Raw genomic sequence first — 55,530 nt, 5'->3', positions numbered from 1 at the left:
AGCAGATTATGAACCTTAAAACGTAGTATTTCAAAATTAAAAGGCTTGGAAAGGTAGTCGTTCGCCCCCGTCTCCAAACCGGCCAGTTGCTTTTCATCGCCGGTAAAAGCGGTAATTAATATAAATGGTATATGTTCGGTGCGTTTATCGCTTCGGATCTTTTTGCAAAAATTAATGCCGTCAATTTCGGCCATGTTAATATCGCTGATGATCAAATCGGGATGTAAAGCCAATGCCCTTTGCCAACCTTCTTTACCATTTGCAGCTTCGGCAATGGTATATAGATGCCTCAGATCGTCTTTGAGATACGCCCTGAAATCGGGGTTATCCTCTACAATCAAAATGGTAATATTTTTATTGCGCTTCTCCTGGCGCGGCATATCAGGCTTAGGAACTTCAACTTCTTGAGGAACATTTTCAACTCCTGTTAAGCTATTCTTTGCCGATTTTTTTAGTGGCAGCCTAACTATAAAACAGCTTCCCTTTCCAGGTTCACTTTCAACAGAAACAATACCGCCCATCAAATCAACAAACTCTTTTGTAATTGATAAGCCAATACCACTGCCCTGGTTAATTAATGAGGCGGGCATGTCATTCTGAAAAAATCGCTCGAATATTTTATTATGCTTTTCAACCGGGATACCAATACCTGAATCTTTCACCCTGATTTCAAGTAAAGTCATTTCTTTGCTGTCGGTTTCCAGCAGCTTTGCTTCCACCCCAATAATACCGTAGTCGGGTGTAAATTTAACGGCGTTGGAGAGCAGGTTAAAAAGCACTTTTTCAATTTTATCCTGATCGAAAAACACAAATACCGAATCTATATCGCACCTAAATGAAAACCTGATATGTTTTTTATCTGCCACATCGATAAATAAATCGCATGCTTCTTTAATGCTTTTAATAATATCAGCTTCATGCAGGTCAAGCTGAAGTTTTTTTACTGCTATTTTACTAAAATCCAATAACTGATTGATCATACTAAGCAACCTCTTAGAGTTTTCGTGGATCAATTGAAGCTTTCGCCGGCTATAATTATCGTCAGCCTGCGTTAGCAATTTTTCAACCGGCGCCATAATCAAGGAAATAGGCGTCCTGAATTCGTGACTAACGTTGGTGAAAAAATCTATTTTCATTAAATCCAGCTCGTGCTTATCCTTTGCTTCCTTTCGCTCACGCTCAATCTCAAAGCGGGTTTCTATTTTTCTAATGCCCTGTTTGCGGATGTAGTACAATATCCCAAGTACGGAAAATACATAAATAACATAGGCTATTGGCGATTTCCAGAATGGGGGCAATACTTTTATACTTAAGGTCAAACTATCGGTGTTCGGTATCCTTTCAGCGTTTGAGGCCCTTACCCGGAACACATAATTACCAGCGTCCACGTTGGTATAGGTAGCTTTTCTTATCCTCGTGTCGCTGGTTATCCATTCTTTATCAAGGCCATCTAATTTATATTCGAGTTTAGATTTACCCGGACTGAAAAAATTCAGATCTGCAAATTCAATCGAAAAGGCGCTTTCATTGTATTTTAAGGTTATGTTTTGGGTTTCCGTTATCGACTTTGAAAGTACAACATGCCCGTTTAAGGTGTCGCCTGCATTTATACTTTTGTTGTAAAGCTGAAAATCAGTCAAGATTAAATTGGGGGCTCCTTTGTTCAATTTTATCGATGAAGGGTTAAAAACATTAAAGCCATGCGGCCCTCCAAAAATCAGTTCGCCGCTTTTTGTCTTTAACGATGCATTTTCATTAAATACACGCCCTTGTAAACCGTCGGTTTCATTATAGTTTTCAAACCGGAATTTCAATTTTCCATTTTGCTGTTTAACTATAATATTCGACAATCCGTTCGGTGTGCTCACCCACATATTGTGCTTATGGTCTTCTACTATATCCAGGATCGCGTTATCGGGTAGTCCGTCTTCTTTCCTGAGGTTTGTGAATTGCTTTTTTGATTTATCAAAAATACTTAGGCCATTGCGGGTAGCTATCCAGAAAAGATGCCTGGAATCTTCGGTTAAATTGGTAACGTTATCGTTTATAAGGCTATTGCCGTTTTTTGGGCCGGCCAAATAATAAATGAATTTATGCGATTTATTCAGCAGAACATTAATCCCGTAAGAAGTGCTGATCCATATATTGTGGTCTTCATCTTCCGCCAAACCTGATATATAGTTATTTAGAATAGAACCGGGACTATCTTTTTTATAATGTTTAAAGGTTTGCCTGCCAGGTTCTAATAAATTAAGCCCGCCGTTAAGCGTCCCTATCCATAAGCGATGAGAAGAGTCTTCCATGATCTCATAGATGCTATTGTCAGATATACTGGCGGAGATAGCATCGTTGTGCCGGTAATGCGTGAAAGTCTTGCCGTCATAACAATCCAACCCGCCAAAATAGGTACCAATCCATAGCTTATTTTCATGGTCTACACATAAACTAACAATAACGTTATTGGCTAAACTATTAGCATTGGCTGCATTGTGCAAAAAGCTGGTAAAAGTGCCGTCTTTTCTGTTAAAATAAATAAGGCCTTTACCATTGGTGCCTATCCAGATATTGCCTTTTTTGTCTTCAGCGAACTTATTGATGTCATCATAAGCTATACTGGAAGGGTCGGAAGAATAATGCTTATACAGGGAGAACTTGATAATATCCCCGTGATAATAACTGATGCCCTCTTTAACAGTACCTATCCAAACAATTCCTGTATTATCTTTAAAAAGTGATATTGTAGCGTTTTGGGCTAAACTTTTATTGTTGTCTTCCCTTTTTACCAAATATTGAATTGTGAAGCCATTTTTATTCAGAAGATTGATCCCGCCATTATCTGTTGCTATCCAGATCGTATTTTTGTCATCCTGAATAATATTAGTAACAACATCGGAATTTAAGCGGCTGCCTACTGAAGTTGTATTGATGTGCTTAACGATATTACGTTTTAAATTCAGGTAAAATATACCATGCGGATTATTTACATTGAACACCCATAAATCGTTCTGGCGGTCAATAAAAATCCTAAACGTACTTTGTTCATTGCTAAATATTTTGTTAACGGCGTAAATTCTCTGATCGATTTTATTGGTATGATGATTTATCTTTTCAATAATTCCGTTCTGATAGATCAGTAAAATATCACCATTTAAATCCGCTGACAGATCTGTCGGGTTATCAGCATAAAGCGAAGTGGTATCGCCGGCCTTATGTCCAAAATGTATTGTTTTTTTCGTGTTGGGATTATATTTATATACACCAAGCATGGGATGCAGGAACCAAAAATTGCCGTACTTATCTTTTTTTATGTTATTGATTGAATTACCCGGAATGGAGATATTAGATAATGTACGGTTAACATTTCGTTCGAAACGCTCGGTCAGCGGATCATATATATTCAGTCCATTGCGTGTTTGTATCCAAAGCTTATTCAGGGGTCCCTCTACGATATTTATTATAAAATCATCACTTAAAGAGGTCGTATCACGGATGTTATTTTTGAATATTTTGAACTTATAACCATCATATCGGTTTAAGCCAGCCATGGTCCCAAACCACATAAACCCTTTAGTATCCTTATAAATACAATTTACCTGATTGTTTGAAAGCCCATCGGTAATATCCAAATGTGAAAATTGATATTGACTGTTTTGCGCGGCGGCTGTTTTTAAGACGCTTATGATAATAGCCGTTATCAATAAAATTAAACGCATTGTTTGAAACCGATATAAAAGGAAATAATATTATGGGACTGACAGACTAATATAGCGGAATTAAACTGGATGTGAAGTGGTAAAATATGAAGCTTTGTTGGGGTTCAATTAACTATATCAATTACTTGCCGATACAGAACTTACTAAATATATTCTCCAGCAAATCGTCCGTTGTTACTGCACCTGTAATTTCGCCAAGGTAGTGCAGCGCCTGTTTAATATCCATCGACAGGAAATCAGACGTTACGGTGTCGATGCCATCGAGCACACGGATGAGGGCTTCTTCTGTTTTTTGGAGGGCTTCCAGGTGGCGAATATTGGTCACCAGGGTTTCGTGGCCGGTGAGGTTTTCTTTGATGGCCGCGGCGTATATCTGTTGCTTCAACTCGTCTATCTGCTGTTTTTCTTTGGCCGAGATCAGGACCAAACCAGCGGATGGTGACCCTTGAAAACCGGAGAAATTTCGGTGTTTTTCTTTAAAATTCTTAAGCTTTTCACCCTCGTCCAGCAAATCTATTTTATTGGCCACTATCAGCATCGTGATACCCGGCTTTTGCAGGCTTTCTATGTCGGCGTTTAGTTCGTCAGCGGTTATTTGTTCTGCGTCGAAAACATAAATCAGCAGGGCGCTCTGGCTTATTTTTTCCATGGTGCGCTGCACGCCTATTTGCTCTATGGCATCTGTGGCCTCGCGGATGCCGGCGGTATCTATCAGGCGGAAGTTGATGCCTTTGATGTTCAGCACCTCCTCTATGGTATCGCGCGTGGTGCCGGGGATATGGCTCACAATGGCGCGCTCCTCGTTCAGCAGGGCGTTCAACAGTGTCGACTTACCCGCGTTCGGCCTGCCGGCAATAACCGTGTTTACGCCGTTCTTGATAGCATTGCCCAACTCAAAGGACTGTATCAGGCTGCCGATTACTTTGGTAATCTCGTGGATAAGTTTTTTCAGTTGGTCGCGGTTGGCGAATTCTACATCTTCTTCGGCGAAGTCCAGTTCCAGTTCTATCAGGGAGGCGAAGGTTACCAGTTGTTCGCGCAGTTGGGTCAGCTGGTTGCTGAAACCGCCGCGCAGTTGCTGCAGGGCTATTTGCTGCGATGCTTTGGAGTTGGAAGCGATGAGGTCGGCAACGGCTTCGGCCTGCGACAAATCGAGCTGCCCGTTCAGGAATGCCCTTAGGGTAAACTCGCCTGCTTTGGCGGCACGTGCGCCGTTTTTGATGAACAGCTTAATGATGGACTCGATGATATAATTGCTGCCATGGCAGGAAATCTCCACCACGTTCTCGCGGGTGTATGAGCGGGGAGCTACGAATAGCGAGGCCACCACCTCATCCAACTCCATGTCGCCATCCATAATACGGCCGAAGTGCAGGGTGTGCGAAGGCTGTTTAGTGAGGTCCTTCCCCTTCCAAACTTTTTGGGCAATGGTGATAGCATCCGGCCCCGAAAGGCGGATAACCCCTATCGCCCCAATTCCGTTGGGGGTGGCAAGCGCTACGATGGTGTCTTCGGTGTGGGTCATTGGGTCATTGGGTCATTGGGTCATTGCCAATCAACCGGTGCAAAAGTCGCTATTTAGCCTGAACGCGGCAAGCACCCGGATTTTAAAGTGTTCCACTTTTGCGTGTGAAACACTTATTTTTTAATTTGCATTGACTAACAGCAAGTTGTGTTTTTTTCGGAACACTTTGGAACACCCCGGTTCTTTAAATACTATGAACAATAATCTCATTAACAGCTATTTATAAAAAATAACCTTATTAGTAAAATATGCAATGGAACACTTACATATAAGCCATATCTAGTAAGCAGGGCTCAAAAAATAATGACTCAATGACCCAATGACTCAATGACAAATCTCTACCTTCGCCCTAATTATGGTAACTTTTTTCGAAGCTTCGCTGGATACAATTTCGGTACATCATGTGGGCAATCAGTCGCAGGGCGAGATGTACGCCCTTTCTGATACCCCCCTCGAGTTAAAGGATGATATCATCCCCAACCTGCTGATGCAGTATTTTTTGAAGCCTTTTGAGAAGGCCAACGAGGTTTACCACCTGATGCACAGCAGCGGCGACCTGGCCCTGAACGAGTTGCACCACTTTGCTACCATGGCGTTTGAGGATAAGGAGAAATTCCAGGAAGCATCTGAGCAGATTGCCAAACACCTGTACAAGGTGAGCACCCACCCCAACATCAAAGGCGGCGAGCTTTATGTGGTGTATTTTAACCAGGTGCAGATAGAGGGCAACGCGCTGGATTGCATCGGCATCTTCAAATCTGAAAACAAGGAAACTTACCTGAAGGTTTACCCCGATAAAGGCGGCTTCGCGGTTGATTATGAGCAGGATGCCATCAACATCAACAAGCTGGATAAAGGCGTGCTCATCTTCAATATCGAAAAAGAAAACGGCTACAAAGTGGTGGTGGTTGATAAAACTACCGGCGGGCAGGATGCGGCGGTGTACTGGAAGGATGAGTTCCTGCAGCTCCAAATACGCAACGACAGCTTCAACCGTACCAATAATACGATGGGCATTTACAAAAACTTCGTTACCCAAAAACTGGACGATGAATTTGATATGAGCAAGGCCGATAAGATTGACCTGCTGAACCGATCGATGAAGTACTTCAAAGAAAAGGAAACTTTCGACCTCGACGAATTCAGCGAGGAGGTCATCAGCAACCCGGAGGCTATTACCTCTTTCAAGAATTTCAAGAACCAATGCGAGGAAGAATTCGGCAACCCCATTGGCGATAGCTTCGAGATATCGGGCAATGCCGTAAAGAAACAGGCCCGTGTTTACAAAAGCGTGTTAAAGCTGGACAAGAACTTCCATATTTACATCCACGGCGATAATAAACTGATAGAGAAAGGCTTCGACGATGATAAAGCCATGAATTTTTACAAGGTTTATTTTAAAGAGGAGGCATAAGCACTTATATTTACTAAAAAAAGCCGCCTATGAAACTCCTGATATCCTGTTTACTGGTGTTTGTTAGTGTTTCGGCCAGGGCGCAACTGGCAATAGTGAACGACCCCGACGGATTCGTAAATGTGCGTACTGATAAAAGCATCAAATCTAAAATAGCCGGCAAACTGTACGATGGGCAGCTGTTTTTGTTTGCCGACGAGCAACCCGCCAAAAACTGGGTATATGTAGCCTTCGATAGCAAAAACGAAGTAGAGTCGCCCGATGCAGCGGAACCGAAGCTTGCAAAAACCGCAAAATATTTAAGCGGATACGTATATCGTAAAAACGCGACCCCTTTGTCCCTGCTCCCGCATGTCAGGCTCAATAAATCCAATTACCGCATTTCCAAAAACAGGCTCAGCATCAAAAGCGATTCCATTTACCTGTCGGTTACTACTATTCCGTTCAACGCAAAAAAACATAAGATTCTCCACAGCAACGATGGCTGCAGCAACTGCAATAAACTGTTCGTAGATAAAGTGGACGGCAAGAAACCCTGGGGCGTAGACGGCGATTTGCCCGCGGTGGAAATCAGCAATATTATCCTCATCGTTAACAACAACCCTGTCAATATCCCCATGGCTGCTTTCAGCGACATTTACCAGCCCCGGATAAAAAACCTTAACCTGTATTTCGATAAAAAGGGAAATATCTATCTATACATGCCCGGCAACAGCGATGGCGCCGGCGGCTACGATGTAGCCTGGGTTATAAACAACGGCAAATTTGTTGGTCGGTATGTAGATAGCATCGATTAAGTTATGGGGCGGGGGTTTAGGATTACACTAAAATAGTTTGAGCCAACTTAATGTTTTCGCAGGGTCTCCTCAATGCTATTAAGTTAAGATTTTTTATCTCGCAAAGCCGCCAAGACCGCAAAGTAAAAGCTTAAAATCCTTCGCGACTTTGCGTGAAATTAACGCTACGGCTTTTCCTTAGTTTAATCGCATTGAGGGAGACCCTGCGCGGACCTAAAATCCTTAAAGCTAATTTAGAATATGTTAAGATTGATTTTTCTGACTTGATCTAAAGCCCCGATATTGCGGGCAATAGCCAGTGCTTCTTGCTTAGCCTTTCTTGCTTTCTCGCCATTTCCTGAATGTTCATAAATTAACATCATAATTCTCAATGACCTTACTTTATTTGCCGTTTCATTCTCATGTAAAGCCATTCCGCTTTCGGCAAATTGCAGTCCTTTAGTCTTGTCGCCTGAAAAGAAATAGCTAACACCAAGTTTAACTTTATTGTGCGCTATTTCTTCAATGTCATTAGTTTGAGTAGCCACCCAATTAAAGACTTCCTCGAAATCGATTACAGCGCTTTTGAAATCGCGTTCACTTAAATAACAAGCTCCCCTTATACTTAACAAATTGATTTTATCTGCTTCTCTAAAAATATTTTTTAAACCTAACTCAATATTGTGAAGCGTTTTAGCAAGATTCTCACCTTTTAAATATTTGTAAAGTGAAAAGTATTCGCCGGCAAAGAGCGCATACGGTGAGTGAAGCTGTCGTCCGTTTATGTCATGACCTTTCTTTTTCAGCATAGAAAAAACGGCACCATAATCAGCGGTATATTGCAATACCCCTAATTTCAGATGACCATGAATCCCATACCACCTAAGATCTTCACTTAAACCAGAACACACGGTAGCCCAGTCTAATAAAACATCAGTGTCTTGATACCTCCAATATGGAACTTTTAATAACTCCCGGTAAGCTAAATAATATTTTGATATTCGTTTTTGATACTGTTGCTCTTTGCTTGCTTCTTCAATGCAAAATTTTAAAAGGGTGTAATTGGGAAGATCACTTACAAATTTGATTTTCCTAAACTGATAACTTGAAACGTCTTTGTCGAAAATTTGAAGCTTTGGATCGTAGGGACTTCGTCGAATAGATTGTAGACAACTTAAATAACTTATAACTCCGAAATTTTCCTTCAATAGGTTATTTTGGATTATTTCAGCTGCTCTATTTGCCATATTGCTCTGTTTTTCATAATAAATATCACCTGTTATGGACGGTAGTATTTTGAAAATATTTGCCAAGTATTTCCGCTCACTCAATTTTATCCCTTCCTCAACAATGATAAAGGTTGGCAAATTGAGTATTGCAGCATGATAAAGTTCCATTTCCCAAAAACTCACTTCTGAATCAGTTGAAATAATGGTGCCGTGGTCATAAAGTATGGTCGATATTCGTCCAATTAAAACAATTACTGCGTCAGCTCGGGAAATCATTTCCGTGATCAGACCGACTATGTTAAAATGATCATCTACGTCAATTTTTGCTTTCGGATCATCTATTTCATCAGCAAATAAATTGGGTAAATATTCAGATTGATTAAATAATTCATGGATCTGTAGCCTGACATCGGAAAGCTCATGACACAGTGAGGATAAAAAAACAGTTTTATCTTTTGGTTTAGGCATGGCAAACTGGGTTCAAAAATCGTGGAAATAGTCAAAAGTGAATCTTCTCATTTTACAAGGAGTACTACTTCTACAAGATAGACAATATGTCACTAGTTTATTATATTAAGATGGTAATAAGCCAATTATGTTATTATGGCATATTAATATTTACTTGTATTATCCATCAGTTAAATAATTATACTTATCTACACCACCCCTTAAAGTATTCGTTAAAAGAATAATTCTACAACCTTCTGGAGCGAAGCTGGCATGTTAAATGACTGATGGTATATAGCTTAGCAACGAGTGAACACTCATAAATTGTTAGTGCTGACCGACGGGACATCCGATTGCCAATAATTAATAACAAGGCTTTAATAATAAAATGCCCTTTACTATGTAGCTAATCGTCAGACCTCCCTTCTTTAGCAATGACCGCATTTTGCCGGGCAAATTATTCACCGCTACTGAACGGTTCAGCAGCGTATTTAAAGAAAGGAGACCATAATTATGGCGATTATTACAAAACAAGAGTTAAAGACATTTTCAGCAAATCTGTCGTCTTCGACAAGGGCAGGTTATTTTACGAAGTCCTTCAGCCTTAATGAAGCGAAATCGAGATCAATCAAAACAGTTTTTTTATCACATAGTCATAGTGATAAGGATGTGATCGAGCCAGCAATCGCATTGCTTCAAAACGTGGGGGTAAATGTCTACGTTGACTGGAAAGACAGTTCCATGCCAGCCATTACTAACGCCGCCACTGCAGAAAAAATCAAAGATAACATCCGTAAACATGACCGGTTTATTTTGTTGGCTTCACCTGCGGCCATAAAATCGAACTGGGTTAATTGGGAATTGGGATTCGGAGATGCGCACAAATACCTACCAAATATTGCCCTGTTACCAGTTGTGGAAAACACAAATGATTGGAAGGATGCTGAGTACTTGCGCATTTACCCATACATCGAAAGAGTTGGGGCTTACGTAGGTTATCAGTTCATTTACAGCTATTTTGTTGTAAATCCGGACGGTACAAGAACAGAATTGAAAACATGGTTAACCCGATAACAAGAAATGAAAACGAAATATCAACTTATCTTTCTCGGGCAACAAAACCCTTTGAGAGCAGACATCGAAGGTGCTTTTTTCAATCATATAAATGAGTTAGGGCTGGCTGCAGAAGCGATAGAAATCATTGATGAATCCAATTTCGACGAGCAATATATAGCTAATGCACCTACTTATTGCCTTTACTTTGGGATTAAGAATAGCGCCTTTCGTCACATTCCTCAAATAGAAAGATTGCAAACAGATGCCACACTTATTTTGCCGATAGTAGAAGCAATCCCTGATTTTAATGCGTCAATACCTGAGCAATTAAGGCCAATAAATGGCTTTCAACTAGCGAGTAAACACGATATAGAAGCGTTGGTAAATCACTCATTGGAAGGACTAGGATTATTAAGACTTTCCAGACGACTGTTTATCAGTTATAGGCGTGACGAATCCAGTACTGTTGCCATACAACTTTTTGAGCGTTTTGAAAAAGCAGGGTTCGATGTATTTTTGGATACGCATAGCGTTCCGAAAGGTGAAAACTTTCAGGAAGAATTATGGCATAGATTGGCAGATACCGACATTGTAATATTATTAAACACACCCGGCTTTTTGCAAAGTCACTGGACTACCCAAGAGTTGGCGCAAGCAAATTCAATGTCTATTGGCATCCTGCAATTAGTTTGGCCTAATTACAAACCTGAACGTTCAGCGGAATTAAGTATCCCTTTTTACCTCAGCGAGACCAATTTTGGGAACAAGCAATTTGCGGATGCAAAAAGTTACTTGACTGATGACATCATGGAAGAGATCGTTAATCGAGCAGAGTCGTTAAGAGCGCGTAGTTTGGCTGCAAGGCAGGATAATATTATTACCGAATTTATGAAATCTGCCAACAATGCTGGCGCAAAAGTCAATTTGCAATCCGAAAAATTCATTACTATGACCAACAGTAAATCGGAAGAAATAGTAATTATTCCGACCGTTGGCGTACCTCAGGCATTTATTTATAATCAATCGGAGGAGTTAGTGAAAAGGATTAGACAGAATAGTATATCTGCAATCCATCTCTTATATGATCACCGGAACATCAGGACTAAGTGGCTTGATCATTTGGCTTGGTTGGATAACTATTTACCTATAAAAACCATTAAATTAACGGAGCGCGAATCATGGCTAGGCAAAAATTAAATAAAATATTTCTATCGGCAAGTATTCCCTTGCCTGACCGACCCAAACATTTTTACGACACGGCAGACGTTATTGCTATTCGTGATGCGGTAAGGGCTTTAGCAACTGTCGTTATTCCGAAAGCAGAACTTATTTGGGGTGGGCATCCTGCAATTACACCACTAATCAGGTATGTTATCTCACAAATGAATGCTGATGTAAAAAAACACGTCACTTTATATCAATCTCTTTTTTTCGAGGCGATTTTCCCACCAGATAATTTTGATTTTGAAAATATCCAACTTGTCGCCAAACGAGAGAATCAGGCAAGTAGTCTTGACGATATGCGACTTGCTATGATTAAAGATAACGATTTTAAAGTGGGGATTTTCATTGGCGGTATGGAAGGTATCCGGATTGAATATGACTTATTTAACCGCTATCACCCGGATGCACTGGTGCTACCGGTGGCCAGTACGGGTGCCGCCGCAAAAATTTTATATGAAGAAATTGAACCCACTCCACCGGTATCTCTGCTACAGAATTATGCTTATATGAATTTATTTCAGGATTTACTTAAAGACTACTTATAAAAACATGGGACGTAAAATATTTATCACATACAAATACGGCGATATAAATATTAGGGCATTACCTGACATATTCTATACGAAAACAAGGGACTATGTTACGGCCTTACAAGCCAAAATTGACCGAGAAGATCATATCAATAAGGGTGAGTTGGACGGAGAATCACTGGAGCACTTTGAAGACGAGGCCATCGCTTCAAGCCTTCGTAACAAGATTTACGATAGCAGTATTACAATAGTATTGATCTCACCTAACATGAAAACTGCCGAGGCAGAAAAAGATCAGTGGATGCCCTGGGAGATTTCTTATTCTTTAAGAGAGCATTCAAGGAACGGACGAACAAGTTTGTCTAACGCATTGTTAGCCGTAGTTCTTCCTGATATGATGGGCAGTTACAATTATTTCATGACCTCTAATCCTGCTTGTAATAGTATCACCTATCATACCGACAGGCTTTTCTCAATTCTTGCAAGGAACATGTTTAACATCAAAAACCCAGTTATTAGGGAATGCAGTGGTACAACTATTCATGAGGGTTATCATTCCTATGCACATACTGTAAAATGGGATGATTTTATTGTGAACATCAATCACTCTCTGGATATAGCTTCAGGTATAAATGGGAATATTGATAATTATAACATTGCCAAAACAATCTAATAATTATGGCCCGATATACTTTTTTTAGCTTCTCTTATGCCGATGTAAGTAATTTCCGGGTAAACGTTGTTAGAAATAGCTGGCGTTATCATAACGATAACACCAGTTTTTATGATGCTTCAATTTGGGAAGAAGGTTACACCAAAAATCCGGCTAAGCTAAAAAGAATGATTGATGAAGCGCTCTATGGAACTTCAGTCACGGCGGTTTTAATCGGGAGCGATACGGCCAACCGACGTTGGGTAAGATATGAGATCATTAAAAGCTTCGAGCAAGGTAAAGGCATAATCGCCGTGCATATTAACCGTATCCGCTGCAAGAACCGTACAATCTGTAAAAAGGGTGTCAACCCGTTGGATAAACTTGGGATACTCGTATCAGCTAATGGCGACTATATTACCTTTTATGAAGTTATAAACGGAAAGTGGCAGGTTTATAATGACCTTGGTTCAATCCCCAACCGTATGAGCAATAGTGTATTTTTTGAGCAGAACCGCAAAAATAAAGACTTCGGTAAATTCTATCATTTTTCAAAACTGTTTAATACGTATTGCTGGAAAAGTAACGATGGTCATTGGAATTATTCCGATTGGGTTGAGAATGCCGCAATTAATGTTGGCAGGTAAGTTCATTGGCAATGATACAGGTACTCGTACCGCGCCAGTCAAACCTGTTGTTCTTAAACAAATCCCTCTATTTTAAGTTTAAACTGCCCCATACGTCATTCGGATCAACGGTTTTATAATTGCCTCTTTTTTCGGCGTTTTTTACCATAGCCACAAAATCAGGGTCGTAAGGGCTTTGCTGCGTTTCAACACTTATTTTTAATGCTTTAGCGATCGCTTTCAGAGCCAACAACTGCTCTTTGTTTTCCGGGTGCATTATCAATGTTTCCATACACAAATATAATAATTTATGAACAGGTAATTACTTGTTCCATAAGAGCAAAATATCGGTAGCAAATTAAAATAACAATACATCCGTACGGAACAACAGCAACGCAAATCGCCAGCAATATCAGCTATTATCATCCTATGGCACAACAAAATGCTCATGTATTTTCCGCCGTTACAGTAAAACGGTTAATACGTTTAGATATTCGTTGTTCTCGACGTTTCCGCAGGGTCCCTTGTCAGGTTTAAGTTAACCCATAAAAATACTGCCCTCAAAAATACATCGCTACTGCATACTTAATATCATAAAACGTTCCTATGGAACGTAAAATAGACTGTTTGCATGTTTCCTACCCATAAGCCGTCCCGAAGGGACGAAGAAGGTAATGCGTATCCCTTCGGGATACCTTATTGGGTAGAAAAAAGAAAGATATAAAAGCGCGTTCCATGGGAACGCTTTATGGGTTCTGAGATTGATAAGTGGCGCGACGATTTTATGGGTTAACTTAAACTTATCAGGAGACCCTGCCTTTGGGACATAAACTTTTTTTGCGGGGACAGAAACTTTTTTTGGCTACTTACCGATACAGAAAGCACAGTAGTGTTGATTATCATCGAGTTATAGGATTTGAGTTACAAAATAGTAACAAAAAACAATATAAGCATTATTGAACGGATCAAAGAACGGCGCAAGCAGGGTAAAAGCGAAATATAGTCCTCTATAATTTGTCGATATACTGGTGTATCCGTGCCAGTAACACTTCAAAATCCGGTTGCCCATTATAATACAGCGCCGCCGTATCCGCATATCGTTTTTTGAATGAAATCCTTACTGACGGGTCGGTTAAAAGAAAGGCTTCGTTTTGCGCTACCGGTATAGCAAAGTCAGGCTTAGGGAAACGTTCTTCCTTATGGACCATATACTCTGGTGTACCAATGAATGCCAAAACATCTTCCCGGCCGAGCAGGCTGTAAACATCATAATACTGCCGCATAAAATTTACGCCTGTATTGCCGGTTTCTATTTCCCGCCGGAATTTGGTCGCAATGGTTTGCAATTTTTCAACAAATGTATAGCCGGGATGATAGCAGGCGATGTCCTTTGCGCGGTTATCAATGACCTCGACACCCTGGGCTGCCGCCCGGTCATATGCCCAGGAACTGATCATTACTTTTTCATTGGGCGTTACCCGGTCAAAACCGGCTTCCAACAAAATCCCCTCCTTGACACCCGCTACCAGATTGATGAAATTGTTGTAAAACAAGCGTATGCCGCCACTGGAATAAGATTTGGTATTATCAAAGTCTGTATCACGTTCTACCCGCACAATACCATCGATCTTAATAGCTTCAGCCAGCCAGTCATAAAAATTCTTACGTGCCGCTACATTGGCAGGTTTTTCATTTTTAGGGTTCTCATTGACCTTTTGGTCTTCCGGCGGCTTAATATGAATATCGATATCTTCTGAAAAACGCTCAATAATCTTGTACCCTTTAGAAAGCGAGGTTCCCCCTTTTAATTCAAAATCATAGCCCTGCGACTGTAAGCCATACAGCACATGCATAATCCAATAGTCCTTTTCAATCAAAGCGGCCTGGATGCCTGTTTCATCTTCCAATATGCGAAGCAGTTCCCGAAATTCCGGGTGTTGATGAAGATATTCAGCCATTTTTTATACCAGCACAGGGGTCAATAATCTTTTAGCTTTGCCGTTTCCGTATCGGTCAAGGGTCTGTTGAAGTTCAGTTTTATTCATGCCTTTAGCCTTTGATAAAACGTTGGTTAACACTTGCTGCTGGTCTTCAGCCAGTTTATTTAAGTTACCGGCGAGGTCAACAAGCAGAAATTCCGGTGTCAACTTTTCAGGAAAATGATGTTTAAGCTGAAAATCAAAGGTCCGGTTGCCCAATTTGAATTTCCCATGCCGTTTATGATTATAAACGGTACGCTGATTATATAGTTGAGTAGTCCCTATACCTAATGTATTATAAAGATTCGGGGAAGTCAGCAAAAACCGGTCATCTTTCAGGAAAGAGCGCACTAAATTTTCTTCTTCTGGAGGGGTTTTGCCGAAAGTGGAATTTTTAGGATAATAATAAACGCCCTGTGATAATTTTTGCAATACGCCTTCTTCCAATAAGGCATGCAAATGCCTATCCACCGACCTTGACCATTTTACAAGGTCATTTCTGCGATAAACCTGCCCTTCATGCAAATGCGCTTTAAGTTTTTCCAGCGTTGACATTTCTTTTGCTTTTTACAAAGTTCGTGATAAATCAAGTAAGTTGCAAGAATATTCATTTAAAATTCATGCAAATTTGAATGAAAGATTTTAAATAGCAACTGATTTGTGCTATAAACGCTCCCCAAAAACAGGGGAAATTTTCGCCGTTGTTGGTGTTCACCAGCGATGTGCCGGGTGTCTTTATTAAACGAAATGCCCGCGCATTTTTCCACCGTTACAGCAAAACGTTTAATACGTTGCATTTAAACATCGCGGTTTGTTGGAGACAACACCCACAAAGGCTTTATAAAACCACTCGAAATAAATTTGGCTCCGTGTCCTTTGCGTCCTCCCTTTGTGGCCTTTGCGGTAAAAATTGACCGCAAAAATACGTGCCGGCAAATCTTAATTTGTTGGTCAATTGTTAATTGCCTAATTTTAGATACTAAATCTAAACCCCAATTTTATGCCTAAGCAAAAACCCCTGCTGATTGCCTTATTCTTACTGATATGCGTTGCCGCGAAAGCCACCACCTGGGACGAGCCCTGGCATAACAAAGTGGTGAAGCAGTCCCAATACTTCGTTTTGGCAAAAATTACCGGTTACGACGAAACCAAGGGCGTAACCATCAGTATCCTGAAGCAATTGGGCGGCAGTGCCCTATCTGGCGAAATCAAGATAACCAATTTCTATCTCCTGAACCTTTGCAGCACCTCCTCGGGCGAAGGACCCGAGTTCCACTTTGCAAACGTAGATAGCTGTTACTTTTTCCTTACCCTGAACGATAAAAAACAATACTGTATTGCCACGCCCACCACCGGATATGCGTCGGTGCAAAACGGCCAGGTTGTGGCTACCTATCGCCATAGCTACCAACAAGCCATGGTAGACGGCGACACCTACGAAAAAACCATGACCGCCATCTTTAACAATTACCATGGCCTGGGTTATGATACGCAGTACATTAACAGCTTCGTTAATAAATACCTGGCCATGAAACCGGCCGGTTTGAGCCAGGCAGACGGAGCGCTATTCTTCAATCAGCATGTGGCGTTGGAATGCATCTATCACCTTAACTTACCAGGGCACTACAACCAGCTGCTGCCGTTTTTAAGAGACACGGTTAATATACATAACCAAATATCGGCTGCCAGGGCTTTAGGCGCTTATGATACTAATGAAAGCACCAAAACGCTGCTGACCGAAATTGGTAACCCACGCAACGTAGGTTTCATGAAAGTAATGTGCGTTTGGGCGCTTCAGGCTTACAAACCCAGGCCCATAAAAGCGGAACTTGTTAAATTAGAAGCGTCCGCATCTGAGGATGAGGTTGGTTTTGGCGGCAACATCATGGATCCAAGGGTGTGCACCTCGCTGCCCAACGTAAAAGAGGCCCTGACTGAACTGATTAAGCAAAGCAAATAAGTGATAGGCTATCTTTTAATCATATCGATACCGCTAATTGCGCATCTGCTGTTGGCGGGCTACATGGGCAGAAGCATCGCAAAATCGATTCTCCTCACCAAAAAACAAAAATGGATAAATATTATCCTTGCTGTATTGATACCGTTCATATGGTCGGTACTGATGTATTATATCTTGAAGAAAGAACCCAATTACTTTGATAAGCGAAAAGTTATCACAAACGACAAACTGGAAGGAAGCGGATTTTAACATCCGATTTTAACGCGGGTGGTTACCATCATCACCAGGGATGCAATTAAAAAATAATGCGCGATGGATTGTTCGATTCCCCTTTTGAGCGCAATAGCCCATGAATGGACAGGCCGATGATTTAATCAAACGTTCCGATGGAACGTAATAGGTATTGTTGCGCTTTTCTACCAACCAGACATCCCGAAGGGATGAGGAAAGCAATTTCGTTCCATAGGAACGTGTGGTTGGTAGAAATAAAAATGTCGGTTTGCTTACGTTCCATGGGAACGTTTGGTGATTCTGTATAATGAGGGGTTCAACACTGGCGGAAATTTATATGGCTAATAGCAAAGTTTTATATCTTAGCTATCATCTTTTATGCAATCATCCGAAAAACAACCAGCCACTAAATTTATCGACCTAAGCCACATTATCGAACATGGCTTGATAACCTATAAAGGCTTGCCTGCGCCAATTGTGTGCGATTACCTAAGCAGGGAAGACTCTAAAAAGTTTTATGCCGAAGGTACCGAATTCCAGATAGGTAAAATTGAAATGGTTACCAATACCGGCACTTATATGGACTGCCCTTTTCATCGGTTTGCAGATGGGAAGGATTTCTCTGAGATTGGCCTGGAATGCTTTACCGACCTGGATGCCATTGTAGTACGGTTGCCGTTTACGAATGAGTTAGCCATTACCGCAGCACACTTACAGAATTACGAATTAAAAAACAAGGCGGTTCTGCTTTATACCGGATGGGCAGAACACTGGAACACAGAACTGTATTACGATAATCACCCTTTTGTAACTGAGGAGGCCGCCATTTATTTGCGGGACAGTGGCGCAAAACTGGTAGGTATCGATAGCCATAATATAGATGATACCTCGGGCCGTACAAGGCCAACGCATACAACACTTTTAGGAGCGGGTATTTTAATTGTAGAGCATATGTGCAACCTGCACCTGCTTCCATCACATGGTTTTACTTTTAGCGCTATCCCGCCAAAATTTAAGGGTATAGGTACCTTCCCGGTAAGAGCTATGGCAAAAGTGCCTTGTTAAGGCATTGGCAATTGTAATATCTTTAAAAGCAGGTTTATTAGCGCCTTTGTTGTCCCCGCAGGGTCTCTTTGAAAAAGGACCCTGCGGCGGATAATCTCGTTACTTAGATATTCGATTGTTCTCAACGTTTCCGCAGGGTCCCTTATCAGGAGACCCTGCGGGGACGGAAAGCAGGTTTATTAGCGCCATTGTTGGTGGTAACAACACCAACAAAGGCGGAATCATCACTAATTGATTCCACAGATCTTGTGCAGCTTTTTAGCTTTGTTCAATCTCTTTTAAGCTATCCATTTTTTTGTAGGCCAAAAATCCTTTGATATCCTCAAAGTGTTCGCGTACCCGTTTATTGCCAAACTCGAATACTTTTTTGGCCAACCCGTCCAGGAAATCCCGATCGTGCGATACCAATATCAGGGTGCCGTCGAAGTCTTTCAGCGCATCCTTGATAATATCCTTCGTTTTCATGTCCAGGTGGTTGGTGGGCTCATCCAGTATCAGCAAATTCACGGGTTCTAACAGTAATTTGATCATGGCTAAACGGGTTTTCTCTCCCCCGCTAAGCACCTTTACTTTTTTGGTGACGTCGTCGCCGCTGAACATGAACGCGCCTAAAAGGTCTTTGATCTTTAGCGAGCCATCGCTTAACTGGATCTGGTCGATGGTTTCAAATACCGTTAAGTTGCCATCAAGCAATGCGGCCTGGTTTTGGGCAAAGTACCCGATTTTTGCATTATGGCCAACCTTTAAGCTCCCGTCAAAGTCAATCTCGTTCATGATGGCTTTGATCATCGTCGATTTACCTTCACCGTTCTTGCCCACAAAAGCAACCTTTTCGCCACGCTCAATCACCATAGAGGCGTTTTTGAACACCACGTGATCGCCGTAAGCTTTGGTGAGGTCCTCTACGATTACAGGGTATTGGCCCGAACGTGGTGAAGGCGGGAATTTCAACCGCAATGCCGAAGTGTCTACTTCGTCTATCTCAATAACCTCCAGCTTTTCCAACATCTTTACACGCGATTGCACCTGCAGGGTTTTAGAATAGGTGCCCCTGAAGCGGTCTATAAATTCCTGGTTATCGGCAATAAAACGCTGCTGCTCCTCGTAGGCCTTTAATTGGTGTACGCGGCGGTCGGCACGCAATTGCAGGTAATGGCTGTATTTGGCTTTATAATCATATATGCGGCCCATAGTTACCTCGATGGTGCGGTTGGTAATGTTATCTACGAATGCCCTATCGTGCGAGATTACCATCACTGCTTTGGCCGAATTGATGAGGAAGTCTTCCAGCCATTGGATACTTTCGATATCCATGTGGTTAGTCGGCTCATCCAGTAAGATCAGGTCGGGTTTTTTCAACAGGATTTTGGCCAGTTCTATACGCATCCGCCAGCCGCCCGAAAACTCCGAGGTTTGCCGGGTAAAATCCTTGCGTTCGAAGCCCAGGCCTTTGAGTACTTTTTCTGCCTCGGCATCGTAATTGGTGTCTTCTACCGAATAAACTTTTTCGCTCAGTTCCGATACCCTTTCAATCAGCTTCATGTACTCGTCGCTGTCGTAATCGGTACGGATAGTAAGCTGTTCATTCACCTCATCCAGTTCCAACTGTAACCGATTCGCCTCGGCAAAGGCTTTCATGGTCTCTTCAAAAACAGTAACCTTGTCTTCGGTGAGCAAATGCTGCGGCAAATAAGCAATTACCGCCTCTTTAGGGCCGGTAACACTCCCGGTAGTTGGTTTGGCTTCGCCGGCAATAATTTTGAGGATGGTAGATTTGCCTGCCCCGTTTTTACCCATCAGGGCTATCTTATCGTTCTCGTTGATGGGGAAAGTTACTTCGCTGAACAGGGTGGTTCCGCCAAATGATACGGAAATGTTATTTACATTGATCACAGTGTGGGCATATTAATTTGCGGGCAAAGATAAAGAAAGTGATAAGTTTACTGAAACCGGGATTTCACCGATTTGGAATTGATTGTACCGATTCCCGCCCCCTAGTTATCTGATGTTTTCCTTATACGCCAGTTTCATAAACCCAAGCACTTCCTCATTCAAATCCTCCATGTTCAGCATTCTGAAATGATGGTTAAACTGTTGCTGTCCCGGCACCTGCGCTATTTTCTGAAAGCATAGGTTATCCGGGTATTCCTGCTTAAAGGGGAATACCACATGGACGAAATTCTTGCCCAATTGCGTAACCCAGGCAATGCGCTTATGGCTATTGGAGATGCCAATCATGCTTTTGGTAGCCTCCACCTGTATCTCCCCCACCTTGCTGAATTCCGCGATAAAATGGTGGAACAGCGCTAAAGTGTGCTCGGATTTGCCTGCGAGGAAGGCGGATAGATTGAGGTCGGCGGCGGGAGTGCGTGAATAATTTGTCATGGCAGTTTGTATAAACAAATTAAATGCTTTTAAGTATATTTGAATATGATAGTCGAAAGAAATAGTAAAGAAGTTATTATCAGGCTGCCTGCATCCGTAAACACCGATGATTTGCAGGACTTTATCGACTATGCCCGTTATAAAGAACTTACGTCGAAAAGTGAAGCCACGCAGGACGAAATAGACCAACTTGCTTCTGATATCAACAAAAGCTGGTGGCAAGAAAATCGGAAACGATTAATAAAATAATGGCCTGCGCTTTCAAATGAAAATTGTAGTTGATACAAATATCGTTTTCAGCGCGCTATTAAACCCCGTTGGCAAAATTGGTAAAATCCTTATCCACTCCAGGAAACATTTTCAGTTCTATACGTGCGACTTCCTAAAGGTCGAATTGCTGAAACATCGGGTAAAACTCTTAAAATTAACCAGGTTAACATCCGAAGAACTCAACGAGTTGGAGTTTTTAGTAACCCGAAATATTGCTTTCATAAATGAAGAGCTGATTCCTGAAGAAACAATGGTGGCGACAGAAGCTGTATTAGCTAATATAGATTTAAACGATACGCCTTTTGTCAGTCTTACAAAGCATCTTAATGCCAGGCTTTGGACAGGCGACAAAGTACTCATTTCAGGACTTGTCAATAGCAAATTTATAGCGGTATTAACAACACAGGAAATATCATCGTTGTTGGACAGCTTAGAGGCTTAAAAATCCGGCAATATCCCTTCTATCCCCCACCTTTCTTCTATCCCCAACCCAAACAACGCGAAATCATATTTCACAGGGTCGAGCGGATCCAGTTCGCGGAGGTTTTGGGTGAGTTCGAGGGCGGTTTGCCAATCGGTTTGTTTGCGGGTGATGAGTTTGAGTTTGCGGGCAACCCGGTCTACATGCAGGTCGCAGGGGCAAACCAAATCTGCCGGACTGATGCGGTTCCAAATCCCAAAATCAACGCCCTGCTCATCCTTCCGTACCATCCAGCGCAGGAACATACAAAGCCGTTTGCAGGTTGATTTCTGCGACGGCGAGGAAACGTGCTTTTTGGTGCGGTTGGGGAAATCGGGCAGGGACATGAAGTAGCTCCTGAAATAGTCAAGAGCCCCCTCCGCCCCCTGAAGGGGGAACCTTTGATTTGCATTTGTGCCCATCGGTACAAATGCTTCTTCTAATGACTGATAGTAAGTATAATGGTGCCTGAAGAACGAAATAAAATACAGGGTATCGATATCGTTAAACGTTCGATGCTTAAAGTGCAGCAGCCTTTTTAAGTCGGGTTCCTCGTGGTTAATGATGAAATCGTAAGGCGCGCCATCCATCAGGGCGATGAGTTCTTTGCATTTATTGATGATGGTAACCCGCTGCCCCCAGGCAAGCGTTGCCGCCCAAAAGCCCATGATCTCGATATCCTGCTTTTTTGTGAACAGGTGAGGAATGCTCACCGGGTCGTTCGCGATGAACTCGGGGCGATTGTATTGGGATACTTTGGCGTCGAGGAAAGCTTTGAGGTTGTCGTTCATTTTATCTCAAAGCGTCATTGCGAGGCACGAAGCAATCTCCCGATATGCAGAGCGGCTATGCAAGTCGCTCGTCCAGCTTAGAGACTGCTTCGTTCCTCGCAATGACGCGGTGGTTATGTTTTTCCGTCCTTCTTGACTCTTAATTCTTGGCTCTTGATTCTTACTTCTTACCTCTTCTTACGCCAGCGCCTGTTTCAAATCCTCCAATAAATCTTCTATATCCTCTACCCCTACGCTCAGGCGCAGCAGGTTATCTACCACGCCGGCTTTGTCGCGCTCGGCTTTGGGGATGCTGCCGTGGGTCATGCTCACGGGGTGATTGATGAGGGATTCTACGCCGCCTAATGATTCGGCAAGGGAGAACACTTTAAAAGAACCCGCAATGCGGAAGGTTTCCTGCAGGTCTGCATCTTTTAATACGATGGAGATCATACCGCCAAAATCGCGCATTTGCCTTTTGGCAACCTCGTGGTTCGGCGAATCGGGGAAGCCCGGCCAGTATATCTTCTCTACCCTTGGGTGGTCTTTCAGGAACTCGGCTACTGCCCTGCCATTCTCGCAATGGGCCTTCATACGCAGGTGCAAGGTTTTGATACCCCGAAGTACCAGGAAGCTGTCCATAGGCCCGGGCGTGGCTCCGCAGGCGTTGTAAATAAACCATAGTCTTTTGTACAGCTCCTCGTCGTTCAGCATCAGGGCCCCCATCACCACATCGGAGTGACCGCCGATGTATTTGGTTACCGAATGCATTACCACATCGGCACCCAAATCAATCGGGTTTTGCAGGTATGGCGAGGCAAAGGTATTATCTACCACGAACAACAAATTATTGGCCTTGCTTATCTTGCCGATTGCCTCTATATCCACCACCTGCATGGTTGGGTTGGTGGGCGTTTCTATCCAGATGAGCTTGGTTTTATCGTTGATGTATTGGTTCACGATCTCCGGATCCTTCAAATCCAAAAAGTGGAACTTGATGCCGTAGTTGGCGAATATTTTGGTAAAGATTCGGTACGAACCACCGTAGAGGTCGTTACCGGTAATTACCTCATCGCCGGGAGCAAGCAACTTCATTACGGCATCGGTTGCGCCCATGCCGCTGGAGAATGCCAGTCCGTATTTTGCGTTTTCCAGGGCCGCCAGGCAATCTTCCAGCGCCTTGCGGGTTGGGTTGGTGCCGCGCGAATACTCGTACCCCTTATTATCCCCCGGCGATTTTTGCCAGTAGGTAGACGTTTGGTATATCGGCGTCATGATAGCGCCGGTTGTTGGATCGGGCTCCTGCCCTGCGTGTATTGCTTTTGTTGCGAATTTCATGGGACGATGTTGTAATGTTGTAAAGTTGAAATGTTTAAAAGTTGGAAGGTTGTAAAGTTGGAAGGTCAATCGCAATCGACCTTAACATTCCAACCGTTCAACAGGCAGGTTGTTGTAATATTGTAAGATTGAATGCCTTCGGTCTTAACATTTCAACATTGAACTTTACAACCTTCCAACAATTAGTAAGCACGGGCAAACAGTACCCTTTGGCTCGACGGATTTCCCGTCAAAATGCATTTGCCTTCTTCCTGCTTATTGTTCAAAGGTATGCAACGGATTGTTGCCTTAGTTTCATCTTTTATCTTTTGTTCGGTTTCTGATGTGCCATCCCAGTGCGCCGATATAAAGCCCGGCTGCTCATCCAGCATGCGCTTAAACTCTTCGTAGGTATCCACCTCGGTAGTGTTCTCCGCACGGAAGGTTGAGGCCTTGGTGTAGATATTGGTCTGTATCTCTTCCAGCAAGGCGGTGATGTGCGCTGCCAAACCATCCTGTTGTACGGTTTCCTTGGTTTTGGTATCGCGGCGGGCAAGTTCTACGGTGCCATTCTGCATATCGCGACTGCCTATGGCTACGCGCAATGGAACGCCTTTCAGTTCGTACTCGGCAAATTTTGCGCCGGGGCGGTGGGTATCGCGGTTATCGAATTTCACGGTAACGTCTTTAGAGCGCAACTCTTTTGTCAAGCCTTTAACGTATTCGCTGATGGCATCCAGTTCTTCGGGGTGCTTGTAAATAGGCACAATAACCACCTGTATAGGTGCCAGTTTTGGCGGCAATACCAGTCCGGCATCATCCGAGTGGGCCATAATTAAGGCCCCAATCAAACGGGTAGACACCCCCCATGAGGTTGCCCAAACAAAATCCTGTTTGTTATCCCGGGTGGTAAATTTCACGTCGAAAGCTTTCGCGAAATTCTGCCCCAAAAAGTGCGAAGTACCGGCCTGCAGGGCCTTACCATCCTGCATTAAAGCTTCGATGCAGTAGGTATCCAGCGCGCCGGCGAAGCGTTCGTTGGCGGTTTTGCGGCCTTTTACTACCGGCAGCGCCATCCAGTTCTCGGCAAATTCGGCGTAAACATCCAGCATTTGTTCGGTTTCTGCTACGGCTTCTTCGGCGGTAGCGTGGGCGGTATGGCCCTCTTGCCATAAAAATTCGCTGGTGCGCAGGAACAAACGGGTGCGCATTTCCCAGCGCATCACATTGGCCCATTGGTTCACCAAAATAGGCAGATCGCGGTAGCTTTGTATCCAGCCGCGGTAGGTGTTCCAGATGATGGTTTCTGATGTTGGGCGAATAATTAATTCTTCCTCCAATTTCGCGTCCTCATCCACAACAATATTGCCGCTTCCATCGTTCTTTAGCCTGTAGTGGGTTACTACAGCACATTCTTTAGCGAAACCCTCCACGTGGCTGGCTTCTTTAGAGAAGAAAGATTTCGGTATAAGCAACGGGAAATAGGCGTTCTGATGCCCGGTTTCTTTGAACATTTTATCGAGCTGGGCCTGTATCTTTTCCCATATAGAATAGCCGTATGGCTTAATGATCATACACCCTCTAACTGGCGAATATTCGGCCATGTCAGATTTAATTATTAAGTCGTTAAACCATTGCGAATAATCTTCGTCTTTGCTTATGACACCTTTGCTCATATATTGATTTTTGGAATAGAATTTGACTTTATAATTAATAATACTAACCGCCAAATTTATAAATTTATACGTTTATTTGAACTCGAACTTTACACTCTCTGCAAAATGAAAAGGAACCTACTCTTTGGAATCGCAATAATCGGCGCCGTGGCGCTGAGTTCCTGCTCGGTAAATAAAACCGCAACCAACGCAAAAAACAGCGACGACGTCTACTTCTCGCAGGCAACCGCCGGCGAAGCGCCCGAATATATAGCGCCTAAACCTGTGTACCAGCAGGAAGACGTTGTAGCCGATAACGGCGATGGCAGCGACGACGATTATTACTACTACGACGATTACTCATCGCGCATCAACCGCTTTGGCTATTACTCGCCATTTAGCTACTACGATAGCTATTACGGCAATTACAACCCATACAATTACAGCAACTATAGTTTCAGCATAGGCTTAAACTGGAGCCCCTTCACCCTGCCTTATGGCTATTATGGTGGCATAGGCTACGGTTATGGTGCATTTTCGCCCTATGCCGGCTTTGGCTATGGCGGCTACTATGGTTACGGTGGTTATGGCGGCTATGGCTATTCGCCCTACTCGTACTGGGGTACAGGCTATGGTTACGGCGGCTCGTACTGGGGCCCGGTATCGGCCTATGGCAACCCGCGCCCTGTACGCGGAACAGGCAGCCCGCGCGGCTTAGGCGTTGGCGGCCGCAACGGCGTTGGCTACAACGGCGTTGCCAACAACGGCATTGGCTACTATCCAAACAGGCCAACCAGAGGCGCAAATGGCAGCTACACCAGAACGGCTAACGGCAATAATAACGGCGGCTACAGCACTACGCGCCCAACCAGGGCAGCACGCAGCGGCGGTAACGACAGCTATCAGCCACAACAACGCCCGGCAAGCACAGCCCGCACACCCGATAGGCAACCAAGTTACTCTCCTCCCGCTCCTTCATCATCAAGCAGCAGCGGCGGCGGTGGTGGTGGCTCAAGCAGTGGCGGTGGTGGCGGCGGTAGGCCGGCACGACCATAATTTTTATCACAATACACCTATTATTTTATGAAAATTAAATATCTACTCAGTGTAATTGCTATAGTAGCAATTACCCAAAATAGTTTTGCCCAATATGCGCAGGATGCGGTGCGTTTTTCTACCGGGCAAACGGGCTCTACGGCGCGTATAAAAGGCGTTGGCAATGCCGGCACAGCCATCGGCGGCGACCTTAGCTCGGTAAGCGGCAACCCCGCAGGCCTTGGTTTCTTCACCCATTCGGAGCTGAGCATTACGCCCGAATACAACGATTTCAAAGCAAACTCGAGCTATTTAAACAGTTCTAAAGTTGATACCAAAACCACCGGCAACCTTAACCACGCCGCCTTTGTGATATACCAGCAGCTGCAACGGCCAAAAGGTGCCGATAAAACCAAAGGCTGGCTTAGTTTTAACTATGGCGGTGGTTACAGCCGAACTGCTAATTTTTACGAAAATGTAAACTACGCGGGCACCAACGGTAACAACTCTATCAACGATTATTACGCCAACCAGGCCAACCTGTATGGTATAGACGTAGGTACCCTGGCCGGTGCCGCTTACGACCATAACCTGATAGATAATTACGGCACCAACGCCGATCCCAACTATAAAAGCAATGCTTTCCCTGGCATTAACCAGCAGAGCATCGCGACACGCAGCGGCGGCCTATCAGCTTTGGATTTTGCCTTTGGCGCCAACTACAGCAACAAGTTCTACATCGGCGCGGGCATAAGCTTCGTAAACGTGAGGTTCAACTCCCTCAGCAATTTTTATGAGGATGGTTCGCTATCGGTACTCGAAGGCAATCCTAACCCTGTTGGGGTTACCCGCAATTACACCTCTAATTTTACGCAGGATCAGGACACTAAAGGCTCGGGCATTAGCGGCCGTTTAGGCGTTATCTTCAAACCTGCCGATGCATTCCGTATAGGTGCGGTAATCCACACGCCTACTTATTATACCATTGATGATTCGTACAGCGAAAGCCTGGCTACCACCATAAGCAATGGCAGCCACTACGAAGACGGTCCGCAGAACTATGCGCTGACTTACACCATGCGCACACCGTGGAAATTTGCCGGCGGTGCATCTATATTCATTAAGTCGTTTGGTTTTATTACCGGCGATATCGAATATGTAGATTACAGCAGCACGCATATCAGCAGCGATGCTAATTTCGATGGTACTTTCGATAACTCGACTATCCGCAGCCTGTACCAATCGGCAGTAAACTACCATTTAGGTGCCGAAGCCCGCATCACCAGTTTCTTTTTGCTGCGTGGCGGTTATGGCATACAGGGCAAAGCCCGCCGCGATGGTAACGACAGCGACATTAAAACCGTAAGCGGCGGCTTAGGCCTGCGCTTTGGCCAGTACTACCTGGATGCCACCTACACCCACGCCACAGGCAGCCAAACCGTGTTCCCTTACGAAATCGGCTCCGCCAGCCCAGGCGCATTGCTCAACAAAACATTGAATAACGGTTATTTGACTTTGGGGTATCGCTTTTAGATTTGAGACGTGAGATTTGAGACCTGCCTGCCGGCAGGCAGGTGTGAGACAAAATCACATTTATAAAAAAGCGATGAGGATTACTCATCGCTTTTTTAATTTTCTACCTTTAGTAATCCGATTAACCCATTCTGATAATATGCTATTAGGGTATCATCTTTTGATTTACGATAACAAATGCAGCATGTTCAGAAACCTGCTGCTAACGGAATGCGACAGGTACCGGGATATTTATGCCATCGATAAAATAGACCCGGCAATCAAAATCAAAACAAAAAAACCATTCTCCAGCACGTACGATAACTTCACCATCGTTAACGAACAGGTAAAAGCATTTTGCGAAGCTGAAGGATACCAGGGCCTGGAATTCGTACCCCTACCCGCCTCGCCGGGCTTCTATTGGTTCAAAATCCATAACGTGCTTGAGTTCGATGCCGCGGCTCGCGGAACACGCTTCCTCAATTACCACGAAGCCTGCCAGGGTTATGAAGAAGTAATTGGCGCAACGCCGCCGTGCTTGATATCAAAAGAAGAAGTAGGCGACGGCTTTTATCGTACCGACCTCTTTTTCGGCAGTTTCGCACACAAATCGCCGGTAGAAATCATCGGCAAAAAAACAAAGGAAAAACTAAAAGCGGCCGGCATCAAGGGGATTGATTATGGCGCGATACACGACAGGTACGATTGGCAAAACAACGCGCGATAGGCCGTCCCGAATTATAGTTGAATGTTGAATATGGAAATTGAATTATTACAAAATCTTAGAGATAATCCTCACGTCGGCCTTTTTGAAAACAAAGGAATACCGTTAGAAGAAATTGTTGTACTTGAATCGACATATAACAATGGCAATCCTTTTCCAAGCGTCTTGCGCGAAATGTTATTTCTCGCGGGGGAATTTTGTCCTGTGCTTGATTTTGGATTAACTGACACTCAACATGAAATGCAGGAAGAAACAAGATATTGGTTAGCGAAATATAACAGGGAAATAGTAAGACCGTTTTATGTCATTGATGTTTATAATGCCGGCGAGCAATGCCTTTGCATATACTTAGATAAAGATGAGCCCGACCCTATTGTGTACTCCGCGGTATTTTATTCACGACCCTTTGACCCAACGCCATGGCTGCATGCTTTAACTTTTACCATGTCTCAACTAATCGATAGAAGGTTGGATAGGCTTAAAAACGGTGAAAATCCATTTTGACTTATAAACATGTACCAAACAAGCGAGGAGATGAAAATTTTCATCGCCTCGCTTGTTTATGGGGTAATAACAAATCCGAAATCGAACATTCGAATTCCGAAATCACTTAATCTTCATTCACAAAAGACCTCAGCATCCAGGTGTTTTTCTCCTTGAATTGCATAAAGCGGTTCACCATATCGTTGGTACCGTCGTCGCCGGCTTTATCGGTAATTTCCAGTAGTTCGCGCTCCATTTCAATTAAGGTAGCCATGTCTTCAATCAACGCTTTCACCATGTCGGTATCTTTCAGGCCGATAGTATTTATTTCCTTTAAGGTTGAGGTGGTAATGTAATCGTTAAATGTACTGTAAGGCGCTTTTCCCAGGGTGAGGATACGCTCGGCCAGCTCGTCGATAGTGGTAAGCGCGGCGGTATATAATTCCTCGAATTTTACGTGCAGGGTAAAAAAGCTCTGGCCTTTAACATTCCAGTGGCAGCCACGCAGTTTTTGGTAGTGGATGTGGTAATTGGCCAGCAGGTCGTTCAGGTGGTCTACAACGGGTTTTACTTTTTTCTCTTCCAGGCTTATTTCTTTTGCGTCCATAGTTTGTGATGTGTGTATGTGTTTGGTGGATTAGATGCCTTCGGTGGCATCGTTGATAAAGGTACGGTTTTTAATAATATTGCCCATATTTGCAGCATAAATGACAATGCTGCAACCATTATTCGGCCATCAATTCGGCGGCACCATCTGGCGGATGGAGATAGACGAGCTAACCGATACCCTGCTGCTGGAAATACGAAACTCCGACGATAAGCAGGTGAGTTTCACCTCCCTATCCTTAACTACCGGCCAGCTGTACTTTGAAGGCTTTAAACCTGAAGAGCGCTGGTTTACTGGTTTGGAAGCCGCGTACGATGGCGTAGCTTTACTGCACTATTACAAGCACGAGGGCAGTCCCGAGCATAAGGGCATTATCGCTATTGGCGCACAGGATGCTGCGACCTTATGGAGCAACTACAGCCACGCGTTCGACCATCTCAGCATAAACGGCCCTATAGTTTACGATACCACCTTGCAGCCCAAAAAACTGATGCTGGCCGATATCATGACCGGCCGCCCGACGCGCAGCTACCAACCGGCCGATACGCCCCTGCCCAACAGCATAGCCATCCCCCAAATAGCCGCCGCGCAGGATTTTATTGCCGGCGCGCTGCCCGAAACGCCTTACGGAAATATCGTGCAGCGGCTGGATTACAATAGGTATAGAATTGTATCTTTGCACACGTTAAAAAACGGGGTGCTGCAACAGCACCTGTATATAATGGAGGGTCCGGAGATTGTGTACGCCGATTTATTGAACGCCGATATACAAAAATTGCAGCCCGAGGCGTTTGTATTACATAAAAATGTACTTGTTTACATTAAGAATAAAACAGAAATTATCGTATTAGCCCTCTAAAAATACTGTATAATAGCAAATTATGAAGCATAAGTTCTTATTGTTATCCTCCATATCCCTCTTCGCCTCCGCTTCGTTATACGCCCGGCCTTTAGTTGATTCTGTAGGCGTAGAAAACCTTAACGGCAAGAAAATTATCCTCCACAAGCTGGACCCAAAAGACAATTATTACTCCCTCGGTCGCAAATACGGCGTTAGCCCGAAAGCTATCATCGACTTTAATAATAACGCCAGCATGCAGATAGGCAAAATTATCAAAGTGCCTACCGAGCGCCCCTTTGCCGATGCACCGGCGGTAGTAACCACCGCCCCGGCCCAGCAGCCGCAAACCAAGCCTGTAGTGCAGCAACCCGCAACAACTCAGCCTGCAACTACCACCCCGGTGGTAACTACCCAGCCCGCAACAAACACACCACCCACCATAACCGCTGCCGACCAAAAAACTGCACAGCAGGTGGCCAACAGCAATAAAAGCGGCATTACCACGCAGCAATACAAGGTGTCGGCCGGGGAAACGCTTTATGCTATAGCCAAACGCTTTGGCACTACGGTTGATGAAATTACCGAAACCAACAAACTAACCGGCCCCCTTATGCCGGGCCAGGTGCTCACCATACGCTCGGGCATACCTGCGCCCAAGCCTGTTGCAACGCAACCCGTTGTTACGCAGCCTACAGTTACTGCTCCTGTTGTAATGCACCCCGATACCGCCCTGGCCAGGCGCGATAGCACTTATGTCGCATCGCCTGCAGATTCGTTGGCCGATAAACGTAATGGCACCGCTAAATATGGCTTGTTCGAAAAGAACGAGAAAGGTGTAGCCACCTGGATAGAGGATACCAGCCTCGATCCCAATAAAAAACTGATACTGCACCGCACCGCCCCTATTGGCACCGTGATGCGCATTACCAACCCCATGACGGGTAAAAGCACCTTTGCCAAGGTAGTTGGCCGCTTTACCGATAACCAAAACACCCAGGGCGTTATGATTGTAATGACCAAGAATGTTGCCGATGCTATCGGTGCTATTGACAAACGTTTCCATGTAACTATTAGCTACGGTACGCCTAATGAATAAACCTTATGTAGTTGGTGTTGCCGGCGGAAGCGGAAGCGGCAAAACCTTTTTCCTGAAATGTTTTTTGGAGCATTTTACGCCCGAAGAAGTGTGCCTGGTATCGCAGGATGATTACTACATCCCCGTGGCGCATACCATGACCAAGGAAGAAAACAAGCACTATAACTTCGACCTGCCCAGCACCATTGATGCTGATTTGTTTGAGAGCGACATCAGCAAGCTGATGCGCTGGGAAACCGTTTACCAAAAAGAATACACCTTCAATAACCCCGATATCGTACCCAGGATACTGGAGATAAAGCCCGCGCCTATCATTATCGTAGAGGGTTTGTTCATCCTCCACTTCCAAAAGGTAGCCAACGATTTGGACATGACTATCTTTATCGAAGCCGACGAAGACATTGCCCTGGCACGCCGCCTTAAGCGCGACCTGGCCGAACGCGGCTACTCTAACGAAGATGCGTATTACAAATGGGTGAACCACGTTGTACCGGCCTATAAAGAGTACCTGCTGCCCCACCGCGACAGGTGCGCCAAGGTAGTAATCAACAACGGAACGGTGGCGGATGATATCATCAGGGTAACAGACGAAATTTCGCAGGAATTGAGGGAGAGGGTTTTCGGGAATAGGTAAGGCTTGAGGATTTTCGAGCCATGACCGTATGTCCGCATCGCGAGTCGACTCACCCCCCGCCCCCTCTCTGCTGCGCAAAGAAGGGGAGAAATTGGGGCTATATTTTTCTCTTCTTTCTTCACCCTCTTTGCGGAGCGGAGGGTCGACGCCCCGTGCATACGGGGCCGTCGGAGTGAGTCAAATCTGCGAGCGATAAGAACGAATTTGAAAGTTTCGGAAACTAATGTTAAACCCCTTTTAAATCGCGATTTATGAATAACCTGGTTGCGATAGAAAGCCCTTTCAATTTAGGATTGAAAGAACTAATGCCGGGCAAACCGCCGGGTGTGGACAAGCTTCCGCAATGGCTTAAGCAACACGGCTTATATGAAGCCCTCCCGCCCACTCAAATCATCAACATACCCGCACCAACGTACAGCATGCATATCGATGCCGAAACGGGTGTGAGGAACGCGGATGCGATTGTGGACTATTCCAAAAATTTAGCGCTTACAGTACAGGATACTTTAGCAAAAAACAACTTCCCCTTAGTTATCGGCGGCGATTGCAGCATATTGATTGGCTGCATGCTTGGTGCAAAAAAACATGGCAAATACGCTTTGTTTTTTATGGATGGCCATACCGACTACGTACCCACTCAATTTTCCGGCACCAAAGCCGCAGCGGGCATGGACCTTGCTTTAGTAACCGGCAACGGCGCGGACAAAATCACCAATATTGATGGCTTAAAACCCTACGTAAACGAAGCCGACGCCCTTGCTTTCGGTAACCGTTGCGAGGACCGGGAATATGTAGAGTTGATTCTCAAATCGGGCATCGCCTATTTCAGCTTGCGCGAAATCAGGCAAACCGGCATTGAAACTGTTACTGCTGATTTCATCGCCCAGGCCAAATTGAAAAACTTAGACGGCATCTGGATTCATTTGGACGTAGACGTGCTGGATGATGATATAATGCCCTGTGTGGACTCCCCTCAGCAAGGAGGCCTATCTTATAGCGAACTGAACCAAACGTTAACTGCGCTTTTCCAATCGGGTATAGTAAGCGGTATGGATATTACCATCCTCGATCCGGATCTAGACGAAGAGGGAGTGTATGCAGGACGGTTCGTTAAAGAAATAGCAAAAGTGCTTAATGCGCGGGGAAGGGAATAAACTAGCGATACGTGAGGCTGCTAATGGATGAATTGAATGCAGCTACATTGGCCGGCTTTACATTCAGGTAAATGGCGTATATATTCTCACCCTCAATTTTTATAAGGCCGAACCTTCTATTCTTCAGCAAATGCAACTCTTCAAATTCAGTTTCAATATCCTCTTTTTCCAATAATTTTTCAAGGTCGTTTTTGGAAAGATTAAACTTTTTGTTCCCAGTGCCTTTATGCGGTAGCGGTATATATAGAATTATAATTTTTTGATTGCCGGCAAAGTTCAGTTGATGTCTAAAAGACCAACTTATAGTTTTTTGGGTCGATTGCAACCCCTCCGGGATTAGCAACTCATATTCTTTATCCGGTATTACCGTACCGTCTGCTTTCATAGCCACATGGTTTTTAATACTGAACGGCGTTAATTTTAAACTAATGGATGGGGGATGTTTTGTCGCGCATCCAAAACAAATCGGTAACACCAAAATCAATAGGTATTTGTAAAAAGGGTGTGGCGACATACTTCAATTTTATTCGAAGTACAATGTAGTGAAAGTTGTGAAGCCTGTGAAGTTGGAGTGTGTGAAAATACTAATCGCAATTCAGCAACAGATCGTAGTATTTCTTCATCAGGATGGTGTCGTAGTTCACGAGGGAGTTGTAGGCTTCGGTAACCAGCTCGTTCAAAATAGAAGAGCCGAGCTGCCCTGCCCCGTTTGGGATGGAATCGTAATAGGTAATAAGTTCTTTAACCCTTATGATTTCGTACAATAACTGCTGAATGAGGTCGGTGTGCTGCCCGTTGCCCATCCCACGCGAATTATTGAGAAAACCTAAAGGATCATTGGTGGTAGATATCATTTGCAAAACAAGGATCCGGCTAAATGTTTCTCGATATAATTAGACTTAAGTACTTGCAACCACTAAGGTTTATATTTTGTTTTAAATATTCACAAAAAATTTAAATAAAAATAACAAAACCCTCTTTTTGGGAGGGTTTTGTTTTATACGGATTAGGTATGTTATTTGTTCGACTCTGGCCTTGGCAATAAAACCTTACGGGAAAGTTTCAGTTTACCTTGTTTATCCACGTCGAGCAGTTTCACACGCACTTCGTCGCCTATGTTGAAGATACCATCCATGGTCTCTATCCTGCGGTGATCTATTTCAGAGATGTGCAGCAAGCCATCTTTACCCGGCATAATTTCAACGAATGCGCCAAACGGCATAATCGATTTCACTTTGCCTTCGTATATCTCGCCAACTTCCGGTTTAGAAGCAATGTTACGGATACGGGTTAAAGCCGCATCGATAGCTGCCTTGTTATCGGCAAATACCTGTACTATACCCACGTTGTTAACCTCTTCGATAGAGATAGTAGCGCCGGTTTCGCGTTGCATTTCCTGGATGATCTTACCGCCGGGCCCGATAACTGCACCAATAAATTCTTTGTCGATTTTAATGGTAACAATACGTGGAGCGTGTGGTTTGTAATCTTCGCGTGGCGCGGTCATGGTTTTAGCCATTTCGCCAAGGATATGTAAGCGGCCTTCTTTTGCCTGATCTAATGCGTTGGTAAGCACTTCGTAAGAAAGACCGTTTATTTTCAGGTCCATCTGTACAGCAACTATACCGTTTTTGGTACCGGTTACTTTAAAGTCCATATCACCTAAGTGATCTTCATCGCCAAGGATATCAGAAAGGATAGCGTATTTGGTACCCATTTCGTTGGTGATCAAGCCCATTGCGATGCCCGATACCGGGTTGGTGATCTTAACACCTGCATCCATCAAAGCCAATGTACCGGCACAAACCGTAGCCATTGACGATGAACCGTTAGATTCCAAAATATCAGAAACGATACGGATAGTGTATGGGTTCTCATCTTCGTGCGGTAACACACGTTTTAACGAACGCATAGCCAGGTTACCGTGACCAATCTCGCGACGGCCTGCACCCCTGTTAGGGCGAACTTCACCGGTTGAGAAACCAGGGAAATTGTAATGCAACAGGAATTTTTGGTAACCGTTGATGAAAGCACCATCAATCATTTGCTCATCGTCCTTAGCGCCTAAGGTAACTGTGGTTAATGCCTGGGTTTCGCCACGGGTGAACACGGCGCTACCGTGTGCAGATGGCAGGTAACTAACTTCGCTCCATATAGGGCGTATTTGTTTGGTATGGCGACCATCTAAACGTTTGCCTTCATCCAAAACCAGGTTACGGATGGCATCGTATTCCACATCGTGGTAGTATTTTTTGGCAAGCGATTTGGTGATATCGTCAATTTCGCCTAAAGTAGCGATGTAAGCATCACGTACTTCTTTGAATTTTGCAGAACGCTCATCTTTTGCAGAAGCAGAAGAAGCGATATCATATACCTGCTGGTAAGTAGCTTCGTAGATAGCCTTTTTCAGGTCTTCGTTGCTGTGCTCGTGGCTGTAGGTACGTTTAACAGTTTTACCAACTTCTTCGGCAAGTTCAATTTGCGCTAAACACTGTATTTTAATGGCAGTGTGTGCAAACTTAATCGCTTCAACCAGTTCAGCTTCCTGTATCTCGGCACTTTCGCCTTCCACCATGTTGATGTCGTGCTGGTTACCTGCTACAATGAATTCTAGGGTTGCAGTTTTTAACTGGCTAAGGGTTGGGTTGATAATCAATTTGCCATCAACTTTAGCAACACGCACTTCAGATATAGGCCCGTTGAAAGGGATATCAGAAACAGCTAATGCTGCCGAAGCCGCTAAACCTGCCAGTGCATCCGGCATAATGTCTTTATCGGCAGAAATCAAAGAAATCATCACTTGTGTATCGGCGTGATAATCTTCGGGGAACATTGGGCGCAATGCACGGTCTACCAAACGCGAGATCAAAACCTCATAGTCTGACAAACGTGCCTCGCGGCGTAAAAAACCACCCGGTATGCGGCCGGTGGAAGCGTATTTCTCTTGATAATCTACAGAAAGAGGTAAGAAATCAATGCCCTCTTTTGCATCCGGTGATGATACTACGGTAGCCAATAACATGGTATCACCCATCTTAATTACTACAGAGCCATCTGCCTGTTTAGCCAGTTTACCGGTTTCGATCTCAATGGTGCGGCCGTCACCTAAATCAATAACCTTTTTAATTACGTTTAAACTCATCTTGTTTGTGTTGTGGGGCGCTTTTCATCTTCAGGAGCGTCCCGGTTTTTATGTGTGTGTATGTATTGTTTCGATGTGTATGTTTCGCCGGTTCTGAATCGGCTTTTGAAGCTATTTTTTGCGACTGTTTTAGGTTTATAAAAGGCAGCAAATAACGATTTCAAAAAGTAAAAAAGCCATCCTGCATAATGCGGACGGCTTTTTGAAAAATATTCAGGAGGATTACTTGATGATATCCCTTAGCGCTAAAGCTTTGATGATAGCACGATACCTGTTGATATCTTTTTTGAAAAGGTATGCCAGCAATCCGCGGCGTTTACCTACTAATTTTTGAAGCGATAACTGGGTAGAAAAATCGTGTTTGTTTTTCTTCAAGTGCCCGGTTAAGTGCGCTATGCGGTAAGTGAATAATGCTACCTGTCCTTCGGTTGTACCGGTATCAGCGGCATTCTTACCATGTTTTGCAAAGATCTCTGCCTTTGCTTCGTTACTTAAATACATTACGTAAATAATATTAAAGCGTGTAAAATTCTATTAATTGTGGCGCAAAGGTAAGTATTAAAGTCTGAAGTTTAAAGCCTTTAGTCAAAAGAATTTAAAGCGATAATTAAGATTAAAATGTATAGGTTTCATCCATGTGACAGCATAGCCTACCGGGCTCAGTTTGCTCTTTATTATAGAGGAATTTATTAATAGAGACATTGTTGCCATGTAAAGAGATTGTATTGACCAAACCGAACAACTTCGGGCTTTCTATCATCTCGTTGGTGCGCACATCAATTAGGCAAAGTTTAAACCCGGGTTCATTGTCTTTCATGTCCCACTTAATTAGCAACAACTTCACAAAATCTTCCGTCCATGCGTATTTATCCTGCCATAGGCGTCCGGCGAAGTTGAATTTATGCAACCCAACCAATTCTATTTCGCAAGCATTATAAGGCGATCCCATGCGGATTTCTCCAATATCTTTTATTTTGATTTCGAAAGGCGGGCCTGGCTTCATCGTTATTAAATTCCTGATTATAAAAATAATATTTATTAACCATTTATGGCGTTGCCTGCGGCCCGCGCTATCCGTTCCAACTCCTCATTCCGTCCCCACTGATAGAAGTGGGGACTGCATTCCGGGGTTTTCACTGCTATCGCTAACGCGGGTTTGGCCTTTTTAAAATCTTTGCGTCTTCGCGGCTTTGCGTGAAATAATGTTCGGACAATGCAAAATGGCTAATCTGAAAACCGTAAATTTGAGTGACCGCTAAATAATTGAACAATGCAAGAAGCAGATAGCGAATTTAATTCAGTGCAGAAAAATCTCGCTTTAAGAAAGGAGTTAGTAGATTATTACTCTGACTTTTTGGACGAAGAAGTTACACGGGTTGTTAAAGAAAAAGGTTACACGCAAAAAGACTTTGACGACATGTTAAATGGCGACAGTTAAATACAAAAGCATAAAAGAACTTTTTACCAACTCCTAAGTTCTTACTTTTGACTTGCTACTTTTAACTTATGAGCCAATACTCCACCTTCGAAACCGAGCACCGCGTACGCCCCGATGATATCGACATGTTTCAGCATGTGCATAATAGCAAGTATTTTGATTATGTGCTGGCCGCCCGTTACGAGCAGATGGAAACCTGCTACGGCATGGCCATGGAGAAATTTATGGAACGCGGTTTTGGCTGGGTAGTGCGCTCTGTTTATATGGACTATAAACGCGCCCTGGTAATGGGCGATTACTTCTTAGTGCGCACCGGCATCGAAAGCATTAACGATAAAGGCTGCCGCGTGGCCTTCACCATCACCAATAAAGCCACCAAAAAGATATGCTGCGATGGCTACTTCGATTACGTAATGATTGATATGGCCACCGGTCGCGGCACCAAAGTGCCCGAGGATGTTATTAAGCACTATACTATTTGATGTGCAGATTTCAAATGTGCAGATTTATTTAAAAGCAGTTGACACCATAAAAAATGAAAAGAATTGAAAAAAAATTCGACGCTGTTCTGTTTATGCGTGAACAGCGTGAAAAATTGACTATCGAATTGTCTAAAATGACAAAGCGGGAAATAGTGGAATTCTTTAAGCAAAAAAGCAAAACAGAACCGCTAAGGCCAAGTGCGTAGTTTTCGTGCAGGATATAAATTAAGCACTACCGGCCCTACTACGTGAAGTCTAATTAATGAATTGAAGATTTTAAGATTATTGTTCAATGCCCATAATGTCTATCAAGAGCGAACTTGCCAAACTCGATAAAAAGGCCCTTATCGAAATATTGACGGACTTGTATAAGAAAAACAAGCCGGTGCAGGAGTATCTCAATTTATACATCAAACCCGAGGATGAGGCGAGTTTATTAGAAAGCTATCGCGTAAAGGTTTACGAAGCCTTTTTCCCAAAGCGTGGCTACAATTATAATCTTAAGCAAGGTAAAGATGCGATAGGTGATTTTAAGAAACTCGGCACTTCCCCCGAGTCGGTTGCAAGCCTTATGCTTTTTTATGTTGAAACCGGCTTACGGTTCACCAACGATTTTGGAGACATTAATGAGGCATTTTATAATAGTTTGGCAAGCACTTTCAGCAATGCCTTAAAATTGGCCCATAAAGAAGGCATCCTGGAGCAATTTGAACAACGCGCCTCAGATATATTTGAAGGCAGCGAAAACTTCGGATGGGGTTTCGGGTACAGCGTGTCAGAAATATTTTTCAATTACTACGAATAGATAAACCCATCCATAATCTGCATCCCGGATGTCCGGGACACATCAATTCGCAAATATCGCGTCGCAACAATTCACATCGCTTACCAGCAAGCCTTTCGAGCCGTTGATCGTTTCGATAATATGGATGAATTTGTAGGTTTTTGTCAACTGGTCGAAGGCGTGATCGACCACTTTTATATTAAGGTCCTGGGCAGAAAAGTCAACATCGTCCTGCAAACACAGGAAATGATGGTCTTCCATCGGCATAAAATCGTGGGTGTAGCCTTGGTCGTGCAGGGCTATAACGCGGTTGGTAATGGCGTTATTGAGTTTACGGGCGTTGTTCTTAAGGGTGGTCATGGCGGTTGTGAGTTTTTCAGTTTATAGGACGCTCGGCCCGGGTAAACTGTTACAGATGAACAATTTAAATCCGGCACTTTACCAGAACAATATACGTACCAAGAACACGGTAAGTTGCAGTTAATCTGAAAATAACTGTAAAGGGGGCAAATTTCTTTACCCCCTCTGCCAATTATTATCCAATAAAGTGCTGGTTGCCCCGGCCCTGGCGCTTCAACTACATGGCCCCTTCTATCAACTCGCTGTAAAACTCGGGCACGCTCATGCCGGCTGCTCTTACCTGCTGCGGTATCAAACTGGCGGATGACTGTCCGGGAGTGGTATTTACTTCTATAAAATAGAATTCGTCGGTTCCCTCCAGCAGTATAAAATCTATCCTCACCATGCCGCGGCAATTGAGGCGCAGGTATATCTGGGTTACGATCTCGCCTATCTCATGTACCTTGTCGGCAGGGATGCGGGCCGGGGTAATCTCCTCGGTAAAACCCGGACTGTACTTGGCTTCGTAATCAAAAAACTCTTTGGTGGTTATCAGTTCGGTGGCGGGCAGTACGGTTATCTTGCCCTTCAGCCTGGCAATACCTATGCTGAACTCGCGGCCTTTTATGAACTCCTCTATCAGTATCTGGCTATCCTCGTGGAAGGCTTTGTCCAGTGCATCCTGCAGGCCTGCAACATTGTGCACTTTGCTCATGCCCACGCTGCTGCCGCCATTGTTGGGCTTAATAAACAGCGGGAACCGCAGGTTGGCGGCAATGGTAGCCGTATCGTGCATATCGCGCTGGTGCAGTTGCATCGATTTTGCGGTATGCAGGCCGTGTATGCCATGCACCAGGGCCTTGGTGTAGGCCTTGTTCATGGTAATGGCCGATGTGGTAGCATCGCAGGTGTTGTATGGGATGCCCATCATATCCAGGTAGCCTTGCAGTTTGCCATCTTCGCCGGGGGTGCCATGCACGGTGATGAATGCAAAATCAAATTTTATCTTTTCGCCGTTAAGGCTCAGGCTGAAATCGTTTTTATCAACCGCAATGGTTTCGCCATTATTATCGTAGGCCCAGCTATCGCGATGGATGAGGATGGTATAAACGTTGTATTTACCGGTTTCGGCAAGGTTTGCGGCGATGTTTTTGGCGCTGTTGAGCGATACTTCGTACTCGCCGGTGAATCCCCCGGCCAAAAGGGCTACGTTAATGGTTTTCATATAGCCCAAAGATAGTTTTTTTTAGAAGTTGAGGGGGGAAGAAAGGGTATTTAGAAAGGAGGGAACGTTTTAAAGTTTTGGCTCCCCTCTCGAGAGAGGGTGGGCGGGATGGTGTTGGAGCAGGGGTGTGTTCGCCACCATGCAACGGCGCATAGCAATCGACGAAACACACCCCTCCACCCCTCTCGAGAGGGGAATCGCACAAACCCACTGCTTTTTAAAAATATGATTTGCGCGCCTATTCCGCCACAATCGCCTTCAACTGCTGATAAACCTTTTCGGTAGGCAAACCTACCACATTGGTGTAAGAGCCGTTGATTCGTTCGATGCCGATGAGCCCGATGCGCTGCTGTATGCCGTAGGAGCCGGCTTTATCGAAAGGTTGGTATTCGGTTACGTAGCTCCTGATCTCTTCATCAGTAAGCTTGCGGAAGAACACTTCCGACATATCGTAGAATTTATTGTAACGGCCCTTGTAAAGCAGGCAAACGCCAGTGTAAACCTGGTGCACTTTGCCGCTTAGCTTGTGCAGCATGGCAATGGCGTGTTCGGCATCATCGGGCTTGCCCAGTATCTCGCCATCTATGCAAACGATGGTATCGGCGGTGAGCACCACCTCATCGTTAATATCTTCATCAAAGGCTTCCGCTTTCTTTTGGGCAATGTAAAGGGCAATCTCAGCCGGCGCAAGGCCATCCGGGTATGATTCATCCACCTCCTTCAAAACCACCCGGAAATCGATATCCATCAGTTTTAGCAATTCCTGCCGCCGTGGCGATTTAGATGCAAGAATGATCTGAGGTAAATTAACCATGCAAAAACTATTGACTTTTTACTTTAAACTTTTGACTTGGATTACCAGCTATACGCCTGTTCGTTCATCCATTTGCCCTGTATCTTCATCACTTTTTCGATGATGTCGCGCACGCAGCCTTTACCGCCGGCATAGGGAGAAACAAATGCGCTAACGGCTTTTATCTCTTCGCAGGCATCGGCGGGGCAAACCGGCAGGCCCACCATCTTCATCACGCCCAGGTCGGGAATATCATCGGCCATGTACAGCACATTGCTGGGGTGGATGCTTTTTTCCTCTACATATATCTTGAAACGCTCGGTTTTGGTATGCGCGCCCAGGTACACATCATTTACGCCCAGGCTATTCAAACGGAACAGGGCGCTCTTACTCCTGCTGCCCGATATCGCCGCAACGTTATAACCGCTTTTTACAGCCAGCTGCAAAGCATACCCATCCTTAATATTAAAGGCGCGGCTCTGTACGCCGGTTTCGGTAACGAATATCGAACCATCGGTCAGTACGCCATCCACATCAAAAATAAAAGTGGTTATATCTTTAAGCTTGTTTAAAAAGGATTCCATCTATAAAATCATTGAGTCATTGGGTCATTGAGTCATTATTTCATCTGCACACCTGAAATTTGCACATCTGAAATCTCCGGCATCTGCAAACTGCTAACCGCCTACTGCAAACTGCCTATTGGTTATCCCGCCACTCGTACACCCAGGCGCTTTGTATCTGTTCCAGGTGGCCCTCGCTTGATTCCTCGCGCGTGCCGGCAAAGTTAGGCAGGCTTAGCACCCATTCCAGCAGGTCGGTAAAGCGGATGCGGTATATCTTCGATTCGCCAAAGTCGTCGCCAAACTTTTCGTAAAGGCTCATGGCTATATCTTCGTGGTCGTTCCAGTGTATGGGCAGGGCGAATTTATCGTCGTTCATTTCTTGCTTCGTAAGTATAAGTCTTATTAATAATTAATGCCCCATAAAACCCGACTGATCGGGCAGGGTAACCTCTATATCGCCATCGATAATTACGCACTGGCAGCCCAGTCGCGATGTAATGCGCGGGTTCACGGCCCTGTCAATAAAGTCCTCTTCCTTATCAGAGATCTCCTGAATGTTGTCCATCCCTTTATTAACGTAAACATGGCAGGTGCTGCAACCGCATACGCCGCCGCAGTTGTGCTGTAAATCAATGCCGTTTTCCAGGCAAACGTCTAAAACAGATTCCCCTTCGGCAATAGGCAAAACAACGGTGTCGTGGTCGGCCTCTTCAAAGTTGATCGTTAAATTAAAAATATTCATTTTGGCAAAAGTAACAAAATTACTTATCCCCGTGAGGTACGATGCTGTTTTTGATAATATCCTGACTTAGCGAAAGGTAAATCTGCTGTAAATCTGCCTTCCGTTCCAACATTGCCAGGTGCGCCTGCATGGTTTGCTCGTCTTTACGCACTGCCGGGCCGGTTTGTACGGTGGCGGGCGAATGTGCCTTTATTTTATCGGCAGTTTCCAGTATCAGCGGGCGCAGCATGTCAAAGGCCATATCGTGCTCCTTTAAAAGCCCTTCGGCTACCGCGTATAAATGATTGGTGAAATTGCAGGCAAAAACCGCAGAAAGATGTAATATTTTGCGTTGCGCGGAATTTACCCGGTAAACGTTATTGCTGATGGTTCGGGCCAGGTCTTCCAGCTGTTTGGTTATCGCTTCATCCGCACCTTCGATGCACATCGGCACATCCCAAAAGTTAAGCTCCTTTGTTTTGCTGAAGGTTTGCAGCGGGTAAAAAACGCCTGCATTGGCCGTATAATCCGTAAGCGCCTTTAAATCTACCGCGCCGGAGGTATGTACCACCAATTTACCCAATGACGATAAAGCGGGAATAATTTCCGTTATGGCATCGTCTTTTACGGCAACTATAAAAATATCAGTTTCGGCATCAATATCTTTGAGGTTATCGATAGCCTCCGCACCCACATGATAGGCCAGCAGTGCAGCGTTTTGCATGTTAGGACTATACACCTGCACCAGGCGGTGCCCGGCATTTTTAAATGCTGCTGCAAGGTGGGTGGCCACATTGCCCGAGCCGACGATTGTAATACGCATGAGTTGATAGCTTTCTATTGCAAAATTAAATATTTGGGTTACTTTTATTTCTTAATTCAAAAAACCTTATTCCCCCACAAAAATGAAGTTTCTTAAACGTGTTGTTACATTTCTGCTCGTGCTCATAATTTTTGGGGCGGCCGTTATCGCCATCCTGTATTTCACCAAAAACAAAGAAACAAAAGAAATCACCTATAACCTCCGCAAAAATACCAACGGCAGTTACCAGGAACTGAGCGGCGGCGTTACCCATTACGAACTGGATGGGCCCGACTCCGGCAAAGTGGTGGTAATGATACATGGCTTCAGCGTGCCCTACTACATCTGGAACGGCACCTATGAGTACTTAACCGAGCACGGCTTCCGCGTCCTGCGCTACGATGAATTCGGCAGAGGATACTCGGACCGACCCGACACCGTGTACAACAAGCAACTTTATATGGACCAACTGAAAGAATTGCTAACCAAGCTTGAAGTTAAAACGCCCGTGAGCCTGGTTGGCGTATCTTTCGGTGGCGCGGTAGCTACAGATTTTGCCTGCGCATACCCGGACATGGTGAACAAAGTGGTATTGGTAGACCCGGTTTACAACTTCGGCAAGCCCGATTTTTCGCAGTATTACACTACGCTAAAGGAAATGGTAGGCGCAGATGACAGGGCCCTGAGCCAGATGACGGATTTTAAATACCCCGATAAGCACCCCACCTGGGTAGACCAATACACCCCGCAGATGGAATACAAAGGTTTCCGCCATGCGTTGGTTTCTACCCAATATAATTACGACTTTAAGCCACGCGAAAGCTACGCCTTACTCAATAGCAAAAACAAACCGGTGATGCTTATTTGGGGCAAGGAAGATAAATCGGTACCTTTTATGTATGCCGACTCGGTAAACAAACTGGTAAAAACCGAGTTTTTGCCGGTTGATGATGCCGCCCACCTGCCCTTTTTAGAGCAGCCCGAAATTGTGAACCCCGCTTTGGTAACATTTTTAAAGAAATAGTGTCTAATAAATAAACAAACACTAAACACATTATGGATACTTCACTCATTACCACCAGCAATACATTAGAAGGGTATAAAGTTACCAAACACCTTGGCGTGGTGCGCGGCATTACCGTGCGCAGCCGCAGCGTTGTGGGTAACTTTGCCGGTGGCATACAGTCGCTTTTTGGCGGCAGGCTTTCTGTTTACGTTGAGCTTTGCGAAAACGCCCGCGAAGAAGCTTACCAGCTATTGATACAGCACGCACGCGCGATAGGCGCCAATGCCATCATCAACATGCGCTACGATGCCAACGAAGTAATGCAGGGCATTACCGAGGTTTTAGCCTACGGTACCGCCGTGGTGGTAGAGAAGGTGTAAAAAGCCTCCAAATATATTTCACGCAAAGCCGTTAAGTTTTTAATTGTGACTTAGCGGCTTTGTGTATTTGCGCATAAACCTATCACATACCTGCTCATGCTTTTCTATAAAATTATTCTGTAGATTTAGCTAACCCAATTATCATGAGCAAAACCATCCAAACCCTAATCGACGGCTTCACCTACGCAGGCGAGGTAAAACACATCATCGTTAACTATCTCATGCTCCTCATCACTATTTTGCCGATAGTAATGTATGGTTCATCGGGGCCTAAAATAAAGCGGGCTGCTTTTGGGGTATTATTGGTTATGGCGGCGTTCCAGGTGTTTTTGTGGTTTGCGGTGGCTGCGGTTGGCATATCGGTTACCTGGTGCGCACTGGGAGGCATCAATTTCGTAACGGCACTGAAATACAAAGAATATCGTAAGCCCTTATATTATCTAAGTATAGTTTCGGCAGTAATCGCCATTACATACTATGCGTTTACGCTTCAAAAGGAAGTTACGTTTGCGCATATCGCAGCAGTGGTGTTGGGCGCTGTGCCCTTTGCCTTGTTTTCACCGAAGGCGAAAAAATAACGATATTAATCTCGGGCAAAGTAGCTAAGTCGCAAAGTTTTTAATTTTCAATGGCGGCTTTGCGCCTTTGCGTGAAATCTATTGGATATCTGTTTCGCTGCGCTATATTTGCCTCAAATACATTTACCATGCAGGCAATAAAGCAATATATAGAAACTCATAAACAGCGTTTGCTGGACGAACTGTTCGAACTGCTGCGCTTCCCATCCGTTAGTGCCGACCCAAAATACAAAGCCGATGTTTTAAACGCTGCCGATTACGTGGCCAAAAAACTGACTGATGCGGGTGCCGATAACGTAGAAGTTTGCCAAACCGCAGGCTACCCTATCGTGTATGGCGAAAAGATAATTGATGCCGCCTTGCCTACCGTGCTGGTCTATGGCCACTACGATGTGCAACCGGCAGATCCATTGGAGCTTTGGCTCACCCCGCCCTTCGAACCCACCATCCGCGATGGCAAGATTTATGCACGCGGTGCCTGCGATGATAAGGGTCAGTTTTACATGCACGTAAAAGCGTTCGAGCTGATGATGCAGACCGATACCCTGCCCTGCAATATCAAATTTATGATAGAGGGCGAGGAAGAAGTAGGCTCCAACAACCTTGGTATTTTCGTAAAAGCAAACAAAGAACGCCTGAAGGCCGATGTGGTGTTGATATCCGACACCTCGATGATCAGCATGGAGCATCCTTCATTAGAGACTGGTTTACGCGGCTTGTCCTATCTTGAAGTAGAAGTTACCGGCCCTAACCGCGATCTGCATTCGGGTGTTTACGGCGGCGCGGTGGCCAATCCTGCAACCATACTGGCCAAAATGATTGCCTCCCTGCACGATGAGGATAACCATATCGCCATCCCCGGCTTTTACGACGATGTTTTGGAACTCACCGAAACCGAGCGTGCTGAACTGAACGCTGCACCATACGATGAAGAAGAATACAAAAAAGACCTGGACATAGCCGAAACCTGGGGCGAGAAAGGCTACACCACCTTCGAGCGTACCGGCACCCGTCCTACCCTTGAGGTAAACGGCATTTGGGGTGGCTACATTGGCGAAGGCGCTAAAACCGTACTGCCATCAAAAGCCAGCGCCAAAATTTCGATGCGTTTGGTGCCGAACCAAACCAGCGAGAAAATAACCCAACTCTTCACCGATCATTTCCTGAAAATCGCCCCTAAATACGTTAAGGTAAAAGTTACCCCGCACCATGGCGGCGAGCCGGCAGTTACCCCTACCGATAGCATTGCCTACAAGGCAGCACAGAAAGCCATAGCCGAAGCATTCGGCAAGCAGCCTATCCCAACCCGTGGCGGTGGCAGCATCCCAATAGTAGCTTTATTTGAGGCTGAACTGGGCCTAAAAACCGTACTGATGGGCTTTGGTTTGGATAGCGATGCCCTGCACTCGCCAAATGAGAAGTATGATATCTTTAATTATTACAAAGGGATAGAAACCATCCCGTTGTTTCATAAGTATTTTGCTGAATTGAGTAAGTAGGAGTTGTCTGAACTCGAATTTGTCGAATTAGGAGAATTATACAGAATGTATGGTCCCCTATTCGACAAATTGTAAAGACTCTCTAATGTTCGAACTCAGGAAATTTATTGGCTGATAACCTATGCATATTTGCCGAGCAAATACATAGATAGTGGCGCTATTACGAAATACAAAACCGAAGCAATGAAAATCCACTTTTCAAGCTTTGCAAGTTTAGCGCGTCGCAACCGCCACAACTGTTTAAAGATGATATAAATCATCCCGAGCGGGGCTATCAAAAAAAGGAAAACAACTCCTCCAAACACCATTTCTTCACTGTGTCCAAAAATGGATATTAGAAATTCCAGGACGATTGTTCCGTAAGAAACAACCAATATAAAAATCTCTACATACGGTGGCGCTACTTTGCTTTCCATGTTAATCAAACACTCCACTTCTCACACCCCTCCAAAAACGCTTCGTCCGCATCTGCCCCTATTCCCGGTGCATCGCTGATATCGAGGTGATAGCCATTGTACTGTGCACCACCCACGCATGGGTCTATAAGGTGGCCGAGTTTGCAGGTATCCATATCATAGAATTGAATATTGGGACTGGCGTACACAAAATGGAGCTTGCTGCTGAGTGCTATACGGCTTTCCAACATACCGCCCATCATACAGGGGATGCCGCGTTCAGCACAGGTATCGTGTATTTTCTTCGCTTCGGTAATGCCACCAGCTTTTGCCATTTTGATGTTTACATAGTGGCAGCTGCCGCTTTCTATCTGCTTGCGGGCATCATGGTGGATATACACGCTTTCATCGGCCATAATTTTTACGGGCGACAGGCCCATCAGTTCGGGCAATTTATCGTCGTACCAGGTACGCATGGGTTGTTCGCAAAACTCTATATCGTATTGGCCGAGGGCCTGCAGGGCATATACAGCCTCGTCGAAACTCCAGCCCTGGTTGGCATCTATGCGTATCTTCATTTCGGGGCCAACGGCTTCGCGTATCTGTTTGATGCGTTCTACATCAATGGCGGCGCCTTTGCCCAGCTTTACCTTTAGTATGGTAGCGCCGGATGCTTTAAAATCGATGGCTTTTTTGGCCATTACTTCGGGCGTACCGATGCCGATGGTGATGTCGCTTTCTACCACGCGTTTTTCTCCACCGAGAAATTTATACAGTGGCAAACCAGCATTTTTTGCGGCGATATCATAAAGCGCCATATCGAATGCGCTTTTAATGGTGCCGTTGCCGGCGGTGGCATCGTGCAATTGCTGCATGCGTGCGGGGATATCCAAGGCATCTTGTCCTTTCCATAATTTGGCGAAATCTTTGGCCATTACCAGGCAGGTATCCTGCGTTTCGCCCACAATCATCGGGAAAGCCGAGCACTCCCCCACCCCATAAAACCCGGCATCGGTATGGATGCGGATAAAGGTATTAGCGGCATGATCCATAGTGCACGTGGCAATGGTGAAAGGCTCCATGGGGATGCTGAAACGAAATATATCAATATGGGCGATGATTACTTGCGGGTTGTTCATAGCAGATCTGAATAGCAAATTTATTAAATTGTTGGTGGCTATTTAACCGCAAAGCACGCAAAGTTTTTCGCAAAGGAGCGCAAAGCCTATATTTTGGTTAATTTTAAAACAAGCTTTCCGAAATTCAACCTTTGTCCCACCAGCTTAAATAGCCATCTCGCAACCCTTTGCGCTTCTTTGGGTTTTTTTCCTTTGCGTTCTTTGCGGTTAAATTAACCACTAAACATCTTTTTGCACAGCAACACAAAATTCCTATCTTTGCGTTCGTACTTCGTACACATTCATTCTGTTGCTCCGGTTTCTGCTCTCTGAAATCGTCCATGCACCGGGAAATTCTTTCAAACGATTTTATTCAATTAAAAAATATTTACATGGCATTAACCACATTGCCTGGCGAGTTTGATTATAACTCTACCAGGAACAAACTTTTACTTACCGAATACGGCCGCAACGTGCAAAACATGGTGAAATACATTGTTGCGCTGCCCACTAAAGAAGAACGCAATAAATACGCCCAGGTAGTTATCGACCTGATGGGTTTCCTGAACCCGCACCTGCGCGATGTTGCAGATTTTAAGCACAAGCTTTGGGATCACCTGCACATCATCTCCGATTTCCAGTTGGATGTTGATTCGCCATACCCTAAGCCTAGTCCGGAGGCTATCCACCTTAAACCCGAGCCGCTTAAATATCCGCACCAGCGCATACGCTACAAGCACTATGGCAAAACCATCGAAATGATGATCGAGAAAGCCAAAAGCATCGAGGAGCCGGATCGTAAACGCCACATGGTACAGGCCATTGCCAACTTCATGAAAATGGCCTACGTGCAATGGAACAAAGATTCGGTTGCTGATGATCTGATCATATCCGATCTGCTCCACCTATCCGGCGGCGAATTGAGGCTGGAAGAGAACGTAAACCTTAACCGGGTAGAGTTCCGTACCAACCCTTACAACAGCCAAAGCAACAACAACAACCGCGGCGGGCGCACCAATAACCAAAACAACAATAACAACCAAAACCGCAGCAATGGTGGCGGCGGAGGGCGCACAAACAACAATAACAACCAAAACCGCAACAATAACAATAATAACAACAACCAAAACCGCAACCGTAATACCGGCGGGGCTAAGAAGTACTAATTGACGTCATTGGGTCATTGGGTCATTGGGTCATTGGGTCATTGGGTCATTGGGTCATTGGGTCATTGGGTCATTGGGAAAACTTTTTGAGGTTTGATTGTTTGTGCTTGTTGAATTTATTTATTGGATAATTTTATAATCTTTGTTGCTTTAAAACCATTGCACTTCCTGCCATGATTTATGAACTATCAGCTATAAACATCGGCACGAAATATAAACCATCAACCAAATGAGAAACGCATTCGAGATACAAGGCGGCAAGAAACTTAAGGGCGAGATCATCCCGCAGGGCGCAAAAAACGAGGCGCTGCAGATCATATCGGCTGTATTGCTTACCGGCGAAAAAATGACCATTAATAACATCCCTGATATACAGGATGTTAATAAACTGATAGAACTAGTTGGCGATATGGGCGTTGAGGTGAACCGCATCTCGCGTTCGGTTTGCACCTTCGAGGCCAAGGAAATAGACCAGGATTTTTTCAATTCCGAAGCCTTTAAAACCAAGGGTGGCGGCTTACGCGGCTCTATCATGATACTAGGCCCACTGCTGGCACGTTTCGGCAAGGCATCTATCCCAAAACCGGGTGGTGATAAAATTGGCCGCCGCAGGCTGGATACCCACTTCCTGGGTTTCGAGAAACTGGGCGCACGCTTTGATTATAATCCCGAAACCGGCTTTTACAACGTGGATGCATCAAACCTGCGCGGTACTTACATCCTGTTGGATGAAGCATCGGTAACAGGTACGGCCAACATCGTAATGGCAGCTGTATTGTCAAAAGGCACTACCACCATCTACAACGCCGCCTGCGAGCCTTACCTGCAACAGCTTTGCAAAATGCTTAACCGCATGGGTGCCAAAATCAGCGGCATTGCATCCAACTTATTAACTATAGAGGGCGTTGAAAGCCTTGGCGGCACCGAGCATACCATGCTGCCGGATATGATAGAAATCGGCTCGTTCATAGGCCTGGCCGCCATGACGGGGTCCGAAATCACCATCAAAGACGTTAAATATGCCGAGCTGGGCATGATTCCCGACGTTTTCAAACGCCTGGGCATACAGATGGAACTTCGCGGCGACGATATCTACATCCCCTCGCAAGACCATTACGAGATTGATACCTTTATCGATGGCTCGCTGCTTACCGTTGCCGATGCGCCATGGCCGGGCTTTACGCCAGATCTGCTGAGCATTGTGCTGGTAGTGGCCACTCAGGCAAAAGGTTCCGTACTCATCCACCAGAAAATGTTCGAGAGCCGCTTGTTCTTCGTGGATAAGCTGCTGGATATGGGTGCCAACATTATCCTGTGCGATCCGCACCGCGCTACCGTTATTGGTTTGGATAAACAAATACAGCTACGCGGTATCTCTATGACCTCGCCCGATATCCGCGCCGGGGTGTCTCTGCTTATTGCTGCCTTATCGGCGCAAGGGAAATCTACAATCTATAACATAGAACAGATAGAGCGCGGCTACCAAAACATCGATGCCCGCCTAAAAGCGCTTGGGGCAGATATTACGAGGGTATAATTAAAAAGACATATAAAAGGTCACTTATGGCATCCTGCCAGAAGATATTGACCCTCCTGTGCGTTGCCTGCATGCTGAGATTGGGCGTGTGGAGGCTTTGGGTGGCATAGTTATGGCGTGAATGAGTGTGATTTTAATCGGTGAAACGGCGAAGCCCTCTTAAGCACCTTAAAAAACTTACTTAAGCGAAAAATCATCTAAATCGGTGAAATCGCAAAAAATATAAATGATTAATAAGGTTCTAAATAGTTTCACAACGGCATGGCGGGGCCTCACCCTCACCCTGAAGCACCTCTTTGTGGGGAACCATAAGCGCGATGTGGTTTCTATTACGGATAACAACTACTTTAGCCGCCAAAACGATACCAATACCATACAATACCCCGCACAGCAACTGCCCACGCCCGAGGTGGGCCGCTACCAGTTGGATGTAGAGATTGACGATTGCATCGTGTGCGACCTTTGCGCCAAGATTTGTCCGGTGGATTGCATCGACATCGAATCGATAAAATCTACAGAAGGCTCTATCGGCGAAACCAGCGATGGGTCAAAAAAACTACTTTACGCTGCCAAATTCGATATCGATATGGCTAAGTGCATGTACTGCGGGTTGTGCACCATTGTGTGCCCTACGGAATGCATCGTAATGACCAATCAGTACGACCGCACCGTATTCGAACTGAAGGATCTGAATTACGAGTTCTCGGATATGTCGCCCGAGCTTGCTGCCGAAAAACGCGCCTTGCTGGAAAGACAACAGGCCGAAAAACAAGCCGCCAAATTAGCCGCCATGAAGGCAAAGGAGGGCAACGCATGAGTTTAGTACAAATACTCTTTTATCTGATGGCATTGGTTACGCTGGGTTCAGCACTGGTGGTAGCCGCAAGCAAAAATCTGGTGCGAAGCATATTTATGTTCTTCGTAACGTTGTTTGGGTTAGCTGGCCTCTACGTATTGGCAGTTGCCGATTTTGTGGCTGTTACCCAAATTGTGATATACGTGGGTGGGATTTTGGTGCTGATACTGTTTGCCTTTATGCTATCGGGCAAGGAATCGTTGGCAGCTGTGGAGCAGCAGCAGAATCGTTTCATCAGCTTGAATACTGTGGCCGCCTTTATACTCGCCGCACTGTTTTTAGTGGTGATGGTAAACGTGGTGTTCAAGGCCGATATAGCCGGCCTGGCCTGGGTAAAAGCAGCAAAAGATGCAGGCAATATTATCCCGGTGAACCAATCGGGCATTAACAATATCGGCATCAATTTAATGACCGGTTACCTGCTGCCTTTCGAGGCCATCAGCATATTACTGATGATTGCCCTGGTGGGCGCGGCGCACCTGTCGCGCAAGGAGGGCAACCCATGATTGGCCTGCAGCATTTCATGCTGGTGAGTGCCGGGCTGTTCTGCATCGGTTTGTTCATCATCGTATCAAAAAAGAATGCGATACAGATATTGATCGGCATCGAACTGATGCTGAACGCCGCCAACCTTAACCTGGTAGCCTTTGGCCGGTACGACCGCATCAACAACGGCGGCCAAATGTTTGCCCTTTTCGCCATTGTGTTGGCAGCCGCTACAACAGCCGTGGCACTGGCCATCATCCTGAATGTGTATCGCCGGTATAAAACCATCGATGCGGATAAAATTAACCAGTTAAAGGACTAAGGGGATGAAGCGACTGACGATATTATTACTGTTAACGTTTTCATTAGCTGCCTGCGCGCAGAATGACAAATATTTTAATATAAACAGCAAAACGCTGATTTTTAAGGACCCGCCGCTGGCAAAGGATAAGCCGCTGGTTTTGATAGACGATAAAGAATATAAAGGCAAGCTGGAGGACATCAACCAGGATGATATCATCGCCGTTTCGATTATCAAAACAGCGGATGGGGCAAAAATATACGGGAAGAAAGGTGCAAATGGGGTGGTGATGATTACCACGAAGCAATCGTTGCCGTCCACGCAGGATAACATCGTCTTGCCGCCGCCTCCTCAGTTCAAAAAGACGCCCGATAAATTTATTGTGGATGGCAAAGACCGGGGCGAGTTGAAGATGGAAGACGTGGATGCGTTGGATGTATTGAAGTTTGAATCGGCACCGTTTCCCAAAAAAGCCGGTACCGATTCCCTGGGTACAATCTATACAATTACGACCAAAGGCTTCGCCATAATGCAGTATCAAAAGAAACTGGGTGCTTTTTCTAAGGAGTACAAAGCATATTTCGATTCGTGCAGCTGCAACGATATCCGTTTCCTGTATGTATTGAACGGCAAGCCCTTAAAACAGGAGGAAGATAAACGTACGATAGAAAAGCTGTACGATTTGCCTGCGGAATCTATCACCTCGGTAATGTTCATGGATAAACACTATAAAAACACATTAGATAATAAAGAGCCGGTGGTAGTGATTACCACTAAATAAAGATGAGGAAGCTGATTGCCATATTATGCCTGTGTTTATCCTTCGTGATGATGGATAATGCAGCTGTGGCGCAGGGAAATGGAGAGCCTGCAACGCTAATGCCCAATACGCCGCTTATTGTTGTCGACCGAACTTACCTGGCAGATGATTTTAGTGCCATCAAGCCCTCTGATATTATTAAGGTAGATACACTAAATGGGGCAAAAGCTGCCGCTCTATTTGGAGCGCGGGGAGCCAATGGGGTATTTTTAGTTACTACTAAAAAAGGCAAGCCGGGTACAAAGTACGCTGAACAATTGAGCCCGTATCTAAGTAAAGTTAAATACCGCAGTTGGGTGGCATTAAATTCGAAATTGGCAGATAGTGGCTTAGCCGGATTAAATACAAGCGACATTATTAAGCTGGAATTTTCAAAAAAGGGGGTTAAATCCGGTGATTATCTATCTAAGGGTCGTTATCCACTATTATCTATAATCACAAAAGACTACGCCGTGAATGCCTACCTTAATAAGCTTTGCAGCGTAACGTGGGGCTATCGTAAATACTTGAACGACCGCAATTTCGACGATTCGGAGGTACTTTATGACGTGAATGGCGAATTTATCAGGCACAGCGATGAATTGATAAAGTTATTGTATAACCTACCTGTGGAAAAGATTAAAGACACCAATCTCAACGAAAACTATATGATGAAAAGCCAAAACCACACAGTTTTTTCAATCACAACAAAATAAAAATTGAACCCAACGACCTTCCATACCGACGCGCAAACCGTAACCCTTGCTATCATAGCAGTGGTATTGCATTGTGCTGTTGGTGAAATTAACCAGTTAAAAGATTAGAAATGAGAAGGCTGAATTTGTTTTGTTTATTTGTTTTGCTGATGCTTGCCATTAAGGCTGATGCGCAGGTAAACCTGCCAAAAAAGCACCCGTTGATCGTAATTGACGGAGTGATCTTTAAGGGCAACTTAGAGAACATCGATCCCAATAGCATTGCAGAGACCGCCGTGCTAAAAGGGCCTGTAGCAAAAAAAATGTACGGCGACCAGGCGGCAGACGGGGCAATACTTATTTTAACCAAGCGCGATAGGAAACCGGATTCGATAAGGAATGCGTTGCTGAATGATCCTGCTTTGGCTAATGAGCGACTGATTATTGTAGACGGAGAATTATCAGAGAAGAAACTAAACGAAATTGATACAAGTACTGTGTTTTTAATAGATTCGATAAAACGGGAAAAAGCATTCGGCCAATTCCAGGGTAGGGCCAGGAACGGGGTTGTTAGCATCCTCACAAAAACCGCTGCTATAAAAGTTTATGAAAACAAGTTAGCCGGTTGGTCGCCGGGGTATCAAATTTACCTTGACGAATTGGGCGACGATACAAAAGTAACTTATATACTAAACGGCCAGAGGGTAAGCAGTAACCAGGCGCTGCGAACCAAAGTGTTGTTTAACCTTGATAATAAAAAAATAAAGAGCGTAAACTTTAACAATGGCGAGCGGGTAAAAAAAGGCGTTAAACCAGTTTTAATCATCAAAACAAAATAAAAATTGAACCCCACTACCCTCCATACCGACGCGCAAACCGTGACCCTTGCTATTATAGCCGTGGTGCTGCCTTTTGCTGCCTTTGTGTTAAATAAAAAAATGCGGACGACGCGGGTTGCCATTTTGGGTTTGTTTTTATCCCTGGTGATGATGGACAAGGCCGCTTCGGCGCAAACCAGGGGGCGGGGCGTAAAAAGGGTTTCCGGCAGTGCC

At 44.7% G+C, this 55,530-nt stretch carries 63 protein-coding genes (2 of these 63 only partly in view); 37 read left to right on the top strand and 26 right to left on the bottom strand.

Annotation, left to right across the window (positions count from 1 at the left end):
* On the bottom strand, positions 1-3,713 hold the 5' portion of the coding sequence (locus AC1DXC_RS14780) for a two-component regulator propeller domain-containing protein (protein WP_477459921.1). The gene continues 403 nt to the left of window position 1, outside the view; only the first 3,713 of its 4,116 coding nucleotides appear in the window; it begins with the start codon at positions 3,711-3,713; its stop codon lies beyond the left edge, outside the window.
* 121 nt (positions 3,714-3,834) lie between these two features.
* Positions 3,835-5,238: a tRNA uridine-5-carboxymethylaminomethyl(34) synthesis GTPase MnmE gene (gene mnmE, locus AC1DXC_RS14775; protein ID WP_477459920.1), complete on the bottom strand. Its 1,404-nt coding sequence runs from the start codon at positions 5,236-5,238 to the stop codon at positions 3,835-3,837.
* Between the two features lie 355 nt (positions 5,239-5,593).
* Here mnmE and AC1DXC_RS14770 point away from each other — a divergent pair, with 355 nt between their 5' ends.
* A complete protein-coding gene (locus AC1DXC_RS14770; protein WP_477459919.1) occupies positions 5,594-6,652 on the top strand; it encodes a nucleoid-associated protein in 1,059 nt (352 codons plus the stop codon).
* Between the two features lie 29 nt (positions 6,653-6,681).
* Positions 6,682-7,449, top strand: a complete 768-nt coding sequence (locus AC1DXC_RS14765; RefSeq protein ID WP_477459918.1) for a hypothetical protein — start codon at positions 6,682-6,684, stop codon at positions 7,447-7,449.
* Between the two features lie 233 nt (positions 7,450-7,682).
* Here AC1DXC_RS14765 and AC1DXC_RS14760 read toward each other — a convergent pair whose 3' ends face one another.
* Positions 7,683-9,125, bottom strand: coding sequence for a hypothetical protein (locus AC1DXC_RS14760; protein ID WP_477459917.1), 1,443 nt, complete (start codon positions 9,123-9,125; stop codon positions 7,683-7,685).
* A gap of 492 nt (positions 9,126-9,617) precedes the next feature.
* Between AC1DXC_RS14760 and AC1DXC_RS14755 the strand changes: the two genes are divergently transcribed.
* Genes AC1DXC_RS14755 through AC1DXC_RS14735 form a run of 5 tightly spaced genes read left to right on the top strand, consistent with a single transcriptional unit; the run spans position 9,618 to position 13,213 of the window.
* Complete coding sequence (locus AC1DXC_RS14755) at positions 9,618-10,178, top strand: toll/interleukin-1 receptor domain-containing protein (protein WP_477459916.1); 561 nt, start codon at positions 9,618-9,620, stop codon at positions 10,176-10,178.
* A gap of 6 nt (positions 10,179-10,184) precedes the next feature.
* On the top strand, positions 10,185-11,357 hold the full coding sequence (locus AC1DXC_RS14750; protein ID WP_477459915.1) for a toll/interleukin-1 receptor domain-containing protein: 1,173 nt from the start codon (positions 10,185-10,187) through the stop codon (positions 11,355-11,357).
* The gene (locus AC1DXC_RS14745) at positions 11,339-11,929 is read left to right on the top strand and encodes an SLOG domain-containing protein (protein WP_477459914.1); all 591 of its coding nucleotides are present in this window, start codon (positions 11,339-11,341) and stop codon (positions 11,927-11,929) included. The genes AC1DXC_RS14750 and AC1DXC_RS14745 overlap by 19 nt, the downstream gene beginning before the upstream one ends.
* 4 nt (positions 11,930-11,933) lie before the next feature.
* Positions 11,934-12,587 carry a TIR domain-containing protein gene (locus AC1DXC_RS14740; RefSeq protein ID WP_477459913.1) on the top strand — a complete coding sequence of 218 codons (654 nt, stop codon included), beginning with the start codon at positions 11,934-11,936 and terminating at the stop codon, positions 12,585-12,587.
* Between the two features lie 5 nt (positions 12,588-12,592).
* Positions 12,593-13,213 carry a TIR domain-containing protein gene (locus AC1DXC_RS14735; protein WP_477459912.1) on the top strand — a complete coding sequence of 207 codons (621 nt, stop codon included), beginning with the start codon at positions 12,593-12,595 and terminating at the stop codon, positions 13,211-13,213.
* A gap of 67 nt (positions 13,214-13,280) precedes the next feature.
* Here the strand turns inward: AC1DXC_RS14735 and AC1DXC_RS14730 are convergent, their stop codons facing one another.
* The 3 genes from AC1DXC_RS14730 to AC1DXC_RS14720 all read right to left on the bottom strand — a co-directional run bounded on the left by AC1DXC_RS14730 (position 13,281) and on the right by AC1DXC_RS14720 (position 15,726).
* Positions 13,281-13,484 carry a DUF2683 family protein gene (locus tag AC1DXC_RS14730; protein WP_477459911.1) on the bottom strand — a complete coding sequence of 68 codons (204 nt, stop codon included), beginning with the start codon at positions 13,482-13,484 and terminating at the stop codon, positions 13,281-13,283.
* Between the two features lie 715 nt (positions 13,485-14,199).
* The gene (locus tag AC1DXC_RS14725; RefSeq protein WP_477459910.1) at positions 14,200-15,150 is read right to left on the bottom strand and encodes a nucleotidyl transferase AbiEii/AbiGii toxin family protein; all 951 of its coding nucleotides are present in this window, start codon (positions 15,148-15,150) and stop codon (positions 14,200-14,202) included.
* 3 nt (positions 15,151-15,153) lie between these two features.
* Positions 15,154-15,726: a DUF6088 family protein gene (locus AC1DXC_RS14720; protein ID WP_477459909.1), complete on the bottom strand. Its 573-nt coding sequence runs from the start codon at positions 15,724-15,726 to the stop codon at positions 15,154-15,156.
* Between the two features lie 445 nt (positions 15,727-16,171).
* On the opposite strand from AC1DXC_RS14720, the gene AC1DXC_RS14715 reads away from it, so the two are divergent.
* The 3 genes from AC1DXC_RS14715 (at position 16,172) to AC1DXC_RS14705 (ending at position 18,427) form a co-directional block, all read left to right on the top strand.
* Positions 16,172-17,131: a hypothetical protein gene (locus tag AC1DXC_RS14715; protein WP_477459908.1), complete on the top strand. Its 960-nt coding sequence runs from the start codon at positions 16,172-16,174 to the stop codon at positions 17,129-17,131.
* On the top strand, positions 17,132-17,380 hold the full coding sequence (locus AC1DXC_RS14710; RefSeq protein ID WP_477459907.1) for a hypothetical protein: 249 nt from the start codon (positions 17,132-17,134) through the stop codon (positions 17,378-17,380). It abuts the gene before it with no gap.
* A gap of 360 nt (positions 17,381-17,740) precedes the next feature.
* Positions 17,741-18,427, top strand: a complete 687-nt coding sequence (locus AC1DXC_RS14705) for a cyclase family protein (RefSeq protein WP_477459906.1) — start codon at positions 17,741-17,743, stop codon at positions 18,425-18,427.
* Positions 18,428-18,685: 258 nt separating this feature from the next.
* Here the strand turns inward: AC1DXC_RS14705 and AC1DXC_RS14700 are convergent, their stop codons facing one another.
* Positions 18,686-20,320: an ABC-F family ATP-binding cassette domain-containing protein gene (locus AC1DXC_RS14700; RefSeq protein WP_477459905.1), complete on the bottom strand. Its 1,635-nt coding sequence runs from the start codon at positions 20,318-20,320 to the stop codon at positions 18,686-18,688.
* A 105-nt stretch (positions 20,321-20,425) separates the two neighbouring features.
* Positions 20,426-20,812, bottom strand: a complete 387-nt coding sequence (locus AC1DXC_RS14695) for a DUF5655 domain-containing protein (protein WP_477459904.1) — start codon at positions 20,810-20,812, stop codon at positions 20,426-20,428.
* Between the two features lie 45 nt (positions 20,813-20,857).
* Here AC1DXC_RS14695 and AC1DXC_RS14690 point away from each other — a divergent pair, with 45 nt between their 5' ends.
* The gene (locus tag AC1DXC_RS14690; RefSeq protein ID WP_477459903.1) at positions 20,858-21,061 is read left to right on the top strand and encodes a hypothetical protein; all 204 of its coding nucleotides are present in this window, start codon (positions 20,858-20,860) and stop codon (positions 21,059-21,061) included.
* A 16-nt stretch (positions 21,062-21,077) separates the two neighbouring features.
* On the top strand, positions 21,078-21,524 hold the full coding sequence (locus tag AC1DXC_RS14685) for a PIN domain-containing protein (protein ID WP_477459902.1): 447 nt from the start codon (positions 21,078-21,080) through the stop codon (positions 21,522-21,524).
* Here the strand turns inward: AC1DXC_RS14685 and AC1DXC_RS14680 are convergent.
* The 3 genes from AC1DXC_RS14680 to proS form a co-directional block, all read right to left on the bottom strand.
* Positions 21,521-22,333 (bottom strand): TIGR02757 family protein, encoded by an 813-nt coding sequence (locus tag AC1DXC_RS14680; protein ID WP_477459901.1) that lies wholly within the window; start codon positions 22,331-22,333, stop codon positions 21,521-21,523. The genes AC1DXC_RS14685 and AC1DXC_RS14680 overlap by 4 nt on opposite strands.
* 177 nt (positions 22,334-22,510) lie before the next feature.
* The gene (locus tag AC1DXC_RS14675) at positions 22,511-23,650 is read right to left on the bottom strand and encodes a cystathionine gamma-synthase (protein WP_477459900.1); all 1,140 of its coding nucleotides are present in this window, start codon (positions 23,648-23,650) and stop codon (positions 22,511-22,513) included.
* A gap of 182 nt (positions 23,651-23,832) precedes the next feature.
* The gene (proS, locus tag AC1DXC_RS14670) at positions 23,833-25,305 is read right to left on the bottom strand and encodes a proline--tRNA ligase (RefSeq protein ID WP_477459899.1); all 1,473 of its coding nucleotides are present in this window, start codon (positions 25,303-25,305) and stop codon (positions 23,833-23,835) included.
* Positions 25,306-25,410: 105 nt separating this feature from the next.
* Between proS and AC1DXC_RS14665 the strand changes: the two genes are divergently transcribed.
* The 4 genes from AC1DXC_RS14665 (at position 25,411) to AC1DXC_RS14650 (ending at position 29,059) form a co-directional block, all read left to right on the top strand.
* On the top strand, positions 25,411-26,340 hold the full coding sequence (locus tag AC1DXC_RS14665) for a hypothetical protein (protein ID WP_477459898.1): 930 nt from the start codon (positions 25,411-25,413) through the stop codon (positions 26,338-26,340).
* A gap of 27 nt (positions 26,341-26,367) precedes the next feature.
* Entirely contained in the window at positions 26,368-27,852 is a 1,485-nt protein-coding gene (locus AC1DXC_RS14660) for an OmpP1/FadL family transporter (RefSeq protein WP_477459897.1), read from the top strand.
* A gap of 184 nt (positions 27,853-28,036) precedes the next feature.
* Entirely contained in the window at positions 28,037-28,558 is a 522-nt protein-coding gene (locus tag AC1DXC_RS14655; protein ID WP_477459896.1) for a hypothetical protein, read from the top strand.
* 30 nt (positions 28,559-28,588) lie between these two features.
* Positions 28,589-29,059 (top strand): hypothetical protein, encoded by a 471-nt coding sequence (locus AC1DXC_RS14650; protein WP_477459895.1) that lies wholly within the window; start codon positions 28,589-28,591, stop codon positions 29,057-29,059.
* A 106-nt stretch (positions 29,060-29,165) separates the two neighbouring features.
* Here AC1DXC_RS14650 and AC1DXC_RS14645 read toward each other — a convergent pair whose 3' ends face one another.
* A complete protein-coding gene (locus AC1DXC_RS14645) occupies positions 29,166-29,645 on the bottom strand; it encodes a Dps family protein (RefSeq protein WP_477459894.1) in 480 nt (159 codons plus the stop codon).
* Positions 29,646-29,751: 106 nt separating this feature from the next.
* Here AC1DXC_RS14645 and AC1DXC_RS14640 point away from each other — a divergent pair, with 106 nt between their 5' ends.
* The 4 genes from AC1DXC_RS14640 to AC1DXC_RS14625 all read left to right on the top strand — a co-directional run bounded on the left by AC1DXC_RS14640 (position 29,752) and on the right by AC1DXC_RS14625 (position 33,370).
* Positions 29,752-30,504, top strand: coding sequence for a DUF4905 domain-containing protein (locus AC1DXC_RS14640; protein ID WP_477459893.1), 753 nt, complete (start codon positions 29,752-29,754; stop codon positions 30,502-30,504).
* Positions 30,505-30,526: 22 nt separating this feature from the next.
* Entirely contained in the window at positions 30,527-31,582 is a 1,056-nt protein-coding gene (locus AC1DXC_RS14635) for a DPBB and LysM peptidoglycan-binding domain-containing protein (RefSeq protein ID WP_477459892.1), read from the top strand.
* Positions 31,575-32,216 (top strand): uridine kinase family protein, encoded by a 642-nt coding sequence (locus AC1DXC_RS14630; RefSeq protein WP_477459891.1) that lies wholly within the window; start codon positions 31,575-31,577, stop codon positions 32,214-32,216. The genes AC1DXC_RS14635 and AC1DXC_RS14630 overlap by 8 nt, the downstream gene beginning before the upstream one ends.
* 251 nt (positions 32,217-32,467) lie before the next feature.
* Positions 32,468-33,370: an arginase family protein gene (locus AC1DXC_RS14625; protein WP_477459890.1), complete on the top strand. Its 903-nt coding sequence runs from the start codon at positions 32,468-32,470 to the stop codon at positions 33,368-33,370.
* Between the two features lies 1 nt (position 33,371).
* On the opposite strand, the gene AC1DXC_RS14620 is transcribed toward AC1DXC_RS14625, so the two are convergent.
* The 5 genes from AC1DXC_RS14620 to AC1DXC_RS14600 form a co-directional block, all read right to left on the bottom strand.
* Positions 33,372-33,755, bottom strand: coding sequence for a hypothetical protein (locus AC1DXC_RS14620; RefSeq protein WP_477459889.1), 384 nt, complete (start codon positions 33,753-33,755; stop codon positions 33,372-33,374).
* A gap of 199 nt (positions 33,756-33,954) precedes the next feature.
* A complete protein-coding gene (locus AC1DXC_RS14615) occupies positions 33,955-34,224 on the bottom strand; it encodes a hypothetical protein (protein ID WP_477459888.1) in 270 nt (89 codons plus the stop codon).
* Positions 34,225-34,385: 161 nt separating this feature from the next.
* The gene (gene pnp / locus AC1DXC_RS14610) at positions 34,386-36,512 is read right to left on the bottom strand and encodes a polyribonucleotide nucleotidyltransferase (protein WP_477459887.1); all 2,127 of its coding nucleotides are present in this window, start codon (positions 36,510-36,512) and stop codon (positions 34,386-34,388) included.
* 222 nt (positions 36,513-36,734) lie between these two features.
* Entirely contained in the window at positions 36,735-37,013 is a 279-nt protein-coding gene (gene rpsO / locus AC1DXC_RS14605; RefSeq protein WP_133235882.1) for a 30S ribosomal protein S15, read from the bottom strand.
* Positions 37,014-37,125: 112 nt separating this feature from the next.
* Positions 37,126-37,515: a hypothetical protein gene (locus AC1DXC_RS14600; RefSeq protein ID WP_477459886.1), complete on the bottom strand. Its 390-nt coding sequence runs from the start codon at positions 37,513-37,515 to the stop codon at positions 37,126-37,128.
* 267 nt (positions 37,516-37,782) lie between these two features.
* On the opposite strand from AC1DXC_RS14600, the gene AC1DXC_RS14595 reads away from it, so the two are divergent.
* The 4 genes from AC1DXC_RS14595 (at position 37,783) to AC1DXC_RS14580 (ending at position 39,237) form a co-directional block, all read left to right on the top strand.
* Positions 37,783-37,950: a hypothetical protein gene (locus AC1DXC_RS14595; protein ID WP_477459885.1), complete on the top strand. Its 168-nt coding sequence runs from the start codon at positions 37,783-37,785 to the stop codon at positions 37,948-37,950.
* Between the two features lie 68 nt (positions 37,951-38,018).
* Positions 38,019-38,432, top strand: coding sequence for an acyl-CoA thioesterase (locus AC1DXC_RS14590; protein WP_477459884.1), 414 nt, complete (start codon positions 38,019-38,021; stop codon positions 38,430-38,432).
* A 53-nt stretch (positions 38,433-38,485) separates the two neighbouring features.
* Complete coding sequence (locus AC1DXC_RS14585; protein WP_477459883.1) at positions 38,486-38,638, top strand: hypothetical protein; 153 nt, start codon at positions 38,486-38,488, stop codon at positions 38,636-38,638.
* 95 nt (positions 38,639-38,733) lie between these two features.
* A complete protein-coding gene (locus AC1DXC_RS14580; protein WP_477459882.1) occupies positions 38,734-39,237 on the top strand; it encodes a DUF6155 family protein in 504 nt (167 codons plus the stop codon).
* Between the two features lie 42 nt (positions 39,238-39,279).
* Here AC1DXC_RS14580 and AC1DXC_RS14575 read toward each other — a convergent pair whose 3' ends face one another.
* From AC1DXC_RS14575 to AC1DXC_RS14545, 7 genes are all read right to left on the bottom strand, one after another.
* Positions 39,280-39,576 carry a hypothetical protein gene (locus AC1DXC_RS14575; RefSeq protein ID WP_477459881.1) on the bottom strand — a complete coding sequence of 99 codons (297 nt, stop codon included), beginning with the start codon at positions 39,574-39,576 and terminating at the stop codon, positions 39,280-39,282.
* A 217-nt stretch (positions 39,577-39,793) separates the two neighbouring features.
* Positions 39,794-40,780 carry a D-alanine--D-alanine ligase gene (locus tag AC1DXC_RS14570; protein ID WP_477459880.1) on the bottom strand — a complete coding sequence of 329 codons (987 nt, stop codon included), beginning with the start codon at positions 40,778-40,780 and terminating at the stop codon, positions 39,794-39,796.
* Positions 40,781-41,018: 238 nt separating this feature from the next.
* Positions 41,019-41,594: a Maf family nucleotide pyrophosphatase gene (locus tag AC1DXC_RS14565; protein WP_477459879.1), complete on the bottom strand. Its 576-nt coding sequence runs from the start codon at positions 41,592-41,594 to the stop codon at positions 41,019-41,021.
* Positions 41,595-41,635: 41 nt separating this feature from the next.
* Positions 41,636-42,157, bottom strand: a complete 522-nt coding sequence (locus tag AC1DXC_RS14560) for a KdsC family phosphatase (protein WP_477459878.1) — start codon at positions 42,155-42,157, stop codon at positions 41,636-41,638.
* 115 nt (positions 42,158-42,272) lie between these two features.
* The gene (gene iscX, locus AC1DXC_RS14555; RefSeq protein ID WP_133235866.1) at positions 42,273-42,515 is read right to left on the bottom strand and encodes a Fe-S cluster assembly protein IscX; all 243 of its coding nucleotides are present in this window, start codon (positions 42,513-42,515) and stop codon (positions 42,273-42,275) included.
* Between the two features lie 33 nt (positions 42,516-42,548).
* Positions 42,549-42,881 (bottom strand): 2Fe-2S iron-sulfur cluster-binding protein, encoded by a 333-nt coding sequence (locus AC1DXC_RS14550; protein WP_477459877.1) that lies wholly within the window; start codon positions 42,879-42,881, stop codon positions 42,549-42,551.
* Between the two features lie 19 nt (positions 42,882-42,900).
* On the bottom strand, positions 42,901-43,683 hold the full coding sequence (locus AC1DXC_RS14545) for a Rossmann-like and DUF2520 domain-containing protein (RefSeq protein ID WP_477459876.1): 783 nt from the start codon (positions 43,681-43,683) through the stop codon (positions 42,901-42,903).
* Positions 43,684-43,765: 82 nt separating this feature from the next.
* Here AC1DXC_RS14545 and AC1DXC_RS14540 point away from each other — a divergent pair, with 82 nt between their 5' ends.
* The 4 genes from AC1DXC_RS14540 to AC1DXC_RS14525 all read left to right on the top strand — a co-directional run bounded on the left by AC1DXC_RS14540 (position 43,766) and on the right by AC1DXC_RS14525 (position 47,125).
* Positions 43,766-44,686: an alpha/beta fold hydrolase gene (locus tag AC1DXC_RS14540; protein ID WP_477459875.1), complete on the top strand. Its 921-nt coding sequence runs from the start codon at positions 43,766-43,768 to the stop codon at positions 44,684-44,686.
* A gap of 32 nt (positions 44,687-44,718) precedes the next feature.
* Positions 44,719-45,048, top strand: a complete 330-nt coding sequence (locus AC1DXC_RS14535; RefSeq protein ID WP_477459874.1) for a YbjQ family protein — start codon at positions 44,719-44,721, stop codon at positions 45,046-45,048.
* A 143-nt stretch (positions 45,049-45,191) separates the two neighbouring features.
* Positions 45,192-45,626, top strand: coding sequence for a hypothetical protein (locus tag AC1DXC_RS14530; RefSeq protein ID WP_477459873.1), 435 nt, complete (start codon positions 45,192-45,194; stop codon positions 45,624-45,626).
* A gap of 128 nt (positions 45,627-45,754) precedes the next feature.
* Positions 45,755-47,125, top strand: a complete 1,371-nt coding sequence (locus AC1DXC_RS14525; protein ID WP_477459872.1) for a dipeptidase — start codon at positions 45,755-45,757, stop codon at positions 47,123-47,125.
* Between the two features lie 119 nt (positions 47,126-47,244).
* On the opposite strand, the gene AC1DXC_RS14520 is transcribed toward AC1DXC_RS14525, so the two are convergent.
* Both AC1DXC_RS14520 and AC1DXC_RS14515 read right to left on the bottom strand, forming a co-directional pair.
* Positions 47,245-47,541 (bottom strand): hypothetical protein, encoded by a 297-nt coding sequence (locus AC1DXC_RS14520; RefSeq protein WP_477459871.1) that lies wholly within the window; start codon positions 47,539-47,541, stop codon positions 47,245-47,247.
* Positions 47,542-47,546: 5 nt separating this feature from the next.
* The gene (locus tag AC1DXC_RS14515; protein ID WP_477459870.1) at positions 47,547-48,659 is read right to left on the bottom strand and encodes a mandelate racemase/muconate lactonizing enzyme family protein; all 1,113 of its coding nucleotides are present in this window, start codon (positions 48,657-48,659) and stop codon (positions 47,547-47,549) included.
* A gap of 371 nt (positions 48,660-49,030) precedes the next feature.
* On the opposite strand from AC1DXC_RS14515, the gene AC1DXC_RS14510 reads away from it, so the two are divergent.
* From AC1DXC_RS14510 to AC1DXC_RS14470, 9 genes are all read left to right on the top strand, one after another.
* The gene (locus tag AC1DXC_RS14510) at positions 49,031-49,804 is read left to right on the top strand and encodes a DUF4290 domain-containing protein (RefSeq protein ID WP_477459869.1); all 774 of its coding nucleotides are present in this window, start codon (positions 49,031-49,033) and stop codon (positions 49,802-49,804) included.
* A 229-nt stretch (positions 49,805-50,033) separates the two neighbouring features.
* Positions 50,034-51,341 (top strand): UDP-N-acetylglucosamine 1-carboxyvinyltransferase, encoded by a 1,308-nt coding sequence (gene murA, locus AC1DXC_RS14505; RefSeq protein ID WP_477459868.1) that lies wholly within the window; start codon positions 50,034-50,036, stop codon positions 51,339-51,341.
* Between the two features lie 226 nt (positions 51,342-51,567).
* Complete coding sequence (locus AC1DXC_RS14500) at positions 51,568-52,158, top strand: 4Fe-4S dicluster domain-containing protein (protein ID WP_477459867.1); 591 nt, start codon at positions 51,568-51,570, stop codon at positions 52,156-52,158.
* A complete protein-coding gene (locus AC1DXC_RS14495; protein ID WP_477459866.1) occupies positions 52,155-52,703 on the top strand; it encodes an NADH-quinone oxidoreductase subunit J family protein in 549 nt (182 codons plus the stop codon). Before AC1DXC_RS14500 ends, AC1DXC_RS14495 begins: the two co-directional genes overlap by 4 nt.
* Positions 52,700-53,005 carry an NADH-quinone oxidoreductase subunit NuoK gene (gene nuoK, locus AC1DXC_RS14490; protein ID WP_477459865.1) on the top strand — a complete coding sequence of 102 codons (306 nt, stop codon included), beginning with the start codon at positions 52,700-52,702 and terminating at the stop codon, positions 53,003-53,005. Before AC1DXC_RS14495 ends, nuoK begins: the two co-directional genes overlap by 4 nt.
* A gap of 4 nt (positions 53,006-53,009) precedes the next feature.
* On the top strand, positions 53,010-53,765 hold the full coding sequence (locus AC1DXC_RS14485) for a hypothetical protein (RefSeq protein ID WP_477459864.1): 756 nt from the start codon (positions 53,010-53,012) through the stop codon (positions 53,763-53,765).
* Between the two features lie 47 nt (positions 53,766-53,812).
* Positions 53,813-54,499, top strand: a complete 687-nt coding sequence (locus tag AC1DXC_RS14480) for a hypothetical protein (protein ID WP_477459863.1) — start codon at positions 53,813-53,815, stop codon at positions 54,497-54,499.
* Positions 54,500-54,609: 110 nt separating this feature from the next.
* A complete protein-coding gene (locus AC1DXC_RS14475; RefSeq protein WP_477459862.1) occupies positions 54,610-55,317 on the top strand; it encodes a hypothetical protein in 708 nt (235 codons plus the stop codon).
* A gap of 3 nt (positions 55,318-55,320) precedes the next feature.
* Positions 55,321-55,530: the start of a TonB-dependent receptor plug domain-containing protein gene (locus AC1DXC_RS14470; protein WP_477459861.1), read on the top strand. It continues 654 nt past the right edge of the window; only the first 210 of its 864 coding nucleotides appear in the window; it begins with the start codon at positions 55,321-55,323; its stop codon lies off the right edge, out of view.

This window comes from Mucilaginibacter sp. P2_D11 (assembly GCF_056404435.1).
The sequence above is the reverse complement of the archived record's forward strand: the minus strand, read 5'-3'. Positions and strand labels throughout refer to the sequence as shown.

Excerpts from the sequence above, each read along its gene's own strand:
- AC1DXC_RS14730 (WP_477459911.1), bottom strand. The coding sequence starts at position 13,484 with ATGGAAACATTGATAATGCACCCGGAAAACAAAGAGCAGTTGTTGGCT.
- AC1DXC_RS14575 (WP_477459881.1), bottom strand. The coding sequence starts at position 39,576 with ATGACCACCCTTAAGAACAACGCCCGTAAACTCAATAACGCCATTACC.
- AC1DXC_RS14500 (WP_477459867.1), top strand. The coding sequence starts at position 51,568 with ATGATTAATAAGGTTCTAAATAGTTTCACAACGGCATGGCGGGGCCTC.
- AC1DXC_RS14745 (WP_477459914.1), top strand. The coding sequence starts at position 11,339 with ATGGCTAGGCAAAAATTAAATAAAATATTTCTATCGGCAAGTATTCCC.
- nuoK (WP_477459865.1), top strand. The coding sequence starts at position 52,700 with ATGATTGGCCTGCAGCATTTCATGCTGGTGAGTGCCGGGCTGTTCTGC.
- AC1DXC_RS14630 (WP_477459891.1), top strand. The coding sequence starts at position 31,575 with ATGAATAAACCTTATGTAGTTGGTGTTGCCGGCGGAAGCGGAAGCGGC.
- AC1DXC_RS14635 (WP_477459892.1), top strand. The coding sequence starts at position 30,527 with ATGAAGCATAAGTTCTTATTGTTATCCTCCATATCCCTCTTCGCCTCC.
- AC1DXC_RS14565 (WP_477459879.1), bottom strand. The coding sequence starts at position 41,594 with ATGGTTAATTTACCTCAGATCATTCTTGCATCTAAATCGCCACGGCGG.
- AC1DXC_RS14645 (WP_477459894.1), bottom strand. The coding sequence starts at position 29,645 with ATGGACGCAAAAGAAATAAGCCTGGAAGAGAAAAAAGTAAAACCCGTT.
- iscX (WP_133235866.1), bottom strand. The coding sequence starts at position 42,515 with ATGAACGACGATAAATTCGCCCTGCCCATACACTGGAACGACCACGAA.
- AC1DXC_RS14640 (WP_477459893.1), top strand. The coding sequence starts at position 29,752 with ATGCTGCAACCATTATTCGGCCATCAATTCGGCGGCACCATCTGGCGG.
- AC1DXC_RS14625 (WP_477459890.1), top strand. The coding sequence starts at position 32,468 with ATGAATAACCTGGTTGCGATAGAAAGCCCTTTCAATTTAGGATTGAAA.
- AC1DXC_RS14510 (WP_477459869.1), top strand. The coding sequence starts at position 49,031 with ATGGCATTAACCACATTGCCTGGCGAGTTTGATTATAACTCTACCAGG.
- AC1DXC_RS14770 (WP_477459919.1), top strand. The coding sequence starts at position 5,594 with ATGGTAACTTTTTTCGAAGCTTCGCTGGATACAATTTCGGTACATCAT.
- proS (WP_477459899.1), bottom strand. The coding sequence starts at position 25,305 with ATGAGCAAAGGTGTCATAAGCAAAGACGAAGATTATTCGCAATGGTTT.
- AC1DXC_RS14620 (WP_477459889.1), bottom strand. The coding sequence starts at position 33,755 with ATGAAAGCAGACGGTACGGTAATACCGGATAAAGAATATGAGTTGCTA.
- AC1DXC_RS14665 (WP_477459898.1), top strand. The coding sequence starts at position 25,411 with ATGAAAAGGAACCTACTCTTTGGAATCGCAATAATCGGCGCCGTGGCG.
- AC1DXC_RS14540 (WP_477459875.1), top strand. The coding sequence starts at position 43,766 with ATGAAGTTTCTTAAACGTGTTGTTACATTTCTGCTCGTGCTCATAATT.
- AC1DXC_RS14525 (WP_477459872.1), top strand. The coding sequence starts at position 45,755 with ATGCAGGCAATAAAGCAATATATAGAAACTCATAAACAGCGTTTGCTG.
- AC1DXC_RS14600 (WP_477459886.1), bottom strand. The coding sequence starts at position 37,515 with ATGAAGCCAGGCCCGCCTTTCGAAATCAAAATAAAAGATATTGGAGAA.
- AC1DXC_RS14545 (WP_477459876.1), bottom strand. The coding sequence starts at position 43,683 with ATGCGTATTACAATCGTCGGCTCGGGCAATGTGGCCACCCACCTTGCA.
- AC1DXC_RS14480 (WP_477459863.1), top strand. The coding sequence starts at position 53,813 with ATGATGGATAATGCAGCTGTGGCGCAGGGAAATGGAGAGCCTGCAACG.
- AC1DXC_RS14695 (WP_477459904.1), bottom strand. The coding sequence starts at position 20,812 with ATGACAAATTATTCACGCACTCCCGCCGCCGACCTCAATCTATCCGCC.
- AC1DXC_RS14550 (WP_477459877.1), bottom strand. The coding sequence starts at position 42,881 with ATGAATATTTTTAATTTAACGATCAACTTTGAAGAGGCCGACCACGAC.
- AC1DXC_RS14755 (WP_477459916.1), top strand. The coding sequence starts at position 9,618 with ATGGCGATTATTACAAAACAAGAGTTAAAGACATTTTCAGCAAATCTG.
- AC1DXC_RS14585 (WP_477459883.1), top strand. The coding sequence starts at position 38,486 with ATGAAAAGAATTGAAAAAAAATTCGACGCTGTTCTGTTTATGCGTGAA.
- AC1DXC_RS14720 (WP_477459909.1), bottom strand. The coding sequence starts at position 15,726 with ATGTCAACGCTGGAAAAACTTAAAGCGCATTTGCATGAAGGGCAGGTT.
- AC1DXC_RS14660 (WP_477459897.1), top strand. The coding sequence starts at position 26,368 with ATGAAAATTAAATATCTACTCAGTGTAATTGCTATAGTAGCAATTACC.
- AC1DXC_RS14715 (WP_477459908.1), top strand. The coding sequence starts at position 16,172 with ATGCCTAAGCAAAAACCCCTGCTGATTGCCTTATTCTTACTGATATGC.
- AC1DXC_RS14495 (WP_477459866.1), top strand. The coding sequence starts at position 52,155 with ATGAGTTTAGTACAAATACTCTTTTATCTGATGGCATTGGTTACGCTG.
- AC1DXC_RS14535 (WP_477459874.1), top strand. The coding sequence starts at position 44,719 with ATGGATACTTCACTCATTACCACCAGCAATACATTAGAAGGGTATAAA.
- AC1DXC_RS14675 (WP_477459900.1), bottom strand. The coding sequence starts at position 23,650 with ATGAAATTCGCAACAAAAGCAATACACGCAGGGCAGGAGCCCGATCCA.
- AC1DXC_RS14650 (WP_477459895.1), top strand. The coding sequence starts at position 28,589 with ATGGAAATTGAATTATTACAAAATCTTAGAGATAATCCTCACGTCGGC.
- AC1DXC_RS14655 (WP_477459896.1), top strand. The coding sequence starts at position 28,037 with ATGTTCAGAAACCTGCTGCTAACGGAATGCGACAGGTACCGGGATATT.
- mnmE (WP_477459920.1), bottom strand. The coding sequence starts at position 5,238 with ATGACCCACACCGAAGACACCATCGTAGCGCTTGCCACCCCCAACGGA.
- AC1DXC_RS14705 (WP_477459906.1), top strand. The coding sequence starts at position 17,741 with ATGCAATCATCCGAAAAACAACCAGCCACTAAATTTATCGACCTAAGC.
- AC1DXC_RS14760 (WP_477459917.1), bottom strand. The coding sequence starts at position 9,125 with ATGCCTAAACCAAAAGATAAAACTGTTTTTTTATCCTCACTGTGTCAT.
- AC1DXC_RS14590 (WP_477459884.1), top strand. The coding sequence starts at position 38,019 with ATGAGCCAATACTCCACCTTCGAAACCGAGCACCGCGTACGCCCCGAT.
- AC1DXC_RS14475 (WP_477459862.1), top strand. The coding sequence starts at position 54,610 with ATGAGAAGGCTGAATTTGTTTTGTTTATTTGTTTTGCTGATGCTTGCC.
- AC1DXC_RS14595 (WP_477459885.1), top strand. The coding sequence starts at position 37,783 with ATGCAAGAAGCAGATAGCGAATTTAATTCAGTGCAGAAAAATCTCGCT.
- AC1DXC_RS14530 (WP_477459873.1), top strand. The coding sequence starts at position 45,192 with ATGAGCAAAACCATCCAAACCCTAATCGACGGCTTCACCTACGCAGGC.
- murA (WP_477459868.1), top strand. The coding sequence starts at position 50,034 with ATGAGAAACGCATTCGAGATACAAGGCGGCAAGAAACTTAAGGGCGAG.
- AC1DXC_RS14725 (WP_477459910.1), bottom strand. The coding sequence starts at position 15,150 with ATGGCTGAATATCTTCATCAACACCCGGAATTTCGGGAACTGCTTCGC.
- AC1DXC_RS14580 (WP_477459882.1), top strand. The coding sequence starts at position 38,734 with ATGTCTATCAAGAGCGAACTTGCCAAACTCGATAAAAAGGCCCTTATC.
- AC1DXC_RS14485 (WP_477459864.1), top strand. The coding sequence starts at position 53,010 with ATGAAGCGACTGACGATATTATTACTGTTAACGTTTTCATTAGCTGCC.
- AC1DXC_RS14615 (WP_477459888.1), bottom strand. The coding sequence starts at position 34,224 with ATGATATCTACCACCAATGATCCTTTAGGTTTTCTCAATAATTCGCGT.
- AC1DXC_RS14520 (WP_477459871.1), bottom strand. The coding sequence starts at position 47,541 with ATGGAAAGCAAAGTAGCGCCACCGTATGTAGAGATTTTTATATTGGTT.
- pnp (WP_477459887.1), bottom strand. The coding sequence starts at position 36,512 with ATGAGTTTAAACGTAATTAAAAAGGTTATTGATTTAGGTGACGGCCGC.
- AC1DXC_RS14685 (WP_477459902.1), top strand. The coding sequence starts at position 21,078 with ATGAAAATTGTAGTTGATACAAATATCGTTTTCAGCGCGCTATTAAAC.
- AC1DXC_RS14690 (WP_477459903.1), top strand. The coding sequence starts at position 20,858 with ATGATAGTCGAAAGAAATAGTAAAGAAGTTATTATCAGGCTGCCTGCA.
- AC1DXC_RS14570 (WP_477459880.1), bottom strand. The coding sequence starts at position 40,780 with ATGAAAACCATTAACGTAGCCCTTTTGGCCGGGGGATTCACCGGCGAG.
- rpsO (WP_133235882.1), bottom strand. The coding sequence starts at position 37,013 with ATGTATTTAAGTAACGAAGCAAAGGCAGAGATCTTTGCAAAACATGGT.
- AC1DXC_RS14515 (WP_477459870.1), bottom strand. The coding sequence starts at position 48,659 with ATGAACAACCCGCAAGTAATCATCGCCCATATTGATATATTTCGTTTC.
- AC1DXC_RS14740 (WP_477459913.1), top strand. The coding sequence starts at position 11,934 with ATGGGACGTAAAATATTTATCACATACAAATACGGCGATATAAATATT.
- AC1DXC_RS14750 (WP_477459915.1), top strand. The coding sequence starts at position 10,185 with ATGAAAACGAAATATCAACTTATCTTTCTCGGGCAACAAAACCCTTTG.
- AC1DXC_RS14735 (WP_477459912.1), top strand. The coding sequence starts at position 12,593 with ATGGCCCGATATACTTTTTTTAGCTTCTCTTATGCCGATGTAAGTAAT.
- AC1DXC_RS14560 (WP_477459878.1), bottom strand. The coding sequence starts at position 42,157 with ATGGAATCCTTTTTAAACAAGCTTAAAGATATAACCACTTTTATTTTT.
- AC1DXC_RS14765 (WP_477459918.1), top strand. The coding sequence starts at position 6,682 with ATGAAACTCCTGATATCCTGTTTACTGGTGTTTGTTAGTGTTTCGGCC.
- AC1DXC_RS14680 (WP_477459901.1), bottom strand. The coding sequence starts at position 22,333 with ATGAACGACAACCTCAAAGCTTTCCTCGACGCCAAAGTATCCCAATAC.